Source organism: Pseudomonas guariconensis, from assembly GCF_024127895.1.
Lineage (GTDB): Bacteria > Pseudomonadota > Gammaproteobacteria > Pseudomonadales > Pseudomonadaceae > Aquipseudomonas > Aquipseudomonas guariconensis_B.
In genome coordinates, this window is sequence record NZ_JAMYBK010000002.1 from 451537 (window position 1) to 498879 (window position 47343).

Genomic DNA, 47343 nt, shown 5'->3' on the forward strand with positions numbered 1-47343 from the left:
CTGCCACGTGTGCATTCGCTGGTGGCCTCGGTGAAGGCGGGGAGCGAAACGCTGTACCTGCTGGATGCGGAGCAGTTCTGAGATAACGCGGGGCCGCTTCGCGGCCCATCGCCGGCAAGCCGGCTCCCACAGGGTCCCCTGCAAACCACAATATGCGTGATCGACTCGACTTTGTGGGAGCCGGCTTGCCGGCGATGGGCTGCAAGGCAGCCCTAATACCGGATGTTTTTTTGTAAGCTTTTTCCTACATCGCGTGGTGACTTTTCTCCCCTTTCCTAGGATTGGATCCACTGTTAATCTTTCTCACATGGACGTAGCGCAGGATGCGCAATGGACAGAACAGGGACAACGTAGGATTTCCTGCCAGGGTGGCGGGGCGATAAGGATGTCAAGGGAAACAGTCTGGAAAACCCCGCTTAGGCGGGGTTTTCTTCGTCTGCAGATTGTTCAACCGAGTACGTCCAGGGGCGAAACGCCCAACTGGCGGGCATCGGTCTCTTCCTCCAGCAGCGTGCGCAGCAACTCCACCGAGGCTTGCTGGCGCTGCACATCGCGAAACACCAGGCCGACCTTCAGCGGCACCCGCGGTTCACTCAGAGGCTTCCACAGCAAGGGCTGGTCGTCCTCGGCAGCATCTTTGGCGCGCCCAGGCAGGATGGTCGCCAGCGCCGTATGGGCGAGGCTGTCGAGAATCCCGCCCATGTTGTTCATCTCCGCTTGCACCTGCGGCCTGCGGCCGAGGTTGGCCAGTTGCGCCTGCCAGATCTGGCGGATCTGGAACTCCTCACCAAGCATCAGCATCGGCAGTTCGGCTGCCTGGCGGATCGAGACCTTCTTGAAGTCCTTCAGGGGGTGAGTGTCGGGGATGACAAGCTGCAGCTCATCTTCGTACAGCAGCAAACCATGCAACCCCGGTTGGCGCGGCGGCAGGTAGCTGATGCCGATGTCCAGGCTGCCGTTGAGCAGGCGCCGCTCGATCTCCAGCCCCGACAACTCGTAGATCTGCACCACCAGGTGCGGCTGGGCTCGGCGCACGCGCTCCAGCAGTTGCGGTACCAGGCTCGGCCGTACCGTCTGCAACACGCCGATGGCCAGGGTACGCAGGGACTGGCCCTTGAAGCTGCGCATGGCGTCGTGGGCCCGCTGCAGGCCGTCGAGCAGCGGCAGGGCGTGGTTGTACAGGGTATGGGCGGCAAGGGTCGGCAGCAGCCGCTTGTTGCTGCGTTCGAACAGGCTCAGGTCGAGGCTGTGCTCGAGCTGGCGGATCTGCTGCGACAGCGCCGGCTGGGACAGGGACAGGCGTTCGGCGGCACGGCCTACGTGGCCTTCTTCGTACACCGCGACGAAATAACGCAACTGACGAAAATCCATAAGCAATACTTATCGAAAAAGCTGAAAAAACGGAATGGCCGCAACGCGCCGTGACGCCTAGTCTATCCCGTATTCCAGCGGCTTACAGCGATCATTACAGTGATTGTTACCCTGGATGAAAAAGACTTTTGATAGGCAAGGCAGAATATAAACCCTCCGGCACATCGACCGGGGCCTTGACCACCCTGACCGTGATTGGCTGGAGCCCCGATGAACCTGTTCAACCTGCGCCGCTCGCCCCCGGTGGCCGCCGAGCCCAAGCGTGCCCCAGTGGCCGAGCCGGCGGTGCCGCAACTGGCTCGCGAGCACCTGATGGCGAGCGCGCAACGGGCTGAGCAGGTCTTCGTGCGGGGGCAGGGCTCGTGGCTGTGGGACAGCGAAGGGCATGCCTACCTGGATTTCACCCAGGGTTGTGCGGTCAACAGCCTCGGTCACAGCCCAGGCGTGCTGGCCAAGGCGCTGGGCAACCAGGCCCAGGCGCTGATCAACCCGGGTGCGGGTTTTCACAGCCGGAGCCTGCTGGAGCTGGTCGAGCGGCTGTGCCAGAGCACCGGCAGCGACCAGGCGTACCTGCTCAACAGCGGCGCCGAAGCCTGCGAAGGGGCGATCAAGCTGGCCCGCAAGTGGGGCCAGCTGCATCGCAATGGTGCCTATCACATCATCACTGCCAGCCAGGGCTGCCATGGGCGGAGCCTGGGGGCGCTGTCGGCCTCCGACCCGTTGCCGTGCAACCGCTGCGAACCTGGCCTGCCGGGCTTCAGCAAGGTGCCGTTCAACGACCTGGCTGCCCTGCACGCGGCGGTGGACTCGCGCACCGTGGCGATCATGCTCGAACCGATCCAGGGGGAGGCGGGGGTGGTCCCGGCGACCCGCGAATACCTCAAGGGTGTCGAGCAACTGTGCCGTGAACTGGGCATCCTGCTGATTCTCGACGAAGTCCAGACCGGCATTGGCCGCTGCGGTGCCCTGTTGGCCGAGCGGACCTACGGTGTGCGCGCCGACATCGTCACCCTGGGCAAGGGCCTGGGCGGTGGCGTGCCATTGGCCGCCTTGCTGGCCCGTGGCAACGCCTGCTGCGCCGAGCCCGGCGAGCTGGAGGGCAGCCACCACGGCAATGCCTTGATGAGCGCCGCTGGCCTAGCAGTGCTGGATACCGTGCTGGAGCCGGGTTTCTTCGAGCATGTGCAGGACAGCGGCCGCCACCTGCGCGATGGCCTCTGCCGCCTGGCTGGCCGCTATGGCCAGGGCGAGGTACGTGGCCAGGGGCTGCTCTGGGCCTTGCAGTTGCGCGAAGACCTGGCCCGTGATCTGGTCGAGGCCGCGCTGCGCGAGGGACTGCTGCTCAATGCCCCACAGGCGGACGTGGTGCGCTTCTCACCGGCGCTGACGGTGAGCAAGGGCAACATCGACGAGATGCTCCTGCGCCTGGCCCGCGCTTTCGCCCGCTTGCATGCCCAGCAGCACAGCCGCCGCGAGGTATCGGCCTGACCGGCCTTGCGGTCGCAAGAGTTTCAACGAACCGTCTCGCGTTCCTGCGCATCGCCCTTGGCCTGTAGTCTTTGGCCCGGGGCGTTTTTTTTGCCTGGCGCCTGGCTGTGGAACCATAGGGCCATGCCGCTAGTCTCTCTTGTGAACCTTCCAAGGAGAGATCTGCATGGACTTCATTCGCATCATCATCGCCATCATTCTTCCGCCGCTGGGGGTGTTCCTGCAGGTCGGGTTCGGTGGCGCGTTCTGGCTGAACATCCTGTTGACGCTGCTGGGTTATATCCCGGGGATCGTGCATGCGGTGTACATCATCGCCAAGCGTTGAGGGTTGCTAGAGCTGGCCTGTCGCATAGGGCTGCCTTGCAGCCCATCGCCGGCAAGCTGACTTTCACAGGGCTCTGGAGAGTACAAAGCCCAGGAATCTACCTGCCTAGCACCCGGCAGTAGAATTTCCACTCTTCCTCCAGCGCATGGGCCAGGTTTTGTGCCTGGCGCAAACCATGCCGCTCCCCCGCATAGAAATGCCCCTCGGCCTCGATGCCGTTGGCCTTGAGCGCCTCGAGCATGGCCCGGGTCTGCGCCGGCACCACCACGGCATCCAGCTCGCCCTGGAAGAAGATCACGGGTGCCTTGATCCGCTCGGCATGCAGCAGCGGCGTGCGCTGGCGGTAGCGCTCGGCATCCCGCAGCGGGTCGCCGATCAGCCAGTCCAGGTAGTCACCCTCGAACTTGTGCGTCGCCCGGCCCAACGCCACGGGGTCGCTAACGCCGTACAGGCTGGCGCCAGCACGGAACACGTCGTGGAAGGCGAGGGCGCACAGGGTGGTGTAGCCGCCTGCACTGCCGCCACGGATGAAAGCCTTGCGCGAGTCGACCAGGCCCAGCCCGGCGAGGTGGGCGACCGCGGCGCAGGCGTCCTCCACATCGATCTCGCCCCAACGCAGGTGCAGGGCCTGGCGGTAGGCACGGCCATAGCCGCTGCTGCCCCGGTAGTTGAGGTCGGCCACGGCGAAACCCCGTTGCGTCCAATACTGGATGCGTGGGTCGAATACCGGATAGCAGGCCGAGGTCGGGCCACCATGGATGAACACCACCAGCGGCGCAGGCGCTGCGCTGCCATCCATGGCCGGGTAGAAGAAACCATGGGCCGTGTCGCCGCCGCTGGGGTAGTGGATCGGCTGCGGGCGGCTGACCCGTTCGGCCGGCAAGGGCAGGCCGCCACCGGCCAGTACCTGTACCTGCCTGGTATGCCGGTCGATGGCGATGACCGCTGGCGGGTTCAGTGGCGAGCCAGCAATGGCGTAGATGTGCCCGGCATCCATGGCCAGGCTGCGAAAGCGCGTGTAGTCGCTGCCAAGGTGCTGCACCTGCCCGCCGTGGCTGCGCAGGCCCAGGTGCCCGAAACCTTCCTCGAACCAACTGGCCAGGTAGGTATCGGGGCCGAGCGCCAGCCAGGTGCTGGCCCCCAGTTGCCAGGGGGCTGCGGCATGGTCGGCGGTCGCCGCAGGCAGTGCCTGCCACTGGCCATCGACTTCCCCCCAGGGCTGCCAGAAGCCATTGCGATCGCTCAGGCAGTACAGCCGTCCGTCGGCGTCGAAGCGGGGTTGCTGCAGCGATTCTTCGTCTGCCGCGTCACCTGCCAGGCAACGGGCCGGCCCCCAATCACCTCGGCTGTCGCGTTCACGGCACATCAGGCGGGTGCGGGTCCAGGGTTGCTCCGGTCGGTCCCACTCGACCCAGGCCAGGCGCTGGCTGTCGTCGCTCAGGGTGGGCGAGGCATAGAAGTCGGCGCCTTCGGCCAGCACCACGCGGCCTTCGCCGGAGAGGGCCACCAGACGATGCTCGACCCGCTCGACATGCTGTTCTTCCACCGCCAGGACCTGGCCCGCCTGCCACAGCACATCGCCATAGCGGCAATGTTCGGCCTGGGTCAGGGCGCGTGGCGGGGAACCGTCGAGCGCCTGGGTGTAGACCTGCTGGTCGGCCTCGTTGACGAACACCAGGCCGTCACCGCCCAGGCAGAAGCTGCCACCGCCGTACTCGTAGACGCGGCTGCGCACGCTGTAGCCGTCCGGGGTCAGGCAATGGGCCTGGGCGTTGCGCCAGTGCCAGATGCGGCAGGCACCGTCGGCAGGGCGGAACTCGTTCCAGAACAGCCCGGCGGCGCCGACCTTGAGTTCGGCGAAATCGGTGCCGGCTGCCACTGCCTGGGCAGCGCTGAAGTCAGCCACGGGCGATGACACGGGAGTTGCGCTCATTGCGGAAGGTCATCTCTTCGATGCCCAGCTGGGCGGTTTCGGCTTCCTCGCGGGCCTTGAGGATGATGCCGTGGTCGGCGGACTTGGCGCACACCGGGTCGGCGTTGCTGGCATCGCCGGTGAGCATGAAGGCCTGGCAGCGGCAGCCGCCGAAGTCCTTTTCCTTCTCGTCGCACGAGCGGCAGGGCTCGGGCATCCAGTCGTAGCCGCGGAAACGGTTGAAGCCGAACGAGTCGTACCAGATGTGGCGCAGGTCATGGTCGCGCACGTTGGGGAACTGCACCGGCAGCTGTCGCGCGCCGTGGCAAGGCAGGGCCGTGCCATTCGGGGTGACGGTGAGGAACAGGCTGCCCCAGCCGTTCATGCAGGCCTTGGGGCGTTCCTCGTAGTAATCCGGGGTGACGAAGATCAGCTTGCACGGGTTGCCGGCGGCCTTGAGTGTTTCCCGGTACGCGTTGGTGATGCGTTCGGCCCGCTCCAGCTGGGCGCGGGTCGGCAGCAGGCCCAGGCGGTTGAGGTGCGCCCAGCCGTAGAACTGGCAGGTGGCGAGTTCGACGAAGTCGGCCTCCAGGGCGATGCACAGCTCGATGATGCGGTCGATCTTGTCGATGTTGTGCCGGTGGGTGACGAAGTTCAGCACCATCGGATAGCCATGGGCTTTCACCGCCCGGGCCATCTCCAGCTTCTGGGCGAAGGCTTTCTTCGAGCCGGCCAGCAGGTTGTTGACCTGCTCGTCGCTGGCTTGGAAGCTGATCTGAATATGGTCCAGCCCGGCCTGCTTGAACGCGGCGATCTTCTGCTCGGTCAGGCCGATGCCGGAGGTGATCAGGTTGGTGTAGTAGCCCAGGCGCCGGGCTTCGCCGATCAGCTCGGCGAGGTCCTGGCGCACCAGCGGCTCGCCACCGGAGAAGCCCAGTTGCGCCGCGCCCAGCTCACGGGCCTCGGCCATCACCCGGAACCACTGCTCGGTGGAGAGCTCCTGGCCCTGCGCGGCGAAGTCCAGTGGGTTGGAGCAGTACGGGCACTGCAACGGGCAACGGTAGGTCAGCTCGGCCAGCAACCACAGCGGCAGGCCGACCTCCGGTTTGGCCGGCATTTCAGGCGAGGACGATCCAGTGTTCGGCACGGGCCACCTCCATGAACTGCTCGATGTCGTCGGCCACTTCCGGGACACCGGGGAACTGCCGCTCGAGCTCGGCGATGATCGCCGCCACGTCGCGTTGGCCATCGATCAGGCCGCCGATCAGCGCGGCGCTTTCGTTGAGCTTGATCATGCCCTCGGGGTACAGCAGGACATGGCCCTTCTGCGCCGGTTCGTACTGGAAACGATAGCCCGGGCGCCACTGCGGGACTTGCTGACGATCGAAACTCATAGGGCGATCCCCTTGTGCCAGACCCGCTCGCCGGTGACGGTGTGGTAGGGCGGGCGGTCCAGTTCGTAGGCCATGCTCATGGCATCGAGCATGCTCCAGAGAATATCCAGTTTGAACTGCAGGATCTCCAGCATGCGCTCCTGGCCGGCGCGGGTGGTGTAGTGCTGCAGGGTGATCGCCAGGCCATGCTCGACATCGCGCCGGGCCTGGCCCAGGCGGGTGCGGAAGTACTCGTAGCCGGCCGGGTCGATCCACGGGTAGTGCTGCGGCCAACTGTCCAGGCGCGACTGGTGGATCTGTGGGGCGAACAGCTCGGTCAGCGAGCTGCTGGCGGCCTCCTGCCAACTGGCGCGGCGGGCGAAGTTGACGTAGGCGTCCACGGCGAAGCGCACGCCGGGCAGGACCAGTTCCTGGGAACGCAACTGATCCGGATCCAGGCCCACCGCCTGGCCCAGGCGCAGCCAGGCCTCGATGCCACCGTCCTCGCCAGGGACGCCGTCATGGTCGAGCAGGCGCTGGATCCACTCGCGGCGCACCTCGCGGTCCGGGCAGTTGGCCAGGATCGCGGCATCCTTCATCGGGATGTTGACCTGGTAGTAGAAGCGGTTGGCCACCCAGCCCTGGATCTGCTCGCGGGTGGCGCGGCCTTCGTACATCGCCACGTGGTAGGGGTGATGGATGTGGTAGTAGGCGCCCTTGGCGCGCAAGGCCTGCTCGAATTCGGCAGGGGACATCGGTGTTGCGTCGCTCATCAGGCCTCCTACAGCTCGATGCTCATGCCGTCGTAGGCGACTTCCACGCCCCGGCGTTGTACCTCGGCGCGTTCCGGGGAGTCTTCATCGAGAATCGGGTTGGTGTTGTTGATGTGGATAAGCACCTTGCGCTGGCGCGGGAAGCCCTCCAGCACCTCGAGCATGCCGCCCGGGCCGTTCTGCGCCAGGTGGCCCATCTCGCGGCCGGTGCGGGTACCGACACCGCGCCGTTGCATTTCATCATCCTCCCACAGGGTGCCGTCGACCAGCAGGCAGTCGGCGCCGTGCATCATCTCCAGCAACTGGCCGTCGACCTGGCCGAGGCCTGGGGCATAGAACAGCTTGCCGCCGGTGCGCAGGTCTTCGACCAGCAGGCCCAGGTTGTCGCCCGGGTGCGGGTCGAAGCGGTGCGGCGAATAAGGCGGTGCGGCGCTGCGCAGGGGGAAGGGGGTGAACCTGAGGTTTGGGCAGGCTTCGATGACGAAGCTGCCGTCCAGCTCGATGCGGTTCCATTTCAGGCCGCCATTCCAGTGGCTGAGCATGTTGAACAGCGGAAAGCCGGTGGTCAGGTCCTGGTGGACCATGTCGGTGCACCAGACCTGGTGCGGGCAGCCTTCGCGCAGGCTGAGCAGGCCGGTGGTGTGGTCGATCTGGCTGTCGAGCAAAACGATCGCATCGATGCCGGTGTCACGCAGGGCGCGGGCCGGTTGCATCGGCGCGAAGGCCTGGAGTTGGGCGCGGATGTCTGGCGAGGCGTTGCACAGGATCCAGTGTTCGCCGTCGTCGGACAGGGCGATGGACGACTGGGTCCGCGCCGTGGCGCGCAGCGTGCCGTCGCGAAAGCCCTTGCAGTTGGCGCAGTTGCAGTTCCACTGGGGAAAACCGCCGCCAGCGGCGGAACCGAGAATCTGGATGTACATGGCTGCTCTCTATCCGAAGATGCGTATCCGAAAAACGAAAACGCCCCGGCGGACCGAGGCGTCGAACCGCAGGCTGGCTTAGCGGTTGGCGAAGTACATGGTCACTTCGAAGCCGATACGCAGGTCAGTGTATGCAGGTTTGGTCCACATGGGCTTGCTCCTTCCGGATAGGGGTTGGGGTTGTCAGTCACTTGTTTGGGTACCGCCTCGCGGAGGAGGTTCCATTGGCTGAGATTGCGCTATCTTACAAGAAAAATTTGTACCGAAAGGTTAATTATTCGAAAAGTGCCCTTGCACTTACCGTAACAATCGACCTTCGCTCATTGCCATCGCTCATCTGGCGCCGGTGCATTGGCCAAGCATAGCCAGCCATCTTCGGCCGCCAGCAGGCGCTGCATTAACAGATCCAGGTGCGTCTGGTCTGTATTCAGAATAGACCGCTGCATGTAGGAAAGGTCGCTGGCTTGTGTGGCCAGTTGTGTCTGCCATGCCCATTCCGCCATGTCGGTGTTGGCCATGGCGGACTCCGCGAACTGCTCGGCCAGGGCTTGGCGCACGCCGCTGTCGAGCTGCACACCTTCCTGGAGCAGGGCCAGCAGGTGGGTGAGGATTTGCGTGGGGCTGGCATGGGGCGATTGCACGCCGAAGAGCAGGCCGCCGACGCCCTCGACCTGACGAAAGGCGCTGAACACCGCATAGCCCAGTTGCAACTCCACTCGCATGCGCTGGTAGTACGGACCCTGCAGCAGTTGCGCCAGCAGCCGGCCTGCGGCTTGCTGTTCAGCCGGTAGCGGGCAGAACAGCAGCAGGGCGCTCTCGCTGCCCTCGGCCTGGGCGTGATGCCAGTGCAGCCCGTGGAAGGGCGCGGGCCGCTGCAGGTGGGCGGGTTGGCCCATCAGCTTGCCCAGGGTCACGCCCAGGGCTGCCTGCCCGGCCTGGTCGAAGCCCACGGCCAGGCCCTGCCAGCGCGCCGTTTGCCAGAGCCGGTCGAGCAGGGCCTGGTCCAACGGGGCGGCCGAAGTGGGTTGGGCTTCGCCGTTCCGCAGGACGTCGGGCAGTGCCTTGAGCAATGCCCGAAGTGGAATCAGCGCCGGCCCCTGGGTGGGCGGTGACTGCCAGTTATCCAGCGTGGGTGCACGTAGCAGGGCGAGCGACTCCTCGACCGCGCGCAACACCGCTTCCGGACGCCCCGTGCAACGCAGTTGCCAGTATTCGCCGATGGCATCGAAGGCCAGTTGTATCGATGCGCGTTCGGCGCGCTCCATCAGCGGGCGCAGTGCCTGTTCGAGTAGCGGATGGAAACGTTGACGCAAGCAGGAGGTTATCTGCCAGCGCAGGTAGAGCGCGGCGAAGCGGCGTGTGTCCGGCAGGAGGTCGCTGATCGCCAGGCCTGCTGGAGGCGCGGCCGTGGAGTGCCGGGGAAGGCCGGCTTGCAGCAACGGATCGGGTGGCGCTAGCCGCCAGTGGTCGTGGGCACTGTCACTGCTGGGGAGGCTGCCCAGCAGTATTCGCAAGGCCTCCAGGCCCTGTGCATCGAGGGCCCGGAAGGGGTGGCCTGCGCTGTCTCGGCGGGCCAGGTCGAGGGCGCTGGCGGCTTGCTCGCGGCTGTGCTGCAGGCGGGCGAACGCCTCGTTCAAGGTCGCCCTATCGGCGTGGCGCATGAAGCCGAGCCAGCTGTGCAGCGACGTGCGAATGTCGGCTTGCGATGCCTCTTCGCTCAGTTGCAGGCGAACGCTCCAGAGCAGTTGCCCGGCGAAGGCGTGCAGTGGCTCGGCCTGGAAGCCTTGTAGCCATCCACGTTGGCGCAGGTGTGCCAGCCAGCCACCCTTTCGGCTGTCACCCAGGTAGGCGAGCAGCAGTTCCAGTGCCTGTTCGGCGCCTTGCGGCAGGTTTTCATGGGCGAACAGCAGGTCCAACCTTCGTCCGGCTGGGGGGAGGTGACGCAGGGCGCCTTGCAGCAGGGCCGGGGGCATCGCCTGGGGGATGCGCTGGCCGTCAGCGAACAGGCCGCCGAGGCGCTGGCCCACGGCTTGCAGCGCGTCCAATGGCTGTGGCCCGCACAGGGCCAGGGTCATCTGCCCGCCTTGGTAGAACTGTTGGTGAAACTGCCGCAGAGCCTGCTGGAACGCCGGATCGCGCAACACCAGGCTGTGCCGGTTGCCCGCCTGGAAACCGCTCAGCGGATGGCGGGCGGACACGCACTGGAGCAGGGCGAAGTGCCGCTGGGCCTCGGGGTTGCGCGACCAGGCGATGAATTCGGCATGGATCACTTCGCGCTCGCGGACCTGGCGTTCGATGCCCAGGTCCGGCTCGGCGAGCATCTGGCATAGGCGCTCCAGGCCGCCTGGCAGCGCAGTGGGCGGGACCTCGAAGAAGAAGTCGGTGGTGCGCTCGCGGGTGCTGGCGTTGACCTGGCCGCCCAGGCTTTGCACATAGCGCATCAGGCCGTCTTCCAGGGGAAAACGGTCGGTACCCAGGAAGAACAGGTGCTCGAGGAAATGGGCCAGGCCAGGCCATTTCGCTGGGGCGTCATGGCTGCCGGCATGCACCCGCAGCGCCGCGGCGGCGCGCTTGAGGTGCGGGGCGTGGCGCAGGACGAGCTGCAGGCCATTGGCGAGGGTGAGGTGGCGAGTGGCGTACATGCGCTCATGCTAGCGCATTTGTGGAGGCTGGCTGGGAGCAATTAGGGCCGCTTTGCGCCCCATCGCCGGCAAGCCAGCCCCCGGGGGCTCAGTCCTGGCGAGCCTGGTGCAGCTCGCGCCGCAGATCGGTCAGGTAGGGAAACGCCGCCCGCCCTTGCACCACGCATTCATGCTCCAGCTCGGCCAGCAACTGGCACTCGCTGCGCCCTGCCATGGCCAGCAAGCTCCCATCCGGACCGATGATGCTGCTCTGGCCGCAATACTGGATCTCGCCTTCCGCACCACAGTAGTTGGCATACACCAGGTAGCACTGGTTCTCCTGTGCCCGTGCGCGCACGGTGACCTGGCAGATGAAGTCGTAGGGCGTCATGTTCGCCGTCGGCACCAGGATCAGCTCGGCGCCGGCCAGGGCCAGGCGACGGGCGTTTTCCGGGAACTCGATGTCGTAGCAGATCAGCATGCCCAGCTTCCAGCCGTCCAGCTCGACCACCGGGAAGTGATCGGCGCCCGGGCTGAACATGGCGCGGTCCAGCTCGCCGAACAGATGAGTCTTGCGGTAGTTGCACAAGCTGCGACCATGGGCGTCGATCAACTGCACGCTGTTGTATACCGCGCCGTCTTCGGCGCGCTCCGGATAGCCGTAGACGATGGCGATGCGGTGGGCCTGGGCGATTTCCACCACGCTCATGGCCGAAGGGCCGTCATCGGGCTCGGCGAGGCGCTGCACTGCCTCTGCACCGATGTTGTAGCCGCTCAGGTACATCTCCGGGCAGACCAGCAGTTGCGCGCCGCGGGCTGCCGCCAGTTGCGCCTGCTGTTGCAGGCGCTCGAGATTGCCGGGCACGTCCAGTGGCCTGGGCGTACCCTGGAACAGGGCGATGCGCATGGCGCCTCCTTGTTTCAGTCGGCCAGGGCGATCGGCCCGATCTCATGGAACACGTCGCCCGGGCCGGGATTGTCCGGGTGGGTCTTGCCACCGAAGTGATTCATGATACCCCACACCGCGTTCAGCGAGGTCTGCACCGCGCCTTCCACCCAGGCCGGCGTCCACGACACATCGTCGCCGGCGATGAAGATGCCGCGTTGCTCGGCCGGCATGTCATCCTGCATGAAGTGTGCGTACATGCGCTGGTTGTAGCGATAGTGGCCCGGCAGCGCACCCTTGAAGGCGCCGAGGAAGTGCGGATCGGCCTCCCACGACACGGTGATCGGGTCGCCGATGATATGGCCGGCGATGTCGGTCTTCGGGTAGATCTTCTTCAGTGCGTCGAGGGCCAGCTGCACGCGTTTTTCCACCGGGTGCGGCAGCATCTTCAGGGCGTCGCTCATCCAGGCGTAGGACAGGCAGATCACCCCCGGCTTGTCGTCGCCATTGTCGAACAGGTAGGTACCACGGGTCAGGCGATCGGTGAGGGTCATGCTCATCAGGTCGCGGCCGGTTTCCGGGTCCTTGTCCTTCCAGAACGGCCGGTCGACCATGACGAAGGTCTTCGACGACTGCATGTAGCGCGTGCGGTCCAAGGCCATCCACATCTTCTGCGAGAACAGCGATTCTTCGCAGTCGATCTGGGTGGTCAGCAGCCAGCTCTGGCAGGTGGCGAGCACCGCGGCATAGTGGCGGGTATCGCCCCAGTTGTCGGTAACTGCCAGGCGACCATCGGCAGCGCGGGCGATGCGCTTGACGCCGGTGCGTGGCGCGCCGCCGTGCAGCGAGCTGAGGCTGGTGCCGGTCGGCCAGTGGGCGCAACGCTCCGGCACATGGCGCCAGATGCCCTGGGGCACCTGCTCGACGCCACCGACGACCAGGTGCTGGTGATCGTCGCAGTTGGTCATCACCACGCGGAAGATCTCCAGCATCGAGTTGGGGAAGTCCGAGTCCCAGCCGCCTGTGCCGAAGCCGACCTGGCCGAACACCTCGCGGTGCTGGAAGCTGAGCTTGGCGAAGGCGCGCGAGGTGGCGACGAAGTCATAGAAGGTGCGGTCGTCCCACAGTGGCACCAGGGTGTTCCACAGTTCCTTGAGGCGTGGCACGTCGCGATCGCGGATGGCCTGCTGGATCTCGCTGAAGCGGGCACCGCTCTCCAGGGCGTCGGCCCAGGCATCGGCCACCTCATGGAACAGCGCCGGCAGGTCGGCGGGTTTCTCGGCGTAGTAGGTCTGGCCTTCCAGGTCGATCACCGTGCTGCCCGAGGCTGGGGTCAGCGGGTTGGGGAAGGGCCGGGTCTCGAGGCCGAGCTTGTCGACATAGTGGTAGAAGGCTGTCGACGATACCGGGAAACGCATGCCGCCGAGCTCGGCGATGATCCCGTCGGTGCCGTTGAACGCCTGGGAGCGCAGGCGCCCACCCAGTTTGGAGGCCTCGTACACCACTGGCTTGAGGCCCAGCTTCATCAGTTCGTAGGCCGCCACCAGCCCGGCGATACCGGCACCGACGATCGCCACTTCCTCGCCATGTCGCTCGGCTGGAATGCTGCCCAGGCCAGCGGGGTGCTCCAGCCAATCGTCGAACGCGAAGGGGAAGTCCGGGCCGAAGATGGTGATGGGTTTCTTGCCGTCGGCGGGATGGCGGTTTTTCTTGTTCATGTGAGGACCTTGCCAGGGAGGCTGCGCAGGGGCGGAGCCTGAGTATAGGAAATGCCTGGTGGCCATTTTATGGAGCGGGGTGTTCGTAATTAAGATGCAGAGTGGCGTCGTTATGCTGTGTTAATCGTCTTAATGACATTAATTGATTGCATAATGACGACATTCAGCCCAGCGCGGCCAGGTGCTCGAGCGTTTCTGGGCACTTCTGCACCAGGCGGATCAGCGCCACCGCCTGGGCGTTGGGTCTGGAGCGGCCCTGCTCCCAGTTCTCCAGGGTGCGGGCATTGGTGCGCAGGTAGCTGGCGAATACGGCTCGGGACATATTCAGGCGTTGGCGCAGCTCGATCAGTTCGTTGGCGGCCAGTGGCGCCAGTTCCTGAAACGCCATTTTGTGGGTGCGCAGGGTCAGCTTCCCGGCGCGCTCCTCGGCGAGGGCGTCGAAGCCTTCGGTGAGTTCAGTGAAAATGTTGCGTGGCATGGGTTGTCCTCGTCAGGTATTCGCGTTCCAGCAGATGCTTGATTGCCTGCCGTTGGAGAGGGCTTAGGTCGTCCTGCAGGTCTTTTCCATAGAGCGTGAACAACCAGAACTGGTAACCCGCTTCCCACCCGTAGTAGATCACCCTGATACCCCCTCGCTTGCCCTTGTGGCGTTGGGGAGCGGCAAAGCGCATCTTGCGCAGCCCTCCGGTACCCGGGATGACATTGCCGACATAGGGATATGTCAGGAGTGTCTGCTGCAAGGTGCGAAAGCCCTCGTCATCGAGGTGTTCCGCGCGGTGCCGCTCGAAAGCCGGCAGTTCGATAAAGATCGCTTCCATGATCTGTACGCTACCTGCGTATAGCTTGGGGTGGCCGCTCGTCAAGGGGCGACCTCTGGCAGCCTATCCGGGGGGAGGCACAGAGGTTGGGCTTGAGGTTTTCGAGGTGTTTCGGGGAACGTTTGCCTGGCGCTAGCCTCCGGCGAATGGCTCGCCAGTTGCCATGTTCGATGTAAAGGCAGCAATACCAAGCTTGGCGGCCGTGCTGGGAGAAGGACTTGTTGAAGTCTGGATCCGGAGCGGACGAGCCATTTCCTACAGACCTGCTTGTATTCAGGAACTATCCTACGAGCGTTGTCCACGCTAGCCTTCTGGCGCGCGGCATCGATGAAATCGCCAGTGACTGCGCCCAGCACCATGCCCGGAGAATGGGCGCGGGATGATTTGGTCGATCCAGCACTCGGCAGAAACGCTCAAGGCCCTGCTGGAGGGTGTGCTCGACGGCCAGGGCGCTTGATGCCCATCCAGGCAGCCGGCCCTCAGCCCGGCTGCCCCCGATCCACCTTGCTACTGAGGATGATGGAAGTGGTGGTCTTTTCCACGCCATCGAGGCTGCCGATCTGGTCGAGCAGTTGGTCCAGTTGCTCCGGTGAGTCGCTGTTCAGCCAGGCCACATAGTCGAATTCGCCGCTCACCGCGCACAGTTGCTGGACCTGGCCCATGGCGCTGAGGCGGCGCACGATGTCCTTGCCCGAGCGCGGCTGCACCTTGATCCCCACGTACGCTTGCAGGCCCCCACCGATCAGGCGCTGGCCCAGGCGTACGCCGTAACCGGTGATGACCTTGGCCTTTTCCAGCCGCGCCAGGCGCGAGTTCACCGTGGTCCGGGCGATACCCAGGTGGCGAGCGAGGGTGGCGACGCTTTCGCGGGCGTTGATCTGCAGCAGGGCGATCAGCTGGCGGTCGATTTCGTCGAGAGCGATGGGGCGGTAGTCGGACATGCAGGCTTCCTGTCTATATGGCCGCTTAGCCTAGATGGGACGTCAAGCGTGTACAAGAAAGCGGGCAACAGGGTTTCGTCTGTCACCATGGAAATACCGCGGTTATCATGCCTGGACGCGGTGATGTTGCCATCGCCAATCACACGAGTGACTTGGCCCAGGCCAGTGTGGGATGCATCTTGAATTTCGAACAGTTGCTTGAATGTTGGCGCATGGAGGTCTCCAACAAGAAAAAGCCCGGACGCAAAATCAGCTTGTTGCTCAACGTTCTCCGGCGGGCACGCAAGGACAACAAACTCCGCTACCTGTTCTGGTTTCGTATTGCGCAATACTTGTGCGCAAAGGGAGGTCTGCGTGCCGGCTATGCTCGGCGGCTCAACCAACGCCTGAATCTGCGGTACGCCGTCGACATAGACGTGGGGGCATCGATCGGGCCTGGGCTGCGCATCGCTCATCTCCCGGGCATTGTCATCAGTGGGCATGCGCGCATCGGCCGCAATCTGTTCATCCGCCAGAACAGTACGATTGGCATCAAGACGTTGGGGCGTGAAAGCTACAGCCTGGTAATCGGCGACAATGTGAGCGTGGGCGCGAACAGTTGCATCATCGCCGACCAAGTGCGAGTGGGGAACAATGTGACGATCGGGGCGATGTCTTTTGTCAACAAGAGCATTTCCGATAATTGTGTTTTCTATAACCAGCGCAATGCGGTGATCATCGAGAAATGAACAGCCGTCAGGGTTGCGGCGGCAACTCCGCCATGGCGCGGAACCTGTCCAGCGTGATCTTGGGGATGACGTCGTCCGGAATCCTGGAGGTCGCGGACAGGTTATATATCCTGAAGCGATCCCCTACGACCTGGCGAGCCGTCAGTTCGAAGGATGGCAGGATCCTGCCTTGGAAGTGCTGGTCGAGTCCGCAAGGAGACTTGTCTGAACCCTCCTGCTCGTAGAAGCGGCCAGCCGACTGCTGCAGATCGACACCCACGAGAAACACTTGGGTGAAGCCGACATGGTAGGCGATCTGCAATGCCACATAAGCGACCGTGCGAGCATCGAAGAAACCCTGTTGAAGGTCCTTGCTGAAGCCCAGCGAACGGGCTCTCTTGTCGAAGCTATTGCGGCTGCGCACCAGAGCCTGTTCGTTGCTGAGCAGTCGCTGGAGGAATGAAAGATCCCTGACTTTCCTGAGCAGGAAAACCTCCCCCTTTGGTGGCGGCTGAAGGTTTTCGTACTGGTCCTTCCACAGCGCTATCCGTTGGCTCTTTTCCATGGCCAGCGAGAACAACTCGGGTTGTTGGCGGGCAAAATCCCTATCAGTGCAGGCATAGAAGAACGGCGCTATTCCTGCTTCCAGCAACAGTGAGATCGAGCCATTCATGGCAATCACCGGGACATGGGCGAACTCAGCGATCGGAAAGTTTTTCGCCGATGTGCCGGATGCCAGAAGGATGACGGGGCCATTTGTGATATCCCGACAATCCGCGAATGCCCGAGGAGACGGAAGGACTGAGGACATTGACGCGCTCCATAGTGGGGTTGTGTAGGATCAAGTGCCTAATAATGCTGGAAGTGGTGCTTTCTACAAAGTCTGGATCAGCTGCATCTTGTAGGAGAAATCTGGGTGGTTCGCAGCTTTAAAGGACGCAGCCCGTCTTGCCTGTGAAAAAGGTAGGAGCACTCTCGCAAAGACCTAACCACCGGCTGGCCCATCATCCACCATCAGAAAGCCGCCCCGATGGCGAAAAAATGATACGACACGTCGGGTTCGCGGGAGTGGTCGCCTGACATTTGCGTTTATCGTTTTGCCCAACACAGCGGGAAGTTGGCCATGCACAACGAAAGAGCAATGATCGATAGCCATGTTCATTTCTATACAGAAGCGGACCTTGAAAAAGTCGCCGGAAAACTTCCCTATACGCTGCCGAAGCCTCATTCGCTAACGGACTACTTGGCGCAGCTTTCAAAAAACAATGTGCTCCCGCGATTCTTGAACAATGTTCACCTGAGCATTCTTCCCGATTCGGAAAACGTCTTCGCTTCGTTCGAAGAACTCAAGGATTTACAGGCCCGTGACCCGGCCACGTATTCCGGCATACGCCTGGTCGGCACGATCAAGGCCGATCCTGCCTATGCGACGCAAGCCCGCCTGGCTCATCCGCAAGTGGCGGGAATCAGGATCGTGCTGCATGACGCGAAACCCGGCTCGGTTCGGAACGGTGCCTACAGCGATACGGCCTGGAATGCATTGTACGACCGTCTGCGCGATCACCAGCACGTCCATGTCTATGCCCAGGAAGCCGAGACCAACCTTCGCGTCCTCAGGCAGATACCGCGGCATGTGCGGGTGATGATCGACCACCTCGGCAGTTGCCATGCTTCACGGGGCGCGGAAGAAGAAGCCTATGTTTCCCTGCTGCGAGAAGCGCGGGAAAGAGGAAATGTCTGGTTCAAGGGCCCCGGCTATCGAACGTCTACCGACGTTGAAAAAGTGCTTCCGTTTGCAAGTCGCCTGATTTCGGAACTGGGGGCAGGCAAGTTGATTCTCGAAGCCACGGATGCGCCGCATGTTGGTGCTGATAGCGATGGGAGTGATTTTGCGCGCAGTTTCGATACCGCCGGGGCGTTCGGGTTTGTTCAGGATCTGGCCGAGCGGCTGTCGGTTAAATGCGCAATACCGGCCGGACAGATTCTCAGTGGTGCAGCAGCAGAAATATTCAACTTTGATTAAGCCAGAGTGCTAGGCAGGACGAAATATGAACAATAAAGTCTCGATGCAGGAAATTGAATTCGACGTTGACTACGCTGGCCACAGCGTGCGCCTGAAAGGGGCGGTATTCCAGCCCGAACAGGCAAGCGATCTTCCGCCCGTCGTCTTCAACTCTGGCTTCACCGGCGGTGTCTCGATGTACGGCCAGCTGTTCGGCCGCGCATTGGCTGCCCGTGGCTACCGTGTCATGACCTACGATGTTGCCGGATTCTTCTCCAACAAGCAGGTCCGTAACACCCATCAGGTCGGCGACATCACCGTGACCAACGTGAGCCTGGAAGACCAGAAGGACGAGGTGCTGGGCGCCGTGGCCTGGGCGCGTGAGGCCTTCGGCGAGATGCCGGTGGTCGCTTCCTGGGCAATGGGCTCGGTGGCCAGCCTTGCCGCGGTGGCCGAGCTGGCCAAGGCTGGCAAGGAGCAGATCAAGTTCTGGGTGCCGATGAGCTACACCCGCATCCAGGACCTGCAATCGCTGCGCGCCGATGCCAAGGCCGCTGATGCCGCGATTCGCGAACTCGATGGCGATGCGCCCATCCCGCCGTTCGACACCGGCACCGAGGCGACCCGCCTGGGTTACTACCCGCTCGATCCGGCCACCCAGCAATACGTGGATGAACAACTGGGCGCCTACACCGAAGCCGGTGGCGCCGACCGTTGGCCGGGCTGCAGCCACGTAACCGCCAAGTCGTACACCTCCTATGTGGCGTTCGATCCAGAGCAGGCCATCGAAGGGGCAACGGGCTTCCCGCCGGCCTTGATCATCCACGGTGCCAAGAACAGCCTGCACATGCCGGCCGAGTCCGAGCGTCTGTTCCGCCTGTACCCGGGGGACGCCGGTGAAGGTGTGTTCTTGCTGGCTGACATGCAACATGGCCAGCAGAACCAGGCGGACCACCCGGTGTTCCAGGCCATCATCGAGAAGATCGACGAGGCGGTCCGTCGGTACGCCTGAGTCGCAGCATGCAAGCTGGCGGGCCCGCACGTCGGGCCTTCCAGTCGCAGACCTTGTCTCGCCACCCCCCTCGCTGTACCCTCCCGACGCGCTTGGCCACCGATGGCCGGGACGCCAGATCGGTCGCCGCTTGTGTCGCGCTGCGATCGTCGTCGCAGAGTCTGCGCGCGGGCCCCGCCTGCTCCGCCAGCATGTCGTAATGTGGTATGCCTATGACTCGTGTCTCTCGCCCCTGAGAAATATCGAGGAAAGGTATGCTCAGCTCATCCACCGCCAACGTGCAAGGTGAAGCCCCCAAGCGAATCGGGCTGCTCATCCTTCCCCAGTTCTCCATGATGGCCCTGGCTGGCGCCAGCGAGCCGCTGCGGGCTGCCAATCGCCTCGCCGGAAAAACGCTCTATCAATGGAGCTTGTTATCGGAGGCCGGCGGTACCGTCAGCTCCAGCAGTGGCGTGGAGATCAATACCCAGTCGCTCGAAGAGGCGCCTGAGCTCGATCGGGTATTCGTGCTGGCGAGCCTGGATATCGAGCATCAGCGCCCACCGAAGATGATCAGGTTCCTGCACCGCTCCGTCGCCAAGGGCAAGACCGTGGGAGCCTTCAGCACCGGCACGTTCATCCTTGCACGGGCGGGCTTGCTGGAAGGGAAGAAGTGCACGCTGCACTGGGAGTCGATCAACCAGTTCGCCGAAGAGTTTCCCACCATCGAGGTGACGCGCGAACTCTACGTCAACCATGACAATCGCTGGACCTGTGCCGGCGGCACGGCGGCCATCGACCTGATGCTGGCGCAGATCTCCGTCGACTATGGTGGCAAGCTTGCCGCCGCGGTGGCTGAGCAGTTCCTGCATGCCAGGATCCGAGGGCCGGAAGAACAACAGCGGATGTCCATCCAATGGCGATTCGGTGTGCACGATAGACGCATCACAGCGGCCATCGCGCAGATGGAGGACAACTTCGAGCACGTCATCAGCATCGAGCAAGTGGCGCAGGTGTGCAATCTCTCCCAGCGTCAGCTCGAACGCTTGTGGCACCAGCATTTCGGCATGACGCCCCAGCGATTCTACCTGGAGCTGCGCCTGGCCGAGGCGCGGCGGATGCTGAGGGAAAGCACCAAGTCCATTGCCTCGATCGCCTACTCGTGCGGGTTCGTCTCTGCCTCTCATTTGGGCAGTGCCTATCGCAAGGCGTGGGGCTGCAGCCCGGGTGAGGAGCGGCGAAAGTTTGATATGGGCCAGGCATAGGCGCCGGCAGGATGTACCGCGATGGGATATGTCCGCGCCCGGCTTTTGGCGGCCTCGGGGACACGGCATGGTCCGACATAAATAGGTGGCTTAGTAACTAACCGACCTGGGCTTCGGGTGCTGTTTCCTTATATATGGCCGGCCTTTCGAAACGCGCTTTTAGAAGATTTGTACGGTGGTCTGCCGAGTATCAGCCCGTGGCTTTCGCAAGGGATATGCGCGGCATGGGTCATGTCGATTTTTTGATAAAGGTCGTCGAACCTGAAGCTCAGCCGGGAGAAGGGAGCGGGGTAAGGTCGTCATAAATCCGGCATCCGCTCCCGATGACCCGGAAATCACAAGAACCTTGCGGAGATAGGCATAACAAAAATGGAAACGCTAAGTTTCATTCTTTCCAATTCAGGGCTTGTCGCCCAGTTGTTGGGGCAACATCTCTTCATTGTGTTCGTCGCTGTCGGGCTGGCTATCTTGACGGGTGTGCCGGTGGGTATCTTCATCTCCCAGCATCCTCGTGCAAGCCGTTGGGTCTTGTCGTTTGCCGCCATGCTCATGACGATCCCCTCCGCCGCACTGTTTGGCCTCATGATCCCTGTCCTTTCCTTGATTGGCCAGGGGATCGGCGTCGTTCCGGCAATCATTGCGCTCTTTCTTTATTCGCAACTTCCGATCATCCGCAATACCCATACGGCGATCTCCAACGTCGACCCGGCCCTGCGCGAGGCGGCCCGGGGCATGGGCATGTCTTCCTGGCAGCGGCTCTGGAAAGTCGAACTGCCGTTGGCAACGCCCTTGATCATGGCCGGGGTGCGTGTGGCGACCGTGATCAATATCGGCATCGCGGCCATCGCCGCCTATATCGGCGCAGGCGGGTTGGGCAGCCTGATCGTGCGCGGCATCTCCCAGACCGATACGCGCCAACTGCTGGCCGGGGCCATCTTGATCAGCATCATCGCGGTGGCCGCTGATTATGCCCTGTCCGTCCTGCAGCGTGCGTTGACCCCAAAAGGGGTTATCAAGATGAATAACCCCAGCATGAAGGAAGCTACAACGTGATCCAGATTAATAATTTGAATAAAAAGTTCGGCTCTATCACGGCTGTGGAAGATGTTTCCTTTACCGTGGAAGGGGGCAAGATCTGCGTGCTTCTCGGTCCTTCGGGGTGTGGAAAGACCACCACGCTGAAGATGATCAACCGCTTGATCCCGCCGACTTCCGGGCGAATCCTCATTGGCGGGCGTGACACGGCAGAGCTGGATACCGTGACCCTGCGTCGATCGATCGGCTATGTGATCCAGCAAGTGGGCCTGTTCCCCAACATGACTGTCGAGGACAACATCTGCGTAGTGCCCGATCTGCTCGGCTGGGACAAGGCCAAGAGCCGCAAGCGTGCCGCGGAGTTGCTGGAGGTGGTGGCGCTGGAGCCTTCGAAGTTTTCCAAACGCTTCCCTTGCGAACTGTCCGGCGGGCAGCAGCAGCGTGTCGGTGTCGCCCGTGCGCTGGCCGCCGACCCACCCGTGATGCTGATGGACGAGCCTTTCGGTGCGATCGACCCGATCAACCGGGACATCATCCAGGACGAGTTCATGCGCATCCAGCGCCAGGTCGGCAAGACCGTCCTGTTCGTCAGCCATGACATCGACGAAGCGGTGAAGATGGCCGACTGCGTGGCGCTGTTCAATGCGGGCAAGGTGGAGCAGTTCGGCACGCCCGATGATCTGCTGGCCCGCCCCGCCAGCGAATTCGTCGCCAACTTCATGGGCGGCGATCGCATCATGAAACGCCTGAGGCTCTTGCGTGCCGGCGATATCGCGCGGCAGACGCCGCCCCAGGAGCAGATGCAGATCGTCGGGGGCAATGGCGCGGCCTCGTTCGCGCCCCTGGTCGTGCAGCACACGGACGATCTGCGCCAGGTGCTGTCGCAATTGCTGGGGCAGGGGCGTGACTGGGCTGTGTGCAACGACAAGAACGGCAAGCTGGTCGGGTTCGTGCACCAGCAAGACATCCTTGCCCGCCTGGTCGAGAACACGACGACGGTGGTGCACTGATGAACGGCGTGGCCAACCTCTGGGAATGGCTCCAGGGCTACTGGAGCGAAATCATCTACCTCTCCTTCCAGCACATGCACATCGTCGCGGTGAGCAGTGCACTGGCGTTGATCGTGGCGCTGCCGGTGGGCATCTGGATGAGTCGCACGGGCAACCAGAAGTATGCCCTGGCTGTCATGCAGGTGCTCAACGTCGGCCAGGCGATCCCGAAGCTCGCGCTGCTTGCCTTGGCCATGAGCTTCGTGGGGGTTGGCGGGCCTGCCGCCATCTTTGCGCTGTGGGTGGCGACGCTGCTGCCGATCACCGTGAACACCTACGAGGGCCTGCGCTCGGTGCCGCGTCACCTGGTCGAAGCCGCCGAAGCCATGGGCATGACGCCGCGCGAGACGTTGTTCAAGGTCGAGATCCCGAATGCGCTCAACGTGATCTTCGCCGGTATCCGCACCGCGCTGGCGATCAACGTCGGTACCGCGCCGCTTGCCTTTCTGGTCGGCGGGGGAGGCCTGGGCGAGCTGATCTTCACCGGCATCGACCTGAACGACTACCCCATGATGATCGCGGGTGCCGTGGCGACGGCGGGCCTGGCCATCGCAGTGGACCTGGCCTGCGGCTTCGTCCAGTACGCGACGGTCTCCCGTGGCTTGCGACTTGCGGCGCGATAGTCCTGATAACAACTCAAAACACATAGGTGCTGTATGTTCGCACGAGGCATTGTCGCACTGCTCACGATGGCGCTGCTGGGGGCCGCCCAGGCTGCCCAGCCGAGTGTCGTCGTCGGGGGCAAGAAATTCACCGAGCAACAGTTGATTGCCGAGATGACCGCCCAACTGCTGCGCAGCGAAGGGTACAAGGTGGACAAGCGTCCCGACCTGGGGTCGTCCGTGCTGCGTTCTGCACAGGAGAATGGCCAGGTCGACATTTACTGGGAATACACCGGTACGTCGCTGATCATCTACAACAAGGTCAAGGAGCGGCTCGATGCCCAGCAGACCTACGCGCGCGTCAAGCGCCTGGACGCTGCCAAGGAGCTGACCTGGCTGCAGCCGTCCGAGGCCAACAATACCTATGCCTTCGCCATGCGGGAGGAGGAGGCGAAGGCGAAAGGCATTGCCACGCTCAGCGACCTGGCCACCAAGGTCAACGATGGCGAACACCTGAAGTTCGCCTCCAACGCGGAGTTCTATTCGCGGCCTGATGGTCTGCGACCGCTTCAGGATCTCTATGCGTTCACGTTCGAGCGTGACGACATCATCCGCATGGACGGCGGGTTGACCTACCAGGCCCTGCGTGAGGGGCAGGCCGATGTGGCCTTGGTGTTGTCCACCGATGGTCGCGTTCCGGCGTTCGGCTTCGTGATCCTCGAGGACGACAAGGGATTCTTCCCAAGTTATGCCTTGACCCCGGTCGTCCGCACCCAATTCCTGGAAGCCCATCCTGGCGTCGCCGAGCTGCTCAACACGTTATCCGCGAGCCTCACCAGCGATACCATGGCGACGCTCAACTCGCGCGTCGATGTCGGCAGGGAGTCCATCGAGAAAGTGGCCAGCGAATATTTGTCGAAGAACAATATGCTCGCACCCGCTGTCGCAGGCCCTGCTGACTGATCATTCGACAGGTGCCCGCTGTTCGGGCGCTCCTAATCTATTCGCACCACCAGTAGGATTCGTCATGGTTTCCATAACAAGAACCGTGGGCGCGGTATTGCTGTTCGCCACGATAAGTTCACGGGTGATGGCGGCAGACATAGATTCAATGAATCTTCTCCAACTTCGTGAAGCGCTCGATAGGGGAGAGGTGACATCGGAACAGTTGGTACGCCATTTCCAGGCGAACATCCAGAAAGACAATCGCCAGGGCCGGCATATCAATGCGGTGATCGCGGTGAACGGCAAGGCGCTCGAACAGGCCCGTGCCTGGGATGTCGAGCGAGCCCGGAACCCCCAGGACCACAGCGGCCCGCTTGCGGGGATACCGTTTTTGGCGAAGGACAACTTCGACACGCGCGACCAGGTGACCAGCGGTGGCGCCTATGTGCTGCGCGCTTCGATTCCTTCCCGGAACGCCTTCGCTGTCCAGCGCCTGCTGGACAGCGGGGCGATCCTGCTGGGCAAGGCGAACATGTCCGAACTGGCCGCCTCCTTCGGCTGGTTCGGCTACAGCTCGCTGGGCGGCCAGACGCTCAACCCGCTGAACACCAAGCGCGATGCCTCTGGCTCCAGCAGCGGCTCCGCTGCCGCGGTCGCGGCCCGGTTCGCCCCTTTTGCGCTGGGGTCGGATACCAGCGGGTCGATCCGTGGTCCGGCAAGCGTGACCGGCACCGTTGGGCTGCGGCCCTCCATGGGCCTGATCGGCCGCAGCGGCGTCATCCCCTTGTCCCTGACCTTCGACACCGTCGGGGTGGTCACCCGAAGCGTGGCTGACCAGGCGATCGTGCTCGATGTGCTCAAGGGCCAGGACGACAACGATGCGGCCACCCAGGGCATCGCAGCAGAGCGCATCGGGTTCGTCGAAGCGCTTCGCCCCAACGCGCTGGATGGCAAGACCATCGGTGTGGTGACCAACTTCGAAGGCGCGAATGCACAGGTCGACCAGGTTTTCCACCAGGCCCAGCAGCGGCTCGAAGGCAAAGGCGCGAACGTTGTGAGCATCACCTTGCCGAAAGCCTATGAAACCCTCTGGGCAGATGTACTGGGGCCTGTGGGGGATAGTGAGTTCAAGCCGCAGTTCGAGCGCTATCTCTCGACGCTTTCGGCCGATCAGCCGAAAACGCTGGAGCAATTCCTGGCGCGGGCAAAGCCTGAGCAGTCGAAGCGCGATGGGCATCCGATGAATCCCAAGCGTTTCGAGGCGCTGGAGGCGCTCGCTGGGCATTCGCAGGCTGACACGCCCCTGTACATCTCGATCCTGTCCAACCGGATCCCAGGCCTGCGTCGGGATCTTGAAAACCTGATGCAAGCCTCAGGCATCGATGGCTTGATGTTCGCGACCATCAACTGCCCGGCTTCGGTGGTGCATGGGCAGAAGGACGATAGCTTCGAGTGCCAGTCGGACGATACCTATGCGGCGGCCTATATCGCATCCGCCACCGGGTTTCCGGAGATCACGGTGCCGGCTGGAACCATCACGGGTGGGGTGTCGGTGGGGGTGTCCTTCCTCGGGCGCCATGGCGATGACGCGAAGCTCGTCGGCTACGGCTATTCATTCCTGGGTAGGTAAGTTTCTTTCAATATCTTGAATTGAACCCGGCTGGAACAATTGGTGGGCGGTGATTGTTTTTGTTCCAGCGCCTGGGGGCAAGTTCTCTCGGTATCGAATTCTCTTGGCGTAAGCGCTCCGGGTATTCCCTGCCTGGCGTTCAATAATAATTAAAGCGTGAAAGAGGTGGTCATGGTGTTGGCTAACAGGTTTGCACGTTCGCTTGCAGGCTCCAGGCAGTCTATTGGTTTATATATATCGCTGGGCGCGCTCATGCTCGCACCCTCCGTCAATGCGGCGGGGCAGGCAGGGGAAGTTGGGGAGAAGATGGGGCGCCTGAATGTCTTGGCAAAGAACTATTACTACAACACCAGCCGAGGCGAGCAGCGTTCGGATCAGGTGGACTGGACCCAGGCATTCCTTGCCAACTTCCAGTCGGCATTCACGCCGGGGCCGGTAGGGTTCGGTGTCGACCTGTTCGGCTATTGGGGCCTCAAACTCGATGGCGGTAGTGGCCGAACCGGCACCGGCAATCTGCCGGTCGGCGATGATGGGCGGCCGGACGACGAATACGGACGAGCCGGCGGTGCCGTGAAAGCCCGCTTCAAATCAACGGTGCTTCGCTATGGCGAGATGAGCCCGTCGGCCCCTGTCTTCGCCCAGAGCACCAGCCGACTGTTCCCCCAGACCGCCACGGGCTTCCAGCTCACGAGTAACGATTTCGCTCCGTTGCTGGTCGATGCCGGGCACTTCACGGCGGGGACCGATCAGGTCAATACCAACAGCGACGGTGAGCTCTGGGCCACCTATGCCCTGGTCACCACACCTTCGGTCAGCTATGCCGGCGGCAAGTACAGGTTTGCCGAAGGCGTGGTGGCCAGCCTTTACGTCAGCCGTTTCAAGGATGTTTGGGACCAATACTACGGGAACGTCAACTACGCGCTACCTCTGGGGCAGAACCAAGGCCTGACCTTTGACTTCAATGTCTATCGAACCCTCGACAGTGGCCAGGCCAAGGCCGGCACCATCAACACGACAGCTGTCGGCATGCAGGTGGCCTACAAGTACTCAGGCCATACCCTGACGCTTGCGCGCCAGAGCATCCATGGCGACCAGCCTTTCGACTACGTGGGCTTCGGGGATACCGGGCGGGCCGGAGGGTCGATCTTCCTGCCGAACTCGGTGCAGTACTCGGACTTCAATGGCCCGGGCGAGAAATCGTGGCAACTGCGCTATGACCTCGACATGGTGGTCTATGGCGTGCCTGGGTTGTCGTTCATGGTCCGCTACCTCAACGGCCAGGACATAGACGGCACGAAGGTGTCTTCGGGGGCTTACTTCAACAAGTACGGCTCTGACGACAGCGAGTTCGAAACCGATGCCGAGGCCAGGTATGTGGTCCAGTCGGGGCCGGCGAAGGATCTTTCGGTGCGCCTGCGCCTGGCGTGGCACCGAGGGGATGCGAGTACGGGGGGCACCCAGGACCAGGTCAGGGTGATCACTGAGTATCCCATCGATGTGTTTTGAGAGGCCAAGGCGCTGCGGTTCGTCTCGAGCGAGTATCCCGGATCAAGCCCAGCGCCGGTCAGCCAAGACATGCAACCGCCATTGGGGCCGCTACGCAGCCCCAAAATGACAACTCAACGGCATTGAAGACAGGCCGCCAGGCGCCTAGCGCACCAGGCACGGACGCTTGTTGTCGAACTGCCAGCCGGGAACCAGGAACTGCATGGCGATGCTGTCATCCCGCGCGCCCAGGCCCTTCTGGAAATAGAGTTCGTTCGCCTTGGCCAACTGGTCCTCGTCGATGTCGACACCCAGGCCTGGACGCTCCGGTACCTTGACGAAGCCGTCGACGATCCGCAGCGGGTCGCGTGTCAGGCGTTGGCCGTCCTGCCAGATCCAGTGGGTATCGATGGCCGTGATCTCGCCCGGCGCCGCGGCTGCCACCTGGGTGAACATGGCCAGGGAAATGTCGAAGTGGTTGTTGGAATGGGAGCCCCAGGTCAGGCCCCAGTCATGGCACATCTGGGCCACCCGGACCGAGCCCTGCAGTGTCCAGAAGTGCGGGTCGGCAAGCGGGATATCCACCGACTGCAACTGGATCGCATGCCCCATTTCGCGCCAGTCGGTGGCGATCATGTTGGTGGCCGTCGCAAGGCCGGTCGCGCGGCGGAACTCGGCCATCACCTCGCGGCCGGAGTAGCCGTTTTCAGCGCCACAGGGATCTTCGGCGTAAGCCAGCACGTGGTGCTGGTCACGGCACAGCCTGATGGCCTCCTTGAGCGACCAGGCACCATTGGGGTCGAGGGTGATTCGAGCTTCAGGGAAACGCTCGGCGAGCGCGGTAACCGCTTCGATCTCTTCTTCGCCACGCAGTACGCCGCCCTTGAGCTTGAAGTCGGTGAAGCCGTAGCGTGCCTTGGCAGCTTCTGCCAGGCGTACCACCGCTTCAGGTGTCAGCGCCTTTTCATGACGGATGCGGAACCAGTCATTGTCGGCGTCAGGCTCGCTGCGGTATTCCAGGTTGGTGTCGTTGCGGTCACCGACATAGAAGAGGTAGCCGAGCATCTTCACTGCGTCGCGCTGCTGGCCTTCGCCGAGCAAGGCGGCCATTGGCACACCGAGGTGTTGGCCAAGCAGGTCGAGCAGTGCCGACTCCATGGCGGTGACAGCGTGCACGGTGATGCGCAGGTCGAAGGTCTGCAAGCCGCGCCCGTCGGCATCCCGGCTGGCGAACGTCTGGCGCATGGCGTTGAGCACGCGCTGGTAGTGCCCGATCGGCTGGCCCACGACCAGGCTACGGGCATCTTCCAGGGTCTGGCGGATACGCTCGCCCCCTGGCACCTCGCCGGCACCCGTGTTGCCCGCACTGTCGCGCAGGATTACGACATTGCGGGTGAAGTACGGGCCATGGGCACCGCTGAGATTCAGCAGCATCGCATCGTGCCCTGCAACCGGGATTACCCGTAGCTCGGTGACCACGGGCGTGCCATTGGACACTTGGGTGGAGGGGGTGAAAAAGGGCTGGGTTGGGCTGTGAAGGTTCATGGTCGTCAATTCCTGCAGGAAGTCAGTGAGGCTGGCTCAGCGCCGAGGGATGTTTGGCGTTGTCGTCACCCGCGCCCTTCGGGGCCGTGCGGATGAAGAAGACGAGCAGGGCAGCGAGCAGCGAGGTGCAGGCCAGGCCGTAGAGGCCGCCTTGGATCGAACCGGTCTGCTCTTCGAGAATGCCGAAGGTCGCCGGGGCGACGAAGCCGCCGAGGTTGCCCAGGGAGTTGATCAGGGCAATGACCGCTGCGGCGATGCGTGCATCCAGGTAGGCCTGGGGGATTGGCCAGAACAGCGCAGAAGCCGACTTGAAGCCGATGGCCGCGAAGCACACCGCCACGAACGCGAAGACCGGGCCGCCGGTGGTGGAGAGGAACATCCCCAGGCCGGCGATCAGCAGCGCAGCTGCAACCCACGCCTGCTGGAACCTCCAGCGACCGGCGCAGGCGGCAAAGGCATACATGGCGACGATGGAGATCAGCCAGGGGATCGAGTTGAAGAAACCGACCTGGATATCGCTGAGCCCACCCATGTTCTTGATGATGCTTGGCAGCCAGAAGGTCGCCGCGTAGATGGTCAGCTGGATGCAGAAGTACAGCACGCAGAACAGGATGATCTGGGGATCGCGTAGCAGGCGCCATACGGTAAGCCTTGGCCCCTTCAGCGCTTCACGCTCGCGCTGCTCGCGTTCGATGGCGCTGTTGAGCGCGTTCTTCTCGTCTGCGGTCAACCATTTGGCGTCGTTGGGCGTGGAGTCCAGCCAGAACCAGACGGCGAAGCACAGCACGACGGAGACCATCCCCTCGATGAACAGCATCCACTGCCAGCCGTGCATGCCCAGGCCCTCGATCTGCATCAAGGCGCCCGCCAGAGGGCCTGAAATCAGCGAGGCTGCTGCTGAGCCACTGAGAAAGATGGCGATGGCTTTGCCGCGTTCATCCTTGGGCAGCCAGCGGGTGAAGTAGTAGATGACGCCAGGGAAGAAACCGGCCTCGGCGACGCCCAGGAGGAATCGCAGGATGTAAAAGTGCGTTTCGTTCTGCATGAACGCCGTGGCACTGGCGACCAGGCCCCAGGTGAGCATGATGCGAGTGAGCCACACCCGTGCGCCGACGCGTTGCAGCAGCATGTTCGACGGCACTTCGAAAAGCGCATAGCCGATGAAGAACAGACCGGCGCCCAGGCCGAAGGCGGCAGCGCCGATGCCCAGGTCCGTTTCAATGTGCGTGCGAACGAAGCCGATGTTCACCCGGTCGATGTAGTTGACGATGAACATGATGACGAACAGCGGTAGCACATGGCGTTTGACCTTGCCTACCGCGCGGCCGAGGACATCGCCGTCGGCGGCTGAATCTGCGATCTGGTTCATGACCTGATCTCCCACTAATTGTTTTTGTGCGGGCTGTACCGGCCAGGTGGCGTCCCTGGTTGGTGGTTCTTTGTCGCAATGGGCAGGCGGCGTGAGCCGCCAGGCCATCCGCTCTATTGCGGGCGGACTGCGTCGCGGGCAGCGTTCAAATCACCGTTGGCAGTGAAGTCGGTGACAGGGAAGGGCGAAAGCCCAGGAGGAAGGATCGATTTCAACTCTTGAGGATTCATGACGGGTCACAACCTGCTTGGATGTTGTTGTGGAGGAGGCAGCGTGGCTTGTCTGACATGTCGAGGGCGATGGTAGGACCGAAAATGTTGTACGACAAGCGTTTTTCGAGAAAGAATTCACAGGATACAACCTGCTTTTAGTGGCTAACATGCTGGAATATGATCACAATTCCGGCTATTTCATGTTGCTGTCGGGTTGCTCTGACACGTCGTAAATTAGATATAAAAATTAGTTGTCATACAACTTGGCGCTGCTAAAATCTCCCGAAAACGGCTTGGGTTGTCTGTCAACTGCCACCAGAGGTGAGGAAGCATGGCGTTTCAAGAGTCCCCTGCGCCGATCCCGCGCAAGAAAAGCCATACACGTGCTCATGACCTCGTGTCCGACCTGACGCGCCGCATACTGATGGGTACTTTCCAGCCGGGAGACAAGTTGCCGTCCGAGGGAGCTGTCGCACGCGAGCATGGCGTGAGCCGGACAGTGGTGCGCGAAGCGCTGTCGAAGCTCCAGGCTTCAGGCCTTGTTGAAACGCGGCATGGTATCGGTACGTTCGTGATCGAGCGACAACCGCAAAGCGGCTTCCATGTGGGGGTGGAGACAGCGGCGGGTGTACGCCAGGTGCTGGAATTACGCATTGGGCTGGAGGGGCAGGCCGCCGCCCTGGCAGCCCTGAGGCGCACTGACGATCATTTGCGACGCATGCGCCAGGCCCTGGATGACTATCAGGACCTGGCGGCAGCCGGGGATAGCTGCATCGAGCCTGACCGGCGTTTTCACCTGCTGATTGCGGAGGCCACGGGCAATGTCTACTTCACCGAGCTCATGAGCCACCTGGGAAGCGCCCTGATTCCCCGCAACAGGCTCGACCTGGTCGAGCGCTCCGGCGCGAACCTGGCCCGTCATGCATACCTGGCCAACCTGGAGCATGAGGCCATCCTCAATGCAATCCGCCGACAGGATCCGGATGCCGCGCGTGCGGCCATATGCTTGCACTTCACCAATAGCCGGGATCGGCTGGTGCCTGGTGTCGAGGGGGTGGATGGTTAGTCTGGGCAGATGGGCAGGGCGCTTACGTCTTGTGATGTTTCTTTGCTAGCGGAGCTGCGGCGATATCCCGCATTTGATGCCGGTGTGGACGTATTGTGGACGCAAAGGGGCTTGCAGGAGGGGGGCGGCGAGGTGGATCGCTGGCTTTGAAAAGACGAAAGCCGCGCAGTGCGCGGCTTCTGGACTGGTGGGCCCACACGGACTCGAACCGTGGACCAAAGGATTATGAGCGAGCTAAGGTGGCGTTTCTCGGTGTCGCTTACCGTTCCTGCTGCTCCATAAAGTCCAGTAAAAACAGCTAGTTTCCCCCTTCCTTTGTTTTCCGGCGTTTCAGTCAGTACCCTAGTTTTTCGTCCGAAACGGGGAATGAACGGGGAAGGCAATGGCAAAACGTGCAAGGTTGACCGACCTGGAAGCTCATGCGGTCAAGACCAGGAAGTCGGAGCCAGTCGGTTCGCGAGGCAAAGGAACGTTGCTCCTGGAGCGCAAGGCATCCGGTGCCATTAACGCCTACTACCGGGAGAGAACACCCACCAGCGATCAGCGTCTGCCGCTTGGCACGCTAGCCCGCAAGCCACGACCAGGAACAGGCGAGCGAACATTGGATGAGCTGAGGTCTGATGCTATGCGCCTGGCCGGCGAGGTAGGGGCCGCAGGCGGTGTTGGGAAGTACCTGGAGCAGTTGGCAGAGCACAGCGCGGCGATGGAGGTGGAAAGGCTTCGGCTACAGCGCCAGGCGGAGGCTTTGGCGCGGCGCGGCACCTTTGGTGAGCTGTTGGATAGCTACGTAAGCAAAATGGTGGCAGAGGGCAGGGTAAGCGCCAAGGAAATCGACAACATGTTTCGGCTGCATGTGAAAGACTACCATCCGGGACTGGTAGGCCGTGCGGCTGCCGATATTGAGCCAGAGGACATACAGCTCATCCTGGCAGGTGTGCTGGGTCGTAAACCCAAGGGGCGGGGGATCGGCCATAGGGCTGCAGGGACATCGGCCAACGGCATGCGCACGACGTGTGACAAGCTCCGCCGCTACCTGCAAGCCGCCTTCAGCCATGCTGCAAAAGCCCACCTTGCTCCTGAGCGGATAGCCAATGAGGGCAAGGTATTTTCGATCCGCTCCAACCCACTGAGGGACATTCCTGTCACTCAAGGCACAGGGGCCGGTGATACTGAGTCGCTCACACCTGATGAATTGGGAGCGCTTCTGAGGCACCTCGACACACTGCCCGTCAGGCACGCGGCGATCGCCAAGGCAGCCATTTACCTGGGTGGTCAACGCCTCACCCAGCTATGCACTGTGCCGTGGGAGGCCGTCACAGACGACACGCTGTGCCTTATGGACGGGAAGGGGCGCAAGCTCCAAGCTTGGGAGCATTTGCTACCGATCACCGAGCGAATCGGCCAGATCCTTGAACCACTCCTAGATGACCGAATCGGCCCTGGCCCTTTCTCGCTGACGCCCGGCAAGTCTGCGAATCCAAACACTGTTTCTGCGATGTTTATCGACGCTGGGCGATCACTTTCGGCAGCCGGTAAGGCCCGTGCGTTCACCTGGAAGAACGTTCGCGTAACGGCTGAATCCCTGCTGGCACACCTGGGTGTCGGCACTGAAGTACGGGCTTGGTTGCTATCCCACGGTCGCAGTGGAGTTCAGGCAAAGCACTATGATCGGTACAGCTACTTGCCAGAGAAACGTGCCGCCCTGGAGCACTGGGGGCGATACCTGGACGACCTAGCTCAAGGTAAGTCGTCTGCCAATGTGGTGCTTCTAACCCAGCGACGAAAAAAATCCGACGAACGGTAGTGCTGGTAACCATGCCGGAATATATATGCCTATATAACCCATATATCCCTCGGCGACACTTTCCCAACCCTGCCAGCGGGCCGAAAATGCGTGCTCCATCAATGCTCTAAGTTTGAATGCGACTGAAACACCCCGCTACCATGAGTGCGCTGGTGAGTTCTAACGTGACGCTCTGGAACGTAGATCAGAGCTTCAAACCCGGTACTTGTAGATAAGAAAAAGCCCCGGTATTTGCCGTACCGGGGCCTATTTGGAAAGGACGTTACAGCGCCCTTCTGCATACCGGAAAAGCCAGTACACAATCCGAGAGGTGAAGCGGTTACAGAGATTTCGACTTGGGTTGTAGGCCCAGCCGGAACTGTAGTGCGAGCGGTAGGGCCATGCAACAGTCGCCCTTCCTCTTTTGCCTCACCGTCTCGGTTTTTCCTAGCGCTTAGAGAAATCGACGATGACGCCCGCTACTGACAATGCTCTTGCTCCGAATGTTCCGCGTGCTGGTATCCGTGCCACCACCGAACAGCTATGTACCCTTTACCAGATCAGTCGCACCACCTTCTGGCGTTGGACGAAAGCTGACAATTTCCCCGTACCGATCCGTGCTGGTCGCGTCCTGCGCTGGGATGCAGAGGCCGTAGACGCCTTCCTCACTAACAGGAAGGGCTGAGTCATGCCGATTCGCACAGGGACCCCACCGAGGGTTGCAAAGTCACGCGTCCGCCGCTATCGTTCGTCTGTCGCTGCCAATTCAGCGACCGGGTTTGGCGACCCGATCAGCAAACGGCGCACAGGCGCCCCCATCTCGATTGCAGGCGCTTTTTTTGTGCCCGCATATCCTGTTTATGGTGGCTGTGCGTGGGAGACCCTCGGGTCTGCCGGGTCCCGTTTGCCCCGGTTCGCCAACCCGCGTACAGCTGCCACCCTAAATCGTTTGGCGACGATCCGTGGCAGCTCCAAAGACGCAAACGGAGCACCACCTATGTCCGCCCTAATTCCGCCCGCAATCCGTGCACTCGCTCACCGTCGCATGGCCTTGAGCGCTCTCCGCGCAAATTCATCTCTCTCTGTACGTCTCAAGCGCTACAACGACCACATGAACATTGTTCGAACCCTGGAAAGCCAAGGGTGCGCAGTGAGCAAGCAACAAATCAACAACCCTGATGCCTTCGCCCCTGCGGGGCTCAGCTCGCTACGCTCGACTCTTTACCAACGTGGGCTGCTCGCCCACACCCCGGCAGGGCAGTGCCCTGCACCCATGGGCTGCAAATCGCCGCTGCTGAATCCGGCCGATTGATCACCTGGGGCACTGGTTGCCATTGATTCGAGCTGTTGCGAGGCGGGTTACAGGCATATCAGCCCTGTGATCTTCCTCCCCTCATTACGGGACGATTGAGATGAACATTTTCAAAGAGCGCAGTGATGCGCTGACGGGTTCGGCTTGCCTGGAAAAAGCCTTTGATGTGTTGAACCTGGATGCGCACAGCGCTCAAGTCGGGTATGTGAAGCCCATTCGGACATATCGCTTGGTCGGTGACCAAGATAGCGTCCAGGCGGGCGACTACGGAACGGCAATTGGCGGGGACAGTGGCACTGCCATGACCGGGGAAAGCGGAATGGCAGTCGTGGGCGATCGGGGCTCAGCGCTGGCAGGAATGTTCGGGACGGCAAGTGCTGGAGAGTGGGGACGTGCCACCGCTGGTGATGGCGGTGTGGCCTCTGTTCTTACTTGCGGTATTGCCGTTGCTGGGCACTGTGGGGTAGCAAATGCCGGAGATCACGGTACCGCCTCTACCGGAGTCAAGGGTACAGCCAGCGCAGGAGTGGGTGGGACGGTCTGTGCCGGTGAGCAGGGGGAAATTCGCCTCAAATATTGGGATGGTCGGGCGCAGCGCTATCGCACCGCTGTTGGTTACATAGGAGAGAAGGGTTTATTGGCCGGAGTTTTTTACAAGCTGGACAAAAACCATCGCTTCATCGCTGTGGGCGCTTGCAAGGGAGACGTTCAATGAAAATTGGCGTTAAAACCTCCCCGCTTACGATAGAGCAGCTATCGCAGCTATCCGGTCAGTCCATCTCTTCGATCCGTCGTGAGATCAAGAATGGGGCCTATCGCACCATTCCAAAGACTGACGGCACAAAAGGCGTGCTCATCGACATGGAAGACTTGGCGCAGCAAGCAACGCAGCAAGCCGAAGAAGCGCTACGCCAGGTCCGTGGCACAACGTTTCTCCGAAAGGAGCAGAAATGATGAGCCACCTGCGACCTGTTGAATTGATTCGTCATGCAGCAGCCGGAGCCCTGAGTGCGGCTGATGTGCTTTTGGCGGAGTGGCTTCCTGAAGGCAAACGTAAAGGCCGCGAGTGGGTGGCGGCGAACATCGCCCGCGGGGATCGGCAAGCCGGTTCCTTCGGTGTATCGCTCGATACAGGCCGGTGGAATGATTTTGCTGACAGCGCTGCCCATGGCGGCGACCTGGTGTCGCTGCTGGCCTATCTGCGCGGATGCGGTCAACTGGATGCGGCCAAGGAAGTGGACGACCGCCTGGGCCTGGGTCTCTTCAAGCTTACGGTTACGGATGCTCAGCAGCTCCAGAAACGTCAACAGGTGTCCGAGCGCGAGCGTGCCTCTTGGCGCCTGCGTGAACAACAGCTCCAGGAGGAAAAGCAGCTCCAGGCTGCCCGTGAAGCCGCGCAGCTTTGGAAAGTAGCGAAGGCCGCCGATCCACTGCACACCTACCTGCTGGCTAAGGGGGTGAAACCGCACCTGGTGCGCCAGTTAGGACAAGGGCGGTTGGTGGTGCCGCTCTGTGATAACGGGCGCTTGGTGAACCTGCAGATCATCACGCCGGATGGCAGCAAACGCTTTCTGATGGGTGGGCGTGTCCAAGGCTGCTATTCGCCACTGGGCAAACTCTCCGAGGGATGCCGCCTGTATGTGTGTGAGGGGTGGGCCACGGGCGCCACGCTGCACCAAACCACCGGGTGTCCGGTGGTCTGTGCGATGAATGCCGGAAACCTTAAGGCTGTAGCCATGGCCATGCGTGAGCGCTATGGCGCCACGCTTGACCTAGTTATTGCCGGTGACGATGACCGCAGCACGGCTAGTAATCCGGGAAAGCGTGCTGCCAACCAAGCCGCTCGTGCTGCCGATGCTCGTGTGGTTTTCCCTGAGTGGCCCTCTAACGCCCCCTCCGCCCTATCCGATTTTAACGACCTGCACCTCTGGCTTGCGGGTCAATCCAACAAGAGCTGCAAGCCATGAGCACACACGAAAAGCCCCCGACCTTGAGTCTGGTGGGCGAGCCACAAGCACCTGCATTCGAAAAGCTGGAGCGGCCCCGCTACGCCGTTTACGAGCACCCTTGCACCGTGGAGGGCAAGCTCTATAAGGCCGGCACCTGGTATCACGGATTGAAGCAAAGCGGGCCTGATGAGAAGGCCATTCCGGTCGATCACTGGATCTGTGCTCCCTTGAATGTAGAAGCTGAAACGATTAATTCAGAGGACGGCACCATAGGCCGCTTGCTGTCGTTCACTCACCGGGGACGGCGCATCGAATGGGTCATGCCTATGGAGGCACTGGGTGGGAAGGGTGATGAGGTATTGAAGGTGCTGCTGAGTCGCGGCCTTGTCATCGAGCACCACCAGCGCCGCCAGATCGTGCCCTACTTGGCCAGCCACCAGTCACCTGAGTTGGTGATCGCTACCACCAGCAAGCCGGGCTGGCATGAGTCGGGGGCATTTGTACTGCCGTCTCGCGTCATTGGCGGGGACAACGTGCGTTTCCAAGACTCTGGCAGGGCAGCCAACATTTTCACCAGCAAGGGCACCGTCGACGGTTGGCAGACCGAAATTGCCGCCCGGTGTGTAGGCAACCCCGTGTTGATCCTGTCAGTTTGCTGTGCCCTGGCGGGCCCTTTGCTCGCCAAGGTGGGGGTGAATGGCGGCGGCGTGCACCTGGTGGGTGATTCGTCGAGTGGTAAATCCCTTGCCCAGCTCCTCGCAGCGTCCGTATGGGGCAATCCTGGGGCGTTCGCCGCGTCCTGGGACGTATCGAAGGGCGGTATCGAGATCGAGGCCGCATCGCGTAATGACACCATCCTGATCCTGGACGAAATCAAGCGGGCTGACCCAAAGCGGGTTCAGGAAATGGCGTATGCCATCGCCAACGGCATGGGTAAGGGCACCATGACCAGGGAGCGAGAGGGTCGTGCCAAGTTGACCTGGCGTGTCCTGGCGCTATCCAGCGGGGAGCGTTCACTGTCAGACCACGCCGCCATTGGTGGCAGCAACGCCCACGCCGGTGCCGAACTGCGCATGGTGGATGTCAATGCGGGTACTCGCGCACACCGCGCTTTTGATGACGTGCATGGGTTGACGGGCCAGGAGTTTCACCGGGTTGTGAGCGATGCCGTCACCCAGCATTACGGCCACGTAGGCCCGGCGTTCGTGGAGTCGCTCATTCAGCATCCGGAAGATCTGCACAGCGCATTCCGGCAGGTACGGGAAGCCTTTGCCACCGAGAGTTCACAGGCAGGCCGGGTAGCGGATCGCTTCGCAATCATGGCGCTGGCTGGTGAATCGGCTATTCGCCGCAAACTGCTGAAATGGCCGAAAGGGACTGCCGTCAAGGGCTGCCAAACGCTGTTCAACGAATGGCTGCAAACGATGGGTGACGGTAGTGCAGAAGATCGGCAGATACTTAGTGGTATTAGCGAATTTATCGCCCTACACAGTGATAGTCGTTTCTCAGACATATGCGCAGAACATGCCAATGTCACTGTTCGTGAACGCGCTGGTTACTACCAGGTTGAATCCGATAAGCGTCTCTATTTGTTTAACCCTCCAGGTCTTAAAGAGGCTGCCTCAGGTTTTAGCCAGGCACGAATCGTACGCGCCTTGATCGGCGTGGACGCTTTGGTGCAAAAGGATAGTGAAGACAACCGGTGGACGAAAAAGCGACGCACGCCAGGTGGTGGGAATTCCCGTTTTTACGTGATTGACCCCGATAGGCTAGAGAAAGAGGGGTAAGCCGGCCGCGCTACCCCACAAGACATGGGCGCAGAGCTATTTTTGATCGGGAACACCGGGAACACCGGGAACGGCCAGAGAATACGGGGCTTCTGGCGTTCCCATTTAAAACACAAGAGTGGGAACATGGGAACACAACTCTGTTTAATAGGGTACGTCCCACCCATTTTGTTCCCGGTCAAAAAATTGCGGGAACAGAAAAATTCTCTGGAGGCCGCATTCTAGAAGGGTTCTCCCGAAAATCCCGCGTTCCCCGTTTTTTTGAAATCAGACGCGGTAAATAGGGGGTGTCGGTGGTTTTTGTTGACAGATATCTGAAGCTTTGACCTATGCGAGTGTTTTGCACGCCAGGTGGTGGGGTTGAGGCAAGACGCCGACCGTGACCCCCCACCCCCTTGGCGAGCCGCTTTGAGCCGTTGCCGTCTGGCATCAAATGACGTCTGCACCATACTTATCATCGCTGTCCGGTTTGATGCCGCCCGCCTGATTGATGAGATCGATAGTTGTCCAGGGGCCAGAGCGACCACGGAATATCCTTACCCCTTGACCTATTAAGCACCGCTCAACATCGGAGCGCCGTTGATAACCTGTAACCTGCTGAAGGTCCTGGAATGTCAGCACACCAGGTATGGCCCTAGTCATGTCAATAGGTCCAACTGCTGGAGTATCTGTCTTTGCTGTTCTTCAGTGAGTTGCAAGATTCTATCAATAATTGTGCTTCCTACTGTCTTTAAATTTGAAGGCTTTAGAGTATGAGAAAAACTGAACTCTGAAACAAAGCTGTGCCCGCAGTGCGGCTCAAGACAAATGCAATAGAGTTTTGCATAGGTTGGTGATTCTTCTTCCACTCTAAAAATACGTGCCTTTTTTCCACAAGATCCACAATAAATCCGCATTCGTTGCGCCTCAAAAGGACGGATAAGCCTCAGCTGTATGTTAATATTAACATGTTGGTGCGGCATGTTGCGCATGTTTGCGACGGTTGCACATTTTAGACTAACTACCTTCGCTAAGTGAGGCTCTTAATGCCCAGATCACTTGTAACTTCCTGGAAGCGTGTCGCCACCAGTGGGCCGACTGCTGACGGGCGAGAAATCAAAGCGCAGGACTTACGTGACTGTGCCGAAACCTATTCGCCATCTAAATACACCGCTGTTATCTGGGTCGATAACCAGCGCGGCAATGGCGCGCACGGTACAGTTTACTCTGTGCGCTTAATTGATAATGATCCTGAACTAGCAAAGGGCCAAGTAGCATTAGAAGTGCAGATGAAGCCAAATGCCCGCTTGCTCCAGTTGAATCGTGACGGGGAAAAGTTGTTTTCTAGCGTCGAGATAACGCCAAACTTTGCTGGATCTGGTCGGGCTTATATGACAGGCCTTTCTGTGACTGATGAGCCCACCAGTCTCGGTACGCAAGAACTATTTTTCTCCAGGAAAGCCAATACAGCCACCTATCGCACCAAAGCTATACCGATGCGTTCTGCACCCATGAGCAACGTCCTGGCCGCAAGTCTGAAGCGCGTGAAGCGGGAGTTAAGCGCTCAGGTGTGCGCTTTGAGATCGCGCGGGAAGTACAAGGCCAAGCCCACGAAGCGACTTCTCTAGCCACAGTCGTACCTGGGCGCTTTCAATATCAATTCAACCATTCAGGTAAACCATATGAGTATCCAAACCTTTGATGTGCAGAGTTTGACCCCTGAGCTGCAACATCGCTTAACTTGCTTTGAAACTAATAAGGCTGTGTACGTCGATCTTCAAAATAAACTTGTTGAGGTGACGCAAGAAAACCAGCGTCTGCTACAAAAGGCCGCTGAGTTTGAACGGCAGGCTGATCGAACTGATGCGTCCTGGAGAAGGCTTGCAGGAACGGGGGAGATCGACCAAACCAAAGTTAATGAAGAAATCGAGCGCGCCGAGAAGCTTAGGAAAGAAGCTAGTGCCATGCGTGCCACGGTTGAGGCGCGGGCCAGTCTTGAGAATAATTTGATTATGCGATTGGCAGAGGCGCGTATGAAGTTGTCAAGTGAGCCTCTGACGCTCAATAATGAGTATTGGAAAGCCCAGCTTGCCAAAATGCTTGCCCGTGATGGTTTGCGCGAAGAGTTAATGCAAATTTTCGTGTTGTCGAGGGCAATATGCCTCCGTGACCTAAAAATACATGAAGGTTTGTTGCGTCACTGTAACGGGTCGCGTGAAAGAGAAGCAAAGAAGAATGAACTTGTCTGGATGGAGTTTGGGAAAGAGTTAGAGAAGCTATTTGACGGTGCTGAGAAGGACGGAGTGCCGCCAGCCTTGGCTACGGTTCCTAGCGCACTCTCGAACGAGGTGGCGGTGAACTCGCCCGCTACGTTGCACAAGCTCAAGACCCTGAACGCCAAATCCTGAACCTAGCTCCACCTGGCTCGAAAAGCTACTAGCACGATAGCTGCCGGGGCCGTGCAATCGGCCTCGGTGGGTTTTGCGGGTTTTTCGCAGCGTCCGTTGAGCGAGCGAAGCTCATCACTCTGCGTCCCCGCATCAAGCTCTGACGTGCAACTAAGTGCAACCGCTCAAACCCTACTACCAAGCCTGAAACCTTTGCCGCCACTGGGCTACGGCCGATTCACCAGCGCCCGTTGGATCAGAAAAGGCAGCGCCAAAATTGAGCGGCGCATTCTGAAAAAATCTGGGCTCACCCCTATTGCCATTGGGTGTGATGGCCGCAGTGGGCTACCAGGGGCGGGCAGTTTTACGCGCAATGGCTTTGCATTCCTTTGCCAAACCTTGCACTCAGTGCAATGGCCGATCTGCTGCCAGAGCCCGCAGCGGGCCTGGGCCGGGCGTTCCGTTGCACTACCCACGGCCTTTGCACTTTTTTTCGACGGAAAGCGCGTCGGCGGGAGGGGGATAAGTGATTTTTCTCCAACATTTTATTTCGAGGCTGCAGATTTGGTGACCGCTGGGCTAAGGGTGGATTGACAGCAGCTGCACTGACTGGCGTACTGCTATCACTAATAGGGAGATTAGCAATGATCATCTTTGTCGCTGGGATACATGGCGTAGGCAAAACCCACCTATGCCGAGAAATGTCGGTCACCGTTGGCGTGAAACACGCTAGCGCGAGCCAGCTCATCAAGGAGGAAAAGCGGGCGGAGACCTGGGGCGATGATAAAATCGTTACAGAAATAGCGAGCAATCAAGATGCTCTCACCATCGCAGTCGATCGGATCTTGGCGCAGGAAGCCGCTCTGGTTCTAGATGGACATTTTGTTCTGAAAAAGGCTCCAGGTGTTTTCGAGGAAATTCCTATGGAGACCTTCCAGCGGCTCGGTCCGTCGGCAATCGTTCTCATCGAGAACGAGCCCCAAGTGGTCGCGCAGCGCCTACTGCAGCGCGATTCGAACGCTAATGCTGGGGATCTTAAGAGTTTCATGGACTCAGAGAGGCGGGCTGCTCTTCGCACGTCTTTAGAGTTGAAGGTTCCATTGTTTTTAATGCATAACCCGTCAGTAGAGTCTTTTGTGGATTGCATTGAAACTATTATTAATTTTTCTGCCAGGAATTGAGTTAGATGGAGCTTATTCAGAAGAAGTTTAAAAGCATTAATTTGCAAGATGATTTTTTTGCGTCTCTTTTGAAAGATTACAGTGAGTTCTCAGACTGGTTTGCACGTAAAGCTGAAGATACTGCATACGTGTTTGAAGATGAACGTGGGCATGTGAATGGCTTCCTCTACCTAAAGACCGAAGAGGGTGCCGTTACAGATGTGACGCCACCTCTGCCTCCTAAAAGACGTATTAAAGTGGGCACAATGAAGATCAATGCTCGCGGAACAAAGCTGGGCGAGCGATTTTTAAAAAAGATTTTCGATCATGCCCTACATAATGGGGTAGATGAAATCTACGTAACAGTGTTTCCTCATCACGATGTTCTTATTGGGTTATTTCAGAAGTACGGTTTCACCCCGGTTGCAGAAAAACGCTCTGCCAATGGTGTTGAGTTGGTTCTTCTCAAGACACTGAGTAAGCTGCAGGGGGATCTCGTTAAGTCCTACCCTACTGTGAATAATCTAGAAGTAAACAGATACTTGCTTTCATTGAGGCCTGAGTGGCATACACGGCTTCTCCCTGATTCAATCTTAAATAATGAGAATGCGCGCATCATCGAAGATGTTTCTCATACCAATAGTATCCACAAGGTTTATCTCTCAGCGATGAGAGGGCTTGAGCATCTTAAACCAGGTGATATTCTTCTGATTTATCGGACCAGTGATGGCGTCGGTCCGGCTCACTATCGGTCTGTTGCAACCTCCGTCGGTGTACTTGAGGAGTACCGGTCCATCTACACCTTTGCATCGCGGGATGAGTTCATGGCGTATTGCCAGCCATACAGCGTTTTCAGTGATGCTGAGCTGAATGACTTCTGGGCCAGAAAAAGATACCCTCACGTCTTCAGGTTTACGTATAATGCTGCGCTGAAGCGACGCGTGACCCGTGGCGAAATGATTGAGCAATTCGGACTGGATGCCAACGCATATCCGGGGTTCATGTCGCTCACAAAGAATCAGTTTGATTCCATCATACGGGCGGGCCAAATAGATGAAGGTATTGTTATCAATTAAGCCTGAGTATGCGGAAAAAATACTGCAGGGCAAAAAACGGTTTGAATTCAGGAAGTCTATATTTAGGAATCCTGACGTCAAAACGGTGGTGATTTATGCCACTATGCCTGTCGGCAAAGTTATTGGGGAGTTTGACTTTGAAGAAGTCCTCACTGATAATCCGAAGGAGATTTGGAACCTCACAAGCAGGTTTTCGGGGATTACCAAAAAGTTCTTTAATGAATATTTTGATGGTAGAGAGCTTGCACATGCTATCAAAGTGGCTGCGGTGAGACGTTACGAAACACCTCAAAGTCTTAAGGAGTATATTCCTAGTGGCTCTGCGCCGCAGTCGTTTTGCTACATAAGAGATTGACTTTGAAGCCCGCCTAGTGCGGGCTTTTTTATGTCTTATAGTGTAATAGGCTTGGTTTTACTGGCTAGTTCGTTTGCGTAAATGGCTGCTTGATTGAATAACGCGGCGCTGCTCGGTACAGGGCTGCTACCATGAACATGACCCGCGATATGCAGGTTCATCTGCTCCACTAGGTCGAGCAGATCACACAGCACCTGCAGCACGTTCACCCCTTCCGATCCGAGCCAAGTATCGGGCGCCTGCAGTCTCGGATGTAGGTCGCTTCCGGTCGTCGCGTGATGGGGACGAAACGGGGACAAAACGGGGAAAATTTCTGGCCTGAAACACAAATGGCTTACGCTGATTGGACGTAAGCCATTGATTTTATTGGTGGGCCCACACGGACTCGAACCGTGGACCAAAGGATTATGAGTCCTCTGCTCTAACCAACTGAGCTATAGGCCCCAGGAGGTGGCCGGATTATAACGAGGGTTTCGAGACGGTGCCATCTGAAAGATCCGATAGTGCTATGCGCAGGCAGGTAGCGGCGAACTCCTCGGGCGGTAGGGGCAAGCTGACGATGTAGCCCTGGATCTGCTCGCAGCCTTCGGCGGCGAGGAAGCGTTGTTGTGCCTGGTTCTCCACGCCCTCGGCGATGATGGTCAGCTGCATGCTGCGGCCAAGGGCGATGATGGCGCGGGTGATGGCGGCGTCGTGGGGGTCGTCGGGGAGGCCGCGGATGAAGGACTGGTCGATCTTGAGGATGTCCAGGGGCAGGCGCTTGAGGTAGCTCAGGGACGAATAGCCGGTGCCGAAGTCGTCGATGGCCAGCTGTACGCCAAGGGCCTTGAGCTGGTGAAGAATGGCCAGAGCCTCTTCGGCCTGGCTCATGATGAAGTTCTCGGTGATTTCCAACTGCAAGTCGCCCGCCTTGAGCTGGTAGGCCTTGAGCAGGTGTTCGATGCGCCTGGCCAGGTTGGGTTGGCGCAGTTGGGCGCCGGCGAGGTTGATCGACAAGGGGCCGAACGGTTGATGGGTGCGCTTCCAGGCGTGCATCTGCCGGCAGGCCTGCTCCAGCACCCAGTCGCCCAGTTGGAGAATGGTGCCGTTCTCCTCGGCGAGGTGAATGAAGTGCTCCGGCGGGACTTCGCCGAAGGTCGGGTGGCTCCAGCGGATCAGGGCTTCGGCGCCGACCAGGCTCTGGGTCTTGAGGCTGAACTTGGGCTGGTAGCACAGGCTCATCTCGTTGCGCTCGATGGCGCGGCGCAGTTCATGCTCCAGGGCGATGCGTTCGCTGGCCTGGGCGGTGAGGTCGCGGGTGTAGGCTTCGACACGGTTGCGGCCCTTGGCCTTGGAGCGGTACATGGCGGCGTCGGCGTTGCGGATCAGGCTGGCAACGTCGCTGCCATCCTGTGGATAAAGGCTGATGCCGATGCTGGCGCTGGTGAAGAACTCGTGTTCACCGGCCTGGAATGGGGCGTGGAAGCAGGCCAGCAGCTTGTTGGCGATGGCGCTGGCGTCGCTGGGCCTGTGCAGGCCGGGCAGGAGGATGATGAATTCGTCGCCGCCCAGGCGGGCCACGGTGTCGACGTCGCGCACCTGCTCCTTGAGGCGCTGGGCGATGCCTTTGAGCAGCAGGTCGCCGACCGGGTGGCCGAGGCTGTCGTTGATGTGCTTGAAGCGGTCCAGGTCAAGGAACAGCACCGCGCCCTGGCGATTGGAGATCTGTGCGCAGGTGAGGGCGGCTTGCAGGCGGTTCTCGAACAGCGCGCGATTGGGCAGGCCGGTGAGCGGGTCGTGGTGAGCCTGGTAGTCGAGCTTGGCCTGGGCGTGCTTGAGGCTGGAAATGTCGGCGAACACGGCGACGAAGTGGGTGATGCCACGCTCGCTGTTGCGCACGGTGCTGATAGTCAGCCAGCCGGGGTAGAGTTCGCCGTTCTTGCGCTTGTTGTAGATTTCGCCTTGCCAGTGGCCCTCAGCGGTCAGTTGGTGCCACATGGCGGCGTAGAAGGCGCTGTCGTGCTGGCCGGAGGCGAGCAGGCGCGGGGTCTGGCCGAGGGCCTCGATCTCGCTGTAGCCGGTGATCTCGCTGAAGGCGCGGTTGACCGCGCTGATGCGCTGGTCGGGGTCGGTGATCAGTACGCCTTCGGCGGTGTTCTCGAACACCGTGGCGGCCAGCTGCAGTTTTTCCTGCATCAGGTGGCGTTCGGTGATGTCGCGGGCGATCGTCAGCATGCAGTCGACCCCGGCGATCGGCAGTGGCCGAGCGGACAGTTCGCACAGGCGGATCTGCCCGTCGCTGCGGCGGATGTGGCAGCCGAAGTCGCGCACGAAACCGTCGCGCTTGAGTTGCTCGACCAGGCGACTGCGCTCGTTGAGGTCGACCCAGATGCCCAGGTCCAGGGAAGTCTGGTCGATAGCTGGGTTGATGTCGTAGCCGGTCAGGCGGCAGAAGCCTTCGTTGACCTCGATGAGCAGGCCATCGCTCTGGCGTGACAGCAGCAGGCCGTCGGGCGAGGCGTGGAAGGCCTTGGCGAACTTCTCCTCGGAGGTCTGCAACTGCTGTTGCGTTTCCTTGAGCTGGCTGATGTCGCGCACGGCGACCACCAGGGCCGGGATGCCGTCCAGGTCGAAGGTCTCGGCCGAGGTCAGGCCGGTGAACAGCTGGCCATTGCTGCGCCGGAAGCTCATTTCCAGGTTGCGGATGCCGCCGCTGTGCAGGCGTTCGAGCAAGGCCGGGCCGGCACCGGCGACGGCCCACAGGTCCAGCTCGGTGGCGGTGCGGCCGATCACCTGGGCCGCGCTCAGGCCGATCTGCTCCTCGAAGGCCTCGTTGACTTCCAGCAGGCAGCCGTCGCTGTGCCTGGCGATCAACAGGATGTCCGGGCATTGCTGGAACACCGAGGCGAACTTCTGCTCCGACAGGCGCAGGGCGTCTTCGGTGCGTTTGGTCTCGCTGATGTCGATCATCAGGCCGCGCATCAGCGGACGGTGGCCGTGCTCGATCATGCTGACGATATTGCGTACCCACAGGGTGTGGCCATCGGCGCGGATCACCCGGTAGTCGAGGTTGTGGTCACGCCCGGCGGCGGTTTCGCTGTCGCAGTAGGCCTGGGCCCAGAGCGCATCTTCGGGGTGCAGGATGCTGCGCCAGAAGCCTGGCTTGAGCCACTCGTTGAGCGGGTAGCCGAGCAGGTCCTCGGCATGGGGCGAGACGTAGCTGTAGGTGAAGTCGTTGGCGTCGGCTTCCCAGGCGATGGCAGACAGGCTTTCGACCAGGCTGCGGTAGTGGTACTCGCTGCTGCGCAGTTCCTGTTCGAGGGCGATGCGCCGGGATATTTCCGAGCTCAGGCGCCGGTTGATGCGGATCACCACGGCGAGAATGGCCACCAGCAGCAGGACGGCGGGCAGGCCGTAGAGCAGCATGTCGTGCCAGAAGGTTCGTTGATCCACGACGTTGCCGACCCAGCGTTGCTGGATCTGGTTGATTTCGCCACTGCTCATGTCGGCCATGACTTTGTCGAGGATGCCGACCAGCAGCTTGTTCTCCCGTGGGGCAGCCATGGCCAGTTGATAGCGGTAGGGCGTCTCGCCGCTCACGTAGAGGCCTTCGAGCTTGAGCTGGCGCAGGCTCCAGATGCTCGAGGCGAGGTCGCCGACCACGGCATCCACCTCGTCGATGGCCAGTGCCTGGAGGGCTGAGCTGACATTGGGCAGGGCCACCAGGTTGAGGTCGGGGTGGTGGCTGCGCAGTAGTTCGTGGGGGGCGTAGTTTTCCACCACGGCGATCTTGAGGCCGTACAGGTCTTTCAGTGTGCGTGGTTGCGGGCCGCCTTCGTGGGCGAGGATAACGATGGGGAAATCGAGGTAGGGGCGGGTGAAGGCCAGGTAGGTCTGGCGCTCCGGCGTCGACATGATGCCTGGCAGCAGGTCGATGCGGTTCTGCCGGGCCTGTTCCAGCACCTGGGTCCAATTGCTGGGCTCGACGGGTTTGAGCGTGACGCCCAGGCGTTCCTGGATCAGGGTGATGTAGTCGGCGGCCAATCCCTGGTAGCGGCCTTCCTGGTCGCGGAACTCGAAAGGGGGCCAGGACGCGTCGATGCCCAGGCGCAGCTGTGGATGGGCGCTGAGCCAGGCTTTCTCCTCGTCGGTCAGGGTCAGGGCGCCGGCCGTTGTGTTCCAGATGAGCAGGATCAGCAACAGAAGGGCCGGCATAAAGGGCATAGCGGCCTCTCGTTCAGGGGGTCTGAATTCGAGTGTAGACGGGCATTGGGTGGGCGGTGGGAGATTGTCCGGCCTGCCGGGGGGGGGGGGGCCGTGGGAGCGGGCTTGCCCGCGAATCGGCTGGCTCGCCGGTGCATGGCAAGCGCCTGCCCCAATGGCATTGCCCCAAAAGAAAAACCCCGGCCTGGGCCCAATGCCGGTCAGTTAAGACTTTCAGTTGTCATTTGGGGCCGCTTCGCGCCCCATCGCCGGCAAGCCGGCTCCCACATTGTCCGTGCAAACCGCATCATGTGTGGTCGCCGC

General features: G+C 61.0%; 44 protein-coding genes, 1 tRNA gene and 1 pseudogene (1 of these 46 only partly in view). 25 read left to right on the plus strand and 21 right to left on the minus strand.

Annotation, left to right across the window (positions count from 1 at the left end):
- On the plus strand, positions 1-81 hold the end of the coding sequence (locus tag NJF35_RS04555; RefSeq protein ID WP_253090718.1) for an acyl-CoA dehydrogenase C-terminal domain-containing protein. It extends 1698 nt beyond the left edge of the window; 81 of the gene's 1779 nt are visible here — the last part of the coding sequence; its start codon lies off the left edge, out of view; its stop codon occupies positions 79-81.
- 366 nt (positions 82-447) lie between these two features.
- On the opposite strand, the gene NJF35_RS04560 is transcribed toward NJF35_RS04555, so the two are convergent.
- Positions 448-1371, minus strand: coding sequence for a LysR family transcriptional regulator (locus NJF35_RS04560; RefSeq protein WP_253090719.1), 924 nt, complete (start codon positions 1369-1371; stop codon positions 448-450).
- Between the two features lie 210 nt (positions 1372-1581).
- On the opposite strand from NJF35_RS04560, the gene NJF35_RS04565 reads away from it, so the two are divergent.
- Positions 1582-2859, plus strand: a complete 1278-nt coding sequence (locus NJF35_RS04565; RefSeq protein ID WP_253090720.1) for an aspartate aminotransferase family protein — start codon at positions 1582-1584, stop codon at positions 2857-2859.
- A gap of 166 nt (positions 2860-3025) precedes the next feature.
- A complete protein-coding gene (locus tag NJF35_RS04570; RefSeq protein WP_009681539.1) occupies positions 3026-3184 on the plus strand; it encodes a YqaE/Pmp3 family membrane protein in 159 nt (52 codons plus the stop codon).
- Positions 3185-3281: 97 nt separating this feature from the next.
- On the opposite strand, the gene NJF35_RS04575 is transcribed toward NJF35_RS04570, so the two are convergent.
- The 12 genes from NJF35_RS04575 to NJF35_RS04630 all read right to left on the minus strand — a co-directional run bounded on the left by NJF35_RS04575 (position 3282) and on the right by NJF35_RS04630 (position 15146).
- Positions 3282-5117, minus strand: coding sequence for an alpha/beta hydrolase family protein (locus tag NJF35_RS04575; protein ID WP_253090721.1), 1836 nt, complete (start codon positions 5115-5117; stop codon positions 3282-3284).
- On the minus strand, positions 5083-6243 hold the full coding sequence (gene pqqE / locus NJF35_RS04580) for a pyrroloquinoline quinone biosynthesis protein PqqE (protein ID WP_410045252.1): 1161 nt from the start codon (positions 6241-6243) through the stop codon (positions 5083-5085). Before pqqE ends, NJF35_RS04575 begins: the two co-directional genes overlap by 35 nt.
- A complete protein-coding gene (gene pqqD / locus NJF35_RS04585; RefSeq protein WP_225786472.1) occupies positions 6215-6490 on the minus strand; it encodes a pyrroloquinoline quinone biosynthesis peptide chaperone PqqD in 276 nt (91 codons plus the stop codon). The genes pqqE and pqqD overlap by 29 nt, the downstream gene beginning before the upstream one ends.
- A complete protein-coding gene (gene pqqC / locus NJF35_RS04590) occupies positions 6487-7242 on the minus strand; it encodes a pyrroloquinoline-quinone synthase PqqC (RefSeq protein WP_253090722.1) in 756 nt (251 codons plus the stop codon). Before pqqC ends, pqqD begins: the two co-directional genes overlap by 4 nt.
- A gap of 8 nt (positions 7243-7250) precedes the next feature.
- Complete coding sequence (gene pqqB, locus NJF35_RS04595; protein WP_225786470.1) at positions 7251-8162, minus strand: pyrroloquinoline quinone biosynthesis protein PqqB; 912 nt, start codon at positions 8160-8162, stop codon at positions 7251-7253.
- A gap of 78 nt (positions 8163-8240) precedes the next feature.
- Positions 8241-8312, minus strand: a complete 72-nt coding sequence (gene pqqA / locus NJF35_RS04600; protein ID WP_003243383.1) for a pyrroloquinoline quinone precursor peptide PqqA — start codon at positions 8310-8312, stop codon at positions 8241-8243.
- A gap of 170 nt (positions 8313-8482) precedes the next feature.
- On the minus strand, positions 8483-10804 hold the full coding sequence (gene pqqF, locus NJF35_RS04605) for a pyrroloquinoline quinone biosynthesis protein PqqF (RefSeq protein WP_253090723.1): 2322 nt from the start codon (positions 10802-10804) through the stop codon (positions 8483-8485).
- Between the two features lie 88 nt (positions 10805-10892).
- Positions 10893-11690, minus strand: a complete 798-nt coding sequence (locus NJF35_RS04610; RefSeq protein WP_225786468.1) for a carbon-nitrogen hydrolase family protein — start codon at positions 11688-11690, stop codon at positions 10893-10895.
- A 14-nt stretch (positions 11691-11704) separates the two neighbouring features.
- Positions 11705-13387, minus strand: a complete 1683-nt coding sequence (locus tag NJF35_RS04615; RefSeq protein ID WP_225786467.1) for a flavin monoamine oxidase family protein — start codon at positions 13385-13387, stop codon at positions 11705-11707.
- Between the two features lie 163 nt (positions 13388-13550).
- A complete protein-coding gene (locus NJF35_RS04620) occupies positions 13551-13865 on the minus strand; it encodes a helix-turn-helix domain-containing protein (RefSeq protein ID WP_253090724.1) in 315 nt (104 codons plus the stop codon).
- Entirely contained in the window at positions 13843-14205 is a 363-nt protein-coding gene (locus tag NJF35_RS04625; protein ID WP_253090725.1) for a toxin, read from the minus strand. Before NJF35_RS04625 ends, NJF35_RS04620 begins: the two co-directional genes overlap by 23 nt.
- 479 nt (positions 14206-14684) lie before the next feature.
- Positions 14685-15146: an Lrp/AsnC family transcriptional regulator gene (locus NJF35_RS04630; protein WP_253090726.1), complete on the minus strand. Its 462-nt coding sequence runs from the start codon at positions 15144-15146 to the stop codon at positions 14685-14687.
- 179 nt (positions 15147-15325) lie between these two features.
- On the opposite strand from NJF35_RS04630, the gene NJF35_RS04635 reads away from it, so the two are divergent.
- Positions 15326-15874 (plus strand): serine acetyltransferase, encoded by a 549-nt coding sequence (locus tag NJF35_RS04635; RefSeq protein ID WP_253090744.1) that lies wholly within the window; start codon positions 15326-15328, stop codon positions 15872-15874.
- A 7-nt stretch (positions 15875-15881) separates the two neighbouring features.
- Here the strand turns inward: NJF35_RS04635 and NJF35_RS04640 are convergent, their stop codons facing one another.
- The gene (locus tag NJF35_RS04640) at positions 15882-16664 is read right to left on the minus strand and encodes a lipopolysaccharide biosynthesis protein (RefSeq protein WP_253090727.1); all 783 of its coding nucleotides are present in this window, start codon (positions 16662-16664) and stop codon (positions 15882-15884) included.
- Positions 16665-16976: 312 nt separating this feature from the next.
- Here NJF35_RS04640 and NJF35_RS04645 point away from each other — a divergent pair, with 312 nt between their 5' ends.
- The 9 genes from NJF35_RS04645 (at position 16977) to NJF35_RS04685 (ending at position 26878) form a co-directional block, all read left to right on the plus strand.
- Positions 16977-17876: an amidohydrolase family protein gene (locus NJF35_RS04645; RefSeq protein WP_253080200.1), complete on the plus strand. Its 900-nt coding sequence runs from the start codon at positions 16977-16979 to the stop codon at positions 17874-17876.
- A gap of 25 nt (positions 17877-17901) precedes the next feature.
- A complete protein-coding gene (locus NJF35_RS04650) occupies positions 17902-18867 on the plus strand; it encodes an alpha/beta hydrolase (RefSeq protein WP_225786461.1) in 966 nt (321 codons plus the stop codon).
- A gap of 254 nt (positions 18868-19121) precedes the next feature.
- Positions 19122-20111 (plus strand): GlxA family transcriptional regulator, encoded by a 990-nt coding sequence (locus NJF35_RS04655; protein WP_225786460.1) that lies wholly within the window; start codon positions 19122-19124, stop codon positions 20109-20111.
- A 369-nt stretch (positions 20112-20480) separates the two neighbouring features.
- Positions 20481-21164, plus strand: coding sequence for an ABC transporter permease (locus tag NJF35_RS04660; RefSeq protein ID WP_225786459.1), 684 nt, complete (start codon positions 20481-20483; stop codon positions 21162-21164).
- On the plus strand, positions 21161-22156 hold the full coding sequence (locus tag NJF35_RS04665; RefSeq protein WP_253090728.1) for an ABC transporter ATP-binding protein: 996 nt from the start codon (positions 21161-21163) through the stop codon (positions 22154-22156). Before NJF35_RS04660 ends, NJF35_RS04665 begins: the two co-directional genes overlap by 4 nt.
- Positions 22156-22818, plus strand: coding sequence for an ABC transporter permease (locus NJF35_RS04670; RefSeq protein ID WP_225786457.1), 663 nt, complete (start codon positions 22156-22158; stop codon positions 22816-22818). The genes NJF35_RS04665 and NJF35_RS04670 overlap by 1 nt, the downstream gene beginning before the upstream one ends.
- 33 nt (positions 22819-22851) lie before the next feature.
- Positions 22852-23760 carry a glycine betaine ABC transporter substrate-binding protein gene (locus NJF35_RS04675; RefSeq protein WP_253090729.1) on the plus strand — a complete coding sequence of 303 codons (909 nt, stop codon included), beginning with the start codon at positions 22852-22854 and terminating at the stop codon, positions 23758-23760.
- Positions 23761-23824: 64 nt separating this feature from the next.
- Complete coding sequence (locus NJF35_RS04680) at positions 23825-25372, plus strand: amidase (protein ID WP_225786455.1); 1548 nt, start codon at positions 23825-23827, stop codon at positions 25370-25372.
- Between the two features lie 252 nt (positions 25373-25624).
- Positions 25625-26878: an OprD family porin gene (locus tag NJF35_RS04685; RefSeq protein ID WP_253090730.1), complete on the plus strand. Its 1254-nt coding sequence runs from the start codon at positions 25625-25627 to the stop codon at positions 26876-26878.
- A 144-nt stretch (positions 26879-27022) separates the two neighbouring features.
- Here the strand turns inward: NJF35_RS04685 and gudD are convergent, their stop codons facing one another.
- From gudD to NJF35_RS04700, 3 genes and pseudogenes are all read right to left on the minus strand, one after another.
- Entirely contained in the window at positions 27023-28402 is a 1380-nt protein-coding gene (gene gudD / locus NJF35_RS04690) for a glucarate dehydratase (RefSeq protein ID WP_225786453.1), read from the minus strand.
- Between the two features lie 22 nt (positions 28403-28424).
- The gene (locus tag NJF35_RS04695; RefSeq protein WP_225786452.1) at positions 28425-29771 is read right to left on the minus strand and encodes an MFS transporter; all 1347 of its coding nucleotides are present in this window, start codon (positions 29769-29771) and stop codon (positions 28425-28427) included.
- Between the two features lie 137 nt (positions 29772-29908).
- Positions 29909-30001 (minus strand): annotated as a pseudogene (locus tag NJF35_RS04700) (5-dehydro-4-deoxyglucarate dehydratase); the annotation flags it as partial.
- A 313-nt stretch (positions 30002-30314) separates the two neighbouring features.
- Here NJF35_RS04700 and NJF35_RS04705 point away from each other — a divergent pair.
- The 7 genes from NJF35_RS04705 to NJF35_RS04735 all read left to right on the plus strand — a co-directional run bounded on the left by NJF35_RS04705 (position 30315) and on the right by NJF35_RS04735 (position 37880).
- Positions 30315-31049: a FadR/GntR family transcriptional regulator gene (locus NJF35_RS04705; RefSeq protein WP_225786451.1), complete on the plus strand. Its 735-nt coding sequence runs from the start codon at positions 30315-30317 to the stop codon at positions 31047-31049.
- Positions 31050-31431: 382 nt separating this feature from the next.
- Positions 31432-32853, plus strand: coding sequence for an integrase (locus tag NJF35_RS04710; protein ID WP_253090731.1), 1422 nt, complete (start codon positions 31432-31434; stop codon positions 32851-32853).
- Between the two features lie 448 nt (positions 32854-33301).
- Positions 33302-33517: a helix-turn-helix transcriptional regulator gene (locus NJF35_RS04715; RefSeq protein ID WP_253090732.1), complete on the plus strand. Its 216-nt coding sequence runs from the start codon at positions 33302-33304 to the stop codon at positions 33515-33517.
- Between the two features lie 727 nt (positions 33518-34244).
- Positions 34245-34859 carry a hypothetical protein gene (locus tag NJF35_RS04720; protein WP_253090733.1) on the plus strand — a complete coding sequence of 205 codons (615 nt, stop codon included), beginning with the start codon at positions 34245-34247 and terminating at the stop codon, positions 34857-34859.
- Complete coding sequence (locus NJF35_RS04725) at positions 34856-35098, plus strand: hypothetical protein (RefSeq protein ID WP_016715746.1); 243 nt, start codon at positions 34856-34858, stop codon at positions 35096-35098. Before NJF35_RS04720 ends, NJF35_RS04725 begins: the two co-directional genes overlap by 4 nt.
- Positions 35095-36111, plus strand: a complete 1017-nt coding sequence (locus tag NJF35_RS04730; RefSeq protein WP_253090734.1) for a toprim domain-containing protein — start codon at positions 35095-35097, stop codon at positions 36109-36111. Before NJF35_RS04725 ends, NJF35_RS04730 begins: the two co-directional genes overlap by 4 nt.
- Positions 36108-37880 carry a DUF927 domain-containing protein gene (locus NJF35_RS04735; RefSeq protein WP_253090735.1) on the plus strand — a complete coding sequence of 591 codons (1773 nt, stop codon included), beginning with the start codon at positions 36108-36110 and terminating at the stop codon, positions 37878-37880. Before NJF35_RS04730 ends, NJF35_RS04735 begins: the two co-directional genes overlap by 4 nt.
- A 429-nt stretch (positions 37881-38309) precedes the next feature.
- Here the strand turns inward: NJF35_RS04735 and NJF35_RS04740 are convergent, their stop codons facing one another.
- Together NJF35_RS04740 and NJF35_RS04745 are read right to left on the minus strand one after the other, a co-directional pair.
- On the minus strand, positions 38310-38522 hold the full coding sequence (locus NJF35_RS04740) for a hypothetical protein (RefSeq protein WP_253090736.1): 213 nt from the start codon (positions 38520-38522) through the stop codon (positions 38310-38312).
- Complete coding sequence (locus NJF35_RS04745; protein WP_317235044.1) at positions 38519-38851, minus strand: ogr/Delta-like zinc finger family protein; 333 nt, start codon at positions 38849-38851, stop codon at positions 38519-38521. The genes NJF35_RS04740 and NJF35_RS04745 overlap by 4 nt, the downstream gene beginning before the upstream one ends.
- 54 nt (positions 38852-38905) lie before the next feature.
- On the opposite strand from NJF35_RS04745, the gene NJF35_RS04750 reads away from it, so the two are divergent.
- From NJF35_RS04750 to NJF35_RS04770, 5 genes are all read left to right on the plus strand, one after another.
- Positions 38906-39487 carry a GPO family capsid scaffolding protein gene (locus tag NJF35_RS04750; protein WP_410900186.1) on the plus strand — a complete coding sequence of 194 codons (582 nt, stop codon included), beginning with the start codon at positions 38906-38908 and terminating at the stop codon, positions 39485-39487.
- A gap of 54 nt (positions 39488-39541) precedes the next feature.
- Positions 39542-40267, plus strand: a complete 726-nt coding sequence (locus NJF35_RS04755) for a hypothetical protein (RefSeq protein ID WP_253090737.1) — start codon at positions 39542-39544, stop codon at positions 40265-40267.
- Between the two features lie 623 nt (positions 40268-40890).
- Complete coding sequence (locus NJF35_RS04760) at positions 40891-41427, plus strand: ATP-binding protein (RefSeq protein ID WP_253090738.1); 537 nt, start codon at positions 40891-40893, stop codon at positions 41425-41427.
- A gap of 5 nt (positions 41428-41432) precedes the next feature.
- Positions 41433-42482, plus strand: a complete 1050-nt coding sequence (locus NJF35_RS04765; protein ID WP_253090739.1) for a GNAT family N-acetyltransferase — start codon at positions 41433-41435, stop codon at positions 42480-42482.
- Positions 42460-42837, plus strand: coding sequence for an ASCH domain-containing protein (locus NJF35_RS04770; RefSeq protein ID WP_253090740.1), 378 nt, complete (start codon positions 42460-42462; stop codon positions 42835-42837). Before NJF35_RS04765 ends, NJF35_RS04770 begins: the two co-directional genes overlap by 23 nt.
- Before the next feature lie 367 nt (positions 42838-43204).
- Here the strand turns inward: NJF35_RS04770 and NJF35_RS04775 are convergent.
- A tRNA-Ile gene (locus NJF35_RS04775) sits at positions 43205-43281 on the minus strand.
- A gap of 15 nt (positions 43282-43296) precedes the next feature.
- Positions 43297-47040: a bifunctional diguanylate cyclase/phosphodiesterase gene (locus NJF35_RS04780; protein ID WP_253090741.1), complete on the minus strand. Its 3744-nt coding sequence runs from the start codon at positions 47038-47040 to the stop codon at positions 43297-43299.
- Between the last annotated feature and the right edge of the window lie 303 nt (positions 47041-47343).

Excerpts from the sequence above, each read along its gene's own strand:
- NJF35_RS04560 (WP_253090719.1), bottom strand. The coding sequence starts at position 1,371 with ATGGATTTTCGTCAGTTGCGTTATTTCGTCGCGGTGTACGAAGAAGGC.
- NJF35_RS04565 (WP_253090720.1), top strand. The coding sequence starts at position 1,582 with ATGAACCTGTTCAACCTGCGCCGCTCGCCCCCGGTGGCCGCCGAGCCC.
- NJF35_RS04570 (WP_009681539.1), top strand. The coding sequence starts at position 3,026 with ATGGACTTCATTCGCATCATCATCGCCATCATTCTTCCGCCGCTGGGG.
- NJF35_RS04575 (WP_253090721.1), bottom strand. The coding sequence starts at position 5,117 with ATGAGCGCAACTCCCGTGTCATCGCCCGTGGCTGACTTCAGCGCTGCC.
- pqqD (WP_225786472.1), bottom strand. The coding sequence starts at position 6,490 with ATGAGTTTCGATCGTCAGCAAGTCCCGCAGTGGCGCCCGGGCTATCGT.
- pqqC (WP_253090722.1), bottom strand. The coding sequence starts at position 7,242 with ATGAGCGACGCAACACCGATGTCCCCTGCCGAATTCGAGCAGGCCTTG.
- pqqB (WP_225786470.1), bottom strand. The coding sequence starts at position 8,162 with ATGTACATCCAGATTCTCGGTTCCGCCGCTGGCGGCGGTTTTCCCCAG.
- pqqF (WP_253090723.1), bottom strand. The coding sequence starts at position 10,804 with ATGTACGCCACTCGCCACCTCACCCTCGCCAATGGCCTGCAGCTCGTC.
- NJF35_RS04610 (WP_225786468.1), bottom strand. The coding sequence starts at position 11,690 with ATGCGCATCGCCCTGTTCCAGGGTACGCCCAGGCCACTGGACGTGCCC.
- NJF35_RS04615 (WP_225786467.1), bottom strand. The coding sequence starts at position 13,387 with ATGAACAAGAAAAACCGCCATCCCGCCGACGGCAAGAAACCCATCACC.
- NJF35_RS04620 (WP_253090724.1), bottom strand. The coding sequence starts at position 13,865 with ATGCCACGCAACATTTTCACTGAACTCACCGAAGGCTTCGACGCCCTC.
- NJF35_RS04625 (WP_253090725.1), bottom strand. The coding sequence starts at position 14,205 with ATGGAAGCGATCTTTATCGAACTGCCGGCTTTCGAGCGGCACCGCGCG.
- NJF35_RS04630 (WP_253090726.1), bottom strand. The coding sequence starts at position 15,146 with ATGTCCGACTACCGCCCCATCGCTCTCGACGAAATCGACCGCCAGCTG.
- NJF35_RS04640 (WP_253090727.1), bottom strand. The coding sequence starts at position 16,664 with ATGTCCTCAGTCCTTCCGTCTCCTCGGGCATTCGCGGATTGTCGGGAT.
- NJF35_RS04645 (WP_253080200.1), top strand. The coding sequence starts at position 16,977 with ATGCACAACGAAAGAGCAATGATCGATAGCCATGTTCATTTCTATACA.
- NJF35_RS04650 (WP_225786461.1), top strand. The coding sequence starts at position 17,902 with ATGAACAATAAAGTCTCGATGCAGGAAATTGAATTCGACGTTGACTAC.
- NJF35_RS04655 (WP_225786460.1), top strand. The coding sequence starts at position 19,122 with ATGCTCAGCTCATCCACCGCCAACGTGCAAGGTGAAGCCCCCAAGCGA.
- NJF35_RS04660 (WP_225786459.1), top strand. The coding sequence starts at position 20,481 with ATGGAAACGCTAAGTTTCATTCTTTCCAATTCAGGGCTTGTCGCCCAG.
- NJF35_RS04670 (WP_225786457.1), top strand. The coding sequence starts at position 22,156 with ATGAACGGCGTGGCCAACCTCTGGGAATGGCTCCAGGGCTACTGGAGC.
- NJF35_RS04675 (WP_253090729.1), top strand. The coding sequence starts at position 22,852 with ATGTTCGCACGAGGCATTGTCGCACTGCTCACGATGGCGCTGCTGGGG.
- NJF35_RS04680 (WP_225786455.1), top strand. The coding sequence starts at position 23,825 with ATGGTTTCCATAACAAGAACCGTGGGCGCGGTATTGCTGTTCGCCACG.
- NJF35_RS04685 (WP_253090730.1), top strand. The coding sequence starts at position 25,625 with ATGCTCGCACCCTCCGTCAATGCGGCGGGGCAGGCAGGGGAAGTTGGG.
- gudD (WP_225786453.1), bottom strand. The coding sequence starts at position 28,402 with ATGAACCTTCACAGCCCAACCCAGCCCTTTTTCACCCCCTCCACCCAA.
- NJF35_RS04695 (WP_225786452.1), bottom strand. The coding sequence starts at position 29,771 with ATGAACCAGATCGCAGATTCAGCCGCCGACGGCGATGTCCTCGGCCGC.
- NJF35_RS04705 (WP_225786451.1), top strand. The coding sequence starts at position 30,315 with ATGGCGTTTCAAGAGTCCCCTGCGCCGATCCCGCGCAAGAAAAGCCAT.
- NJF35_RS04710 (WP_253090731.1), top strand. The coding sequence starts at position 31,432 with ATGGCAAAACGTGCAAGGTTGACCGACCTGGAAGCTCATGCGGTCAAG.
- NJF35_RS04715 (WP_253090732.1), top strand. The coding sequence starts at position 33,302 with ATGACGCCCGCTACTGACAATGCTCTTGCTCCGAATGTTCCGCGTGCT.
- NJF35_RS04720 (WP_253090733.1), top strand. The coding sequence starts at position 34,245 with ATGAACATTTTCAAAGAGCGCAGTGATGCGCTGACGGGTTCGGCTTGC.
- NJF35_RS04725 (WP_016715746.1), top strand. The coding sequence starts at position 34,856 with ATGAAAATTGGCGTTAAAACCTCCCCGCTTACGATAGAGCAGCTATCG.
- NJF35_RS04730 (WP_253090734.1), top strand. The coding sequence starts at position 35,095 with ATGATGAGCCACCTGCGACCTGTTGAATTGATTCGTCATGCAGCAGCC.
- NJF35_RS04735 (WP_253090735.1), top strand. The coding sequence starts at position 36,108 with ATGAGCACACACGAAAAGCCCCCGACCTTGAGTCTGGTGGGCGAGCCA.
- NJF35_RS04740 (WP_253090736.1), bottom strand. The coding sequence starts at position 38,522 with ATGACTAGGGCCATACCTGGTGTGCTGACATTCCAGGACCTTCAGCAG.
- NJF35_RS04745 (WP_317235044.1), bottom strand. The coding sequence starts at position 38,851 with ATGCGCAACATGCCGCACCAACATGTTAATATTAACATACAGCTGAGG.
- NJF35_RS04750 (WP_410900186.1), top strand. The coding sequence starts at position 38,906 with ATGCCCAGATCACTTGTAACTTCCTGGAAGCGTGTCGCCACCAGTGGG.
- NJF35_RS04755 (WP_253090737.1), top strand. The coding sequence starts at position 39,542 with ATGAGTATCCAAACCTTTGATGTGCAGAGTTTGACCCCTGAGCTGCAA.
- NJF35_RS04760 (WP_253090738.1), top strand. The coding sequence starts at position 40,891 with ATGATCATCTTTGTCGCTGGGATACATGGCGTAGGCAAAACCCACCTA.
- NJF35_RS04765 (WP_253090739.1), top strand. The coding sequence starts at position 41,433 with ATGGAGCTTATTCAGAAGAAGTTTAAAAGCATTAATTTGCAAGATGAT.
- NJF35_RS04770 (WP_253090740.1), top strand. The coding sequence starts at position 42,460 with ATGAAGGTATTGTTATCAATTAAGCCTGAGTATGCGGAAAAAATACTG.
- NJF35_RS04780 (WP_253090741.1), bottom strand. The coding sequence starts at position 47,040 with ATGCCCTTTATGCCGGCCCTTCTGTTGCTGATCCTGCTCATCTGGAAC.